The sequence below is a fragment of the Bradyrhizobium sp. LB8.2 genome, assembly GCF_040548035.1.
Taxonomy (GTDB): domain Bacteria; phylum Pseudomonadota; class Alphaproteobacteria; order Rhizobiales; family Xanthobacteraceae; genus Bradyrhizobium.
The window spans coordinates 1-55,967 of the sequence record NZ_JBEPQV010000002.1; the positions used below are offsets into that span (position 1 = coordinate 1).

Below are 55,967 nucleotides of genomic sequence, written 5' to 3' on the forward strand. Positions count from 1 at the left end.
TCGCGCCAGGGCCTTCTGCTTCAGCTCGGAAAACAGCTTCAAAAGTTCCGGAAGATCGCCGGCCTTCACGCTGTGTTTGGACATCTTCTCGCTATTGCCCGGCGACAGCGAGGTCACCAGCCATGTCGAACGGCTCAGTTCCAAAGACACAAAAATTGCGCCAAACTGCGTGCGGATAGCGGTCGGTCCGTCGGAAGGATGATCGAGCAACATCGTCGTCTCCAGGTTGGGTGGTATTGCAACCTCAGTCTGGCCTCAGACTTGGTCGCTATCCACTCCCCATGGAATCTTCGTCGCGAAGGGTTCCTCGCAATGACGGCGTTTTATGGCGCCGCCATAGCTCACCTCACTATCCCCTACGCCGGCGCCCCCGACTTCACCAGCTTGTAGATCACCGAATCCATCAGCGCCTGGAACGAGGCGTCGATGATGTTCGGGGACACGCCGACCGTGGTCCAGCTGTCACCGTTCTCGTCCTCGCTCTCGATCAGCACGCGCGTGACCGCGCCTGTGCCGCCGTTGAGGATACGCACGCGGTAGTCGATCAGCGTCAAACCCTCGATGTATTTCTGGTACTTGCCGAGATCCTTGCGCAGCGCAACGTCGAGCGCATTGACGGGGCCGTTGCCTTCAGCCGCCGAGATCAAATGCTCGCCGGCGACGTCGACCTTCACGACAGCGAGCGCCACGGTGACGCGCTCGCCGTGCGAATTGTAGCGCTGCTCGACATTGACGTCGAACTGCTCGACCTCGAAATAATGCGGCACTTTGCCGAGCGTGCGGCGCGCCAAAAGCTCGAACGAGGCGTTGGCGGATTCATAGGCATAGCCTTGCGCCTCGCGCTCCTTCAGTTCCTCGACCAGCCGCGTCAGCTTCGGATCGCTCTTCTCATAGGCGATGCCGGCGCGGTCGAGCTCGGCGATGACATTGGAGCGGCCGGCCTGGTCCGACACCAGCACCTTGCGGTGGTTACCGACCAATTCAGGCAAGACGTGCTCGTAGGTCTGCGGATCCTTCAGCACCGCGGAGGCATGGATGCCGGTCTTGGTGACGAAGGCGCTCTCGCCGACATAGGCCGCATGCCGGTTCGGCACGCGGTTGAGCATGTCGTCGAGCGTGCGCGAGACTTTGACCAGGGTCGCGAGCTTCTCGGACGTGACGCCGATCTCGAAGGCGTCGGCAAATTCCTGCTTCAGCTTCAAGGTCGGGATCAGTGAGCAGAGATTGGCGTTGCCGCAGCGCTCGCCGAGGCCGTTCAGCGTGCCCTGGATCTGCCGCGCACCGGCGCGCACCGCGGCGAGCGAATTCGCCACCGCCTGCTCGGTGTCGTTATGGGCGTGGATGCCGAGATGATCGCCGGGGATGTGCTTTGCCACCTCGGTGACGATGGCCTCGACCTCGTTCGGCATGGTGCCGCCGTTGGTGTCGCATAGCACCACCCAGCGCGCGCCGGCCTCATAGGCAGCCTTGGCGCAGGCGAGCGCGAAGGCGGCGTCCTCCTTGTAGCCGTCGAAAAAGTGTTCGCAGTCGAGCATGACCTCGCGGCCGGCGGCCTTGGCCGCCCCGACGCTGTCGCGGATCGAGGCGAGATTTTCCTCCTTCGTCGTCTCCAGCGCGACACGCACCTGATAGCCTGAGGCCTTCGCCACGAAGCAGATCGCGTCCGCCTTCGCCTCCAGTAGCCCGGCGACGCCGGGATCGTTGGAGACCGAGCGCCCTGCCCGGCGCGTCATGCCGAAGGCGGTGAATCGCGCATGATGGAGCTTGGGCTTGGCGCCGAAAAACTCGGTGTCGGTCGGATTGGCACCGGGATAGCCGCCCTCGACATAGTCGATGCCGAGATCATCGAGCATCGCCGCGATGACTTGCTTGTCCTTCAGCGTGAAATCGACGCCATTGGTCTGCGCGCCGTCGCGCAGCGTGGTGTCGAAAAGATAGAGGCGCTCCTTGCTCATTGCAGTGCTCCCGACGCGGGTCCGGTGCCGAGCGTCTTCTGCATGGTGGTGTTGGCGAGCCACTCGTCGTTGACGGTGATGCTGTTGCGCTGCATGGCGACATAGCCGCGCTTGGCAAAAAAGCCCTGCGCGTTGTCGCTGGCGTCGACCGTCAGCTTGTCCGCGCCCCGGCCGCCGGCAAGCTTTTCCAGCGCATCGACGAGCATCGTCGCCAGCCCCTGCCCGGCCACGGCCGGATGCACATAGAGCATGCGGATGTGATCCTTGTCGCGCAGCGACGCAAAGCCCACCGCTGATCCCTCGAGCGTTGCGATCAGCGTCAGGTCTGAGGCGAGCCGATTGCCGAACTCTTCGCTCTCGGCCGCCTCCATCCAGGCCTGCTGCTGCGCTTCGCTGTAGTCGTCGCCGGTCAACTCCTCGATGCTTGCTATGAAGATCGCGGCGAGAACCGGCACGTCGTCCGGCAGGAACGGCCGCAAGCCAGGCTTTGGAAGCGCATGTGCCATCACGCCAGCTCCCAGGTCGTCACCGGCTTGCCGTCCGCGTCCTTGCCGTCCTTGAGCACCACGCCCTTGGCGACGAGTTCGTCGCGAATGCGGTCGGACTCCCTAAAGTCTTTTTGCGCACGCGCAGCCGCGCGCGCCGCGATCAAGCGGTCGATTTCGCCGGCGTCGACGCCAGTTGCCTGCTGCTTGCGGCTTTCCCATTGCGCAGCGCTCTCGGACAGGAAGCCGAGCAGACGCAGCGACCCCGCCAGGGCGCTCACATCGGTGCCACGCAGGCTGTGCAATGCCGCGATCGCGAGCGACGTGTTGAGGTCGTCGAGCAGCGGCTCGACGACGGATGCGGCCGGCTGGCCGGGCGCGACGTCGGCCGCGACGCGATACCAGTCGTCGAGCGTCCTGGCGCTCTCCTCCAGCGACTTCATGGTCCAGTCGATCGGCGAGCGGTAATGCGTCTTGAGCATATTCAGGCGCAGCACCTCGCCCGGCCAGTCCGCAAGCAGTTCGTGGATCGTGACGAAATTGCCGAGCGACTTCGACATCTTCTCGCTCTCGACCTGCAGGAAGCCGTTGTGCATCCAGTAGTTCGCCATGCGCTCCCGGTGGAAGGCGCAGCAAGTCTGCGCGATTTCGTTCTCGTGATGCGGAAACACGAGATCGATGCCGCCGCCATGGATGTCGAAATGTTCACCGAGATGTTTCCAGGCCATCGCCGAGCACTCGACGTGCCAGCCGGGCCGCCCCTGCGCGGCGATGCCGGCCGGCGACGGCCATGACGGCTCGCCCGGCTTGGACGGTTTCCACAGCACGAAGTCGGTATTGCCCTTCTTGTAGGGCGCGACATCGACGCGGGCGCCGGCGACCATCTCGTCCAGCGAGCGATTGGACAGCGCGCCATAGCGCGGCAGGACGGAGTTGGCCGCGTTCATCGCCTGCGGCGAGAACAGCACATGGTCCTCGGCGACATAGGCAAAGCCGCCGGCGACCAGCCTTTCGATGATCTCGCGCATCTCGCCGATGTGCTCGGTCGCGCGCGGCTCGACGCTCGGCCGCAGCGCGCCGAGCGCATCGACGTCGGCGTGAAATTGCCTGCCGGTCTGCTCTGTGACTTTCCGGATCGCTTCGTTCAGCGGCAGGCCGGGGAAATCGCGCGCGGCGCGGTCGTTGATCTTGTCGTCGACGTCGGTGATGTTACGGACATATTTGACGTGGGCCTCGCCATAGAGATGGCGCAGCAGCCGAAACAGTACGTCGAACACGATCACGGGCCGCGCATTGCCGATATGGGCGAAGTCATAGACGGTCGGTCCGCAGACATACATGCGGACATCCTTCGCATCGAGCGGCACGAAGGTGCGCTTTTCCCGGCTCAGCGTATCGTAAAGGCGCAATTCCATATGGATACCCGTCGGCTGTTGGCCGGGCGTCCAGGGCTCTCAATGGTTTTGAGATAAAGACGGCTCCAGCCAGCGAATCGCTAGCTAATAATCTCGCGGCAAATGGCGCAAATGGCGAGGAGACCGTTCATGCGGCGACATATGGGCCACGAAGGGCCCACGCGTCAAGGGAGCCGCGGAAATGCCGTCTTACCTCCGCATCGCGCGGCTGCCCCGCCTTGATGGTTCATCATCCTTAACCATTTGAGCCCATTCTGGAACTGGCAGTTCCTTCTTTTTTGCCCCCGGTGTTTTCATGCGATCATTGCTCGCGCTCATTTCCTGCGCCTCCATCCTTGCGGCATCCAGCGCTTTCGCCGAGACGCGCATCTTCATCATCGCCAACCAGGCGGACGGCTACGGTGTCGACCAGTGCCTCGCCAAAAGCGAGAAATGCGGCTCGCAGGTCGCACGCACCTATTGCCAGTCACGCGATTTTGCCCAGGCTTCGGCCTATCGTCGGGTCGATCCCGACGAAATTACCGGCTCTGTCCCCAAATCCGGCGCAAACTGCTCCCATGGCCATTGCGACGAATATGTCGCAATCACCTGCCAGCGCTGAATCCACTCGGAACTGGCGTATCTTAGGCGCAATCTTTGGCCCCTGAAACGACGTGACGATGCCGCAGGAAGCGGCTATGGGAGGGCGCGCTTCGGCCCCCCAAATCACGCGTGGCCGTGACCTCGCTAGAATGGCGGATATGCCTGAATTTTTGTCGCTCTCCCGTGCTCGCTTCCTCCTTGCCTGCACCGTGCTCCTAAGCACGGTCGTGCTTGTCACCGGCGCTTTCGCACAGGCCGGCCCGCCCGGGCCGCCGCCTCAGCCCGGCCAGAACGGGCTTGGACCGAATCCGATGTGCGTGCGGCTGGAGGGCCAGCTCGCCGCGCTCGATCGTAGCGGTGGCGGCGGTGACCCCGCGCGCGAAGACCAGATCCGCCGCTACCAGGAGTCCCAGACCCGGCAGCAGGCCGAGCTCGACCGCGTCACCATGCAGGCCAAGCGCATGGGCTGCGATTCCTCCGGCTTCTTCTCGCTGTTCAGCGGCCAGTCGGCGCAATGCGGTCCGGTCAACACCCAGATCCAGCAGATGCGCGCCAATCTGGACCAGATCACCGGCAATCTCGAACGCCTGCGCGGCGGCGGTCCCGGCGGCTTCAGTCCGGAGCGCGACAACCAGCGCCGCTCGGTGCTGGCCGCGCTGGCGCAGAACAATTGCGGCCCGCAATATGCCAACGCCGCGCAGTCGCAAGGCGGCAACTTCCTGAGCAATCTGTTCGGCGGCAACAACCCCAACAGTCCACAAGGCGTGCCGCCCTCCGATCTCGGCCCGCAGTCAGGCACCTATCGCACCGTCTGCGTGCGCACCTGCGACGGCGCCTACTTCCCGGTCTCGTTTGCGACTGTGCCCGCGCGCTTCCCCGACGACGAGAAGACCTGCAAGGCGCTGTGCCCGGCCGCCGAAGCCGTGCTCTACACTCATCGCAATCCCGGCGAAGACATGAACTCGGCGGTCTCCACCAGCGGCCAGCCCTACACGGCGCTGCCGACCGCGTTCAAATTCCGCAGCGAGTTCAACCCGTCCTGCTCCTGCAAGGCCGCGGGCCAGACCTGGGCCGACGCGCTGAAATCGGCCGACGACAAGGCGTCGGCCGAGCAGCAGGGTGACATCATCGTCACCGAGGAGAGTGCCAAGAAGATGCAGCAGCGGCAGCTCACCAAGGGCACGCCTGCCACGGCTGCGAAGAAGGGCGCAACGCCGCCCCCGGCCACGGCCGGCACACCGGCCGCCGCACCGCCCGCCGATACTGGCACCGCTGCGACCACCGAGAACAAGCCGATCCGTTCGGTCGGACCGACCTTCATCCCACCGAAGCAATAATTCTGCACCAATCTCGAGCCAAGTGGGCCGCCGGGAGCGGCCCTCTTGCTGTTACTGCTCGCCCTCGCGGCTCCACGGGAAGAGATTGGCCGGAAAGTCCGCCGCATAGCGCCGCCCCTTCGGGGGCGGCGGCGGTTCATCAGGTGGATTCGGATTCGGCTCGACCACCCTCCGGTAAAGATGCCAAGTGGCATGACCGAGCACCGGCAGGACGACAGCGAGACCGACGAAGAGCGGCAGTGAGCCGATCACGAGCAGTGCCGCGACGACCAGCCCCCACCCCGCCATCGCAACCGGATTGGCCGCCACCGCCCGCAGGGAGGCCCGGATCGCATCGATCGCCGTCGCATGCCGATCGAGCATCAATGGAAACGATACGACGCTGACGCATAGGGCCGCGACGGCAAACAGGAAGCCGACACCGCAACCGACGATGATGAGCGACCATCCTTCCGGCGTCGTCAGCACGCGGGTTGCGAAGTCAGGAATGCTTGCGGCCGCCGCGTGACCGAAGATGGCGACATAGATCGCGTTCGCGACGCCGATCCAGACCCCGAACAGGACGAGCAAGAGAACGCCGAGCTCGAGCATGGCGCCGAAGGACGGTGCACGCAAAACCTTGATCGCGTCCCACGCCTCGACCTCCTCGCCGCGCTCGCGGCGACGGCTGAGTTCGTAGAGACCGATCGCGGCAAAGGGCCCTATCAAGGCAAATCCGGCCGCCAGCGGAAACAGCAGCGGCAGGACCGAATGGCCGAGGACCATCCTGAACAGGACGAGACCGAGAACGGGATAAATCAGGCATACAACGACCGCGTGACTCGGCATCGCCTGGAAATCCTCCCAGCCCAGGCGCAGCACCTCTCTCAGGTCGGACAAGCCGATCTTGCGAATGGGATAAGAGACCGCCTCGCCGAACAGGTGCCGTTTTACGATGTTGTTGGAATAAAGAGTGGCCATGGACACACCCTCCTCTGCTGAAATCGCCGCGGCGAACCGCGCGCTTTCCGGCCGCGCGCATCCGCCTTTATGTGCGGGAGACGCGATCGAGCCGAATACGGCAGTTCCAGGCTCAACGAGGAAGGAGCTTAGCCGGACGAAACCCGTCGCGACCTGCGCTCCAAGCTTAGCGCGGGCGCATCGGAATGACCAGCGCTCCCACTTGGTGAATTGTGTTTCGCATATTTTGTGCGATGCATCACATCGAGAATGCAACTGGCGCTCGCCAGCTTGCACCGCGACAGGAATCGTCGCGCCAGCGAAGCGCGTTTGACATGCTATTGACGTCGGGTTCGCAGGGGATCATTCTAAAAGCCTAGACGCCCCCAGCAGTGAGCGGTCGCGATCTTTCTCTTGAATGTCGCGACCGGTTGAATGGGCGAGACAAGAGGCGCGGCGATGGCGCATCTGTCAGTATAGATGCCAGCACAAGAGAAGAGTCCGCCATCGCGACCAATGTGAGCTTCGCCCTGGATTCGTATCCGCAGCCTTCGATGGCGCAGCCTTCGATGGCAAGGATGGATCAGGATGGCTGTCGCACTGATACTGCTTTTGGTCGCGATCGGCTCGGTGCTGTTTCACCTTTACAGCCCGTGGTGGTGGACGCCCATCGCCACTAACTGGAGCTACATCGACCAGACGATCAACATCACATTCTGGATCACCGGATTCGTCTTTACCGCGGTCGTTGCATTCATGGCCTATTGCGTCTTTCGCTTCCACCATAGGGAGGGAAGACAGGCAGACTACAATCCCGAAAACAAAAAGCTTGAATGGTGGCTCAGTATCGGGACCGGCATCGGCGTCGCCGCCATGCTCGCACCCGGCCTGGTCGTCTGGCACCAGTTCGTGACGGTGCCCGCAGACGCCACCGAGATCGAAGTCATGGGCCAGCAATGGCAATGGAGCTTCCGCTTGCCGGGGAAGGATGGTCGGTTGGGCACGTCCGACGTCGGCAACATCAGTCCAGACAATCCGATGGGCCTCAATCGCAGCGATCCGCATGGCCAGGATGACGTCGTGATCGAGAACGGCGACCTGCATCTTCCAACCGGCAAGCCCGTCAAGGTTCTGCTACGCTCCGTCGATGTCCTGCACGATTTCTATGTGCCGGAATTCCGGGCCAAGATGGACATGGTCCCAGGCATGGTCACCTATTTCTGGATAAGGCCGATCCGAACCGGGACCTTTGATGTTCTCTGCGCGGAACTATGTGGCGCCGCTCATTATCAAATGCGGGCCAAGGTGATCATCGAGGAAGAGAGCGACTATCACGCCTGGCTCGATCAGCAGAAGACGTTTGCCGAATTATCCGGCCCAAAGGCCGTCGTGAGGGCGACGTACCAATCGGGCGGCAAATAGGGAAATGCCGCTGCGAACATGGATCGGGCGCGTGAACCAACTCATCGCCCCCGAAGGAAACGACCGAGGAGGTGCTCTATGGTCGATGTTCCATATGATGGGATCACAGGCATTCCGCCTGCCGAAGTGCCTGAAGTCGAGCTCTACCATCCGAAAAGCTGGTGGACGCAGTACGTCTTTTCGCAGGACGCCAAGGTCATCGCCATCCAGTACTCGCTGACAGCCTCGGCCATCGGTCTCGTGGCCCTGGTGCTGTCGTGGCTGATGCGACTGCAACTGGGATTTCCCGGCACCTTCTCCTTCATCGATGCCAACCAGTACCTCCAGTTCATCACCATGCACGGCATGATCATGGTGATCTATCTGCTTACCGCATTGTTCCTCGGAGGCTTCGGCAACTACCTGATCCCGCTGATGGTCGGAGCACGGGACATGGTCTTCCCCTATGTGAACATGCTGAGTTACTGGGTCTACCTGCTCGCGGTCCTGGTGCTGGCTTCGACCTTCTTCGTGCCCGGCGGCCCCACCGGCGCCGGCTGGACGCTGTACCCGCCGCAGGCGATTCTCTCCGGCACGCCCGGACAGGAATGGGGCATCGTCCTCATGCTGTCCTCCCTGATCCTGTTCATCATCGGCTTCACCATGGGCGGGCTGAATTACGTGGTGACCGTGCTGCAGGCACGCACCCGCGGCATGACCTTGATGCGTCTGCCCTTGACGGTGTGGGGCATCTTCACCGCCACCGTTATGGCGCTGCTGGCATTCCCTGCGCTGTTCGTTGGCTCGGTGATGTTGCTGCTCGACCGTCTGCTGGGAACCAGCTTCTTCATGCCGTCGCTGGTCGAGATGGGCCAACTCAGCAAATATGGCGGTGGCAGCCCGCTGCTTTTCCAGCACCTGTTCTGGTTCTTCGGTCATCCCGAAGTCTACATCGTAGCTTTGCCCGCCTTTGGCATCGTCTCCGACCTGATCAGCACGCATGCGCGAAAAAACATCTTCGGCTATCGCATGATGGTCTGGGCAATCGTGGCGATTGGCGCGCTCAGCTTCGTCGTGTGGGCGCACCACATGTATGTGAGCGGGATGTACCCATATTTCGGGTTCTTCTTCGCCACGACGACGCTGATCATCGCCATTCCCACCGCCATCAAGGTCTACAACTGGGTCCTGACCCTTTGGCGTGGCAACATACATCTCACGATACCGATGCTGTTCGCGCTTGGATTCATCGTCACCTTCGTGAACGGTGGGCTTACCGGCCTATTCCTCGGCAACGTCGTGGTCGATGTGCCGCTTTCGGATACCATGTTCGTCGTCGCGCATTTCCATATGGTGATGGGCGTCGCGCCGATCATGGTTGTGCTAGGGGCGATCTATCACTGGTACCCGAAGGTCACGGGGCGAATGTTGAACAACGTTCTGGGCCAGTTTCATTTCTGGGTCACGTTCCTCGGCGCCTACCTGATCTTCTTCCCCATGCACTATCTCGGGCTGCTCGGCGTTCCGCGCCGATACTTCGAGCTCGGCGAGGCGGCGTTCATTCCGCCGTCCGCCCACTCGCTCAACCAGTTTATCACCGTGGTCGCGTTGACGGTTGGCTTCGCCCAGATGGTGTTCCTGTTCAATCTGGCCTGGAGCCTGTTCGAGGGCGAGCCGTCGGGGGGTAATCCTTGGCGAGCGACGACGCTGGAATGGCAGACGCCGGAGACGCCGCCAGGGCACGGCAACTGGGGCAAGGAACTCCCGGTCGTCTATCGTTGGGCCTATGACTACAGCGTGCCGGGTGCTGCTGAGGACTTCATTCCACAGAACCAGCCGCCCACGACGGGGGCCATTCAGGGAGCTGCTCCGTGAGCGCCGTTATCCTGTTCCTGGGCGTGATCGCGGTCATCGCCGGATGGTGGCTCTCGCAGCAACGGCTGACTGCCAAACCGTGGCTGGAGGCGGGTCCGATCGATGACTTCCCAGGCACAGGCGCAATGACCTGGCCGGCAGCGAAGGTCGGACTTGGCGTATTCCTCGCCGTCGCCGGCTCGCTGTTCACACTTTTCATCAGCGCCTACTCCATGCGCATGAACATGGCGGACTGGCGGACAATGCCCGTGCCGACGGTACTGTGGTTCAACACGGGCGTGCTGGTCATAAGCAGTGTCGCATTGCAATGGGCGTACGTTGCGACGCGCCGGAACGACATCGACGGCGCCATCGTCGGTCTGCTCGCCGCTGGAGGGGCAGCGATCACGTTTCTCGCAGGACAGCTTCTCGCGTGGCAACAGCTGAACGCCGCCGGCTATTTCGTGGCGTCCAATCCGGCCAATGCCTTCTTCTACATGATCACCGCGGTGCACGGGCTGCACCTGACCGGCGGTTTGGTGGCGCTCGGCAGGACCACAGCCAAGGTATGGCACCGTAACGCCGCGACGGCCGAGATGCGCCTGAGCGTGGAGCTCTGCACCATCTACTGGCATTTCCTCCTGCTGGTCTGGGTTGTCCTGCTCGGTCTCCTGACGGGTTGGACGAACGATTTCGTCGACATCTGTCGCCAGTTGCTGAGCTAGGGAGGGTGAAAACAGATGGCTGAGACTGTGCTGACGAATACGGGGCAAGGTGCTGGGCGACTTCCGGGCTGGCAAGGCATCGCCGCGGATTGGGCTTCTGATCAGCGCGCCTTCAAAAACGTGTCCTGGGGCAAGGCCATGATGTGGATCTTCCTCCTCAGCGACACCTTCATTTTCAGCTGTTTCCTCCTGTCCTACATGACGGCACGGATGTCGACGATCGTGCCATGGCCCAACCCAAGCGAGGTCTTCGCGCTTAATCTCGGCGGCAAGGACGTCCCCCTCATCCTGATCGCCATCATGACCTTCGTCTTGATCAGCAGCAGTGGGACGATGGCGATGGCCGTCAATTTCGGCTACCGCAGGGATCGCGTCAGGACCGCAATCCTGATGCTGGTCACGGCAGCATTCGGCGCGACGTTTGTTGGCATGCAGGCCTTCGAATGGACAAAGTTGATCATGGAGGGCGTTCGCCCCTGGGGCAACCCGTGGGGCGCGGCGCAGTTCGGCTCTTGCTTTTTCATGATCACCGGATTCCACGGCACCCACGTCACGATCGGCGTGATCTTCCTGATTGCAATTGCGCGCAAGGTCTTGCGGGGCGACTTCGATGTCGAAAGGCGCGGCTTCTTCACGAGCCGGAGAGGCTATTACGAGATCGTCGAAATCACCGGCCTGTACTGGCACTTCGTCGATCTCGTGTGGGTGTTCATCTTTGCGTTTTTCTATCTTTGGTGAGGTCGGCGCATGACAAATGCCACGGTACACATGGAAGGACAGCTCCAGGCTCATGTGCATGACGCAGTCGCACCGGCGGCGGCACACGCCAAGGGCCAGCAGCACCCGATCAAACTCTACCTCGTGGTCTGGGCATGGTTGTTCGTGCTCAGCACCTGCTCCTATCTCGTCGACTATTTTGGCCTGCACGGCAGTCTGAGATGGTCGCTGATCCTGCTGTTCATGGTGTTGAAAGCCGGCCTCATCGTTGCCGTCTTCATGCACATGGCCTGGGAGCGGCTGGCCCTAGCCTATGCCATCCTGCTACCGCCGGTCGCGGTGTTGGTTTTTGTGTCGATCATGGTGCTTGAGTCCGAGTACACGCACTTGCTTCGAGTGGTGTTTTTCGCGACGCCGTTGTAGGACCCGCGGGCTCGCCCAAGGCAGGGAATTCACCCCTCGAACGCGTCGATCGACGCTTTGCTCCCACGCGACACCAGCGTCTCGTCCGGAGCGGCTAGCTGCTCGCCTTTGTCGCGAAAGCGGTTAGTGATGGGATAGCGGCGGTCGCGGCCGAAATTCCTGGCCGTCACCTTGACGCCGGGCGCGGCCTGGCGACGCTTGTATTCGGCGACATTGAGGAGATGGTCGATGCGCACCACCGTCTCGCGGTCGAAGCCGGCGGCGATGATTTTGTCGAGCGGCTCTTCGTGCTCGATGAGACGCTCGAGAATGGCATCGAGCACCTCGTAAGGCGGCAACGAATCCTGGTCAGTCTGGTTCTCGCGCAGCTCCGCCGTCGGCGGACGTGTGATGATATCGGGCGGGATCACCTCGCCGGCCGGCCCGAGCGCGCCATCGGGCTTCCAGACATTGCGCAAGCTTGCCAGCCGAAACACTTGCGTCTTGTAGATGTCCTTGATCGGATTGAAGCCGCCGTTCATATCGCCGTAGAGCGTGGCGTAGCCGACCGACATTTCCGACTTGTTGCCGGTGGTCATCACCATCAGCCCGGTCTTGTTCGAGATCGCCATCAGCAGCGTGCCGCGGGTGCGGGCCTGGAGATTTTCTTCGGTGATATCCGGCGGCAAATTCTTGAAGATGCCGGACAATATGGTCTCGAACCCGGTCACGGCTTCGGCGATCGGCAGCACCTCATAACGAATCCCGAGACGGCCGGCGAGCTCGCCGGCGTCCGCGATCGAGCTTGCCGCAGTATAGCGGTAAGGCAGCATCACGCCGTGCACCTGATCGGCGCCGAGCGCATCGACCGCGATTGCCGCGCAGAGGGCAGAGTCGATGCCGCCGGAGATACCGAGCAGCACACCGGGAAAGCCGTTCTTGGCGACGTAATCACGCAAGCCGAGCACGCAGGCTGCATAGTCGGCATACTCGCCCTCGGGCTGCTCCGCGACAGGACCGGTGCAGCGCCAATCGTCGCCGTTTCTGGTGAAGCGCAGTGTGGTGATGCTTTCCGCGAACGCCGGCAATTGCGCCGCGAGCGAAAGATCGCCGTTGAGCGCGAAGGAAGCACCGTCGAACACCAGCTCGTCCTGGCCGCAAACCTGGTTGAGATAGACCAGCGGCAAGCCGCTCTCGGTGACGCGCGCGACCGCAACCGACAAACGCACATCGGCCTTGTCGCGGGCGTAGGGCGAGCCGTTCGGCACCAGAATGATCTCGACGCCGGTCTCGGCCAGCGTCTCGACCACGTTCTCGTAATCCTCGGACTCCTCCAGCCAGATGTCCTCGCAGATCGGCACACCGATCCGAACGCCGCGCACGGTCACCGGCCCCGCGGCGGGGCCGCGCGAAAACAGCCGCTTCTCGTCGAACACGCCGTAATTCGGCAGGTTGCATTTGAAGCGAAGCGCGGCGATACGGCCGCCATCGAGCAGCGCGCAGGCATTGTAGAGTCTGCCCTCCTCCACCCAAGGCGTGCCGACCAGCATGGCCGGGCCGCCATCAGCGGTCTCGCGCGCGAGCGCCTCGATCGCGGCGCGGCAGGCGGCCTGGAAGGAAGGCTTCTGCACGAGATCTTCCGGCGGGTAGCCGGCAATGAACAATTCCGGAAACAGCACGAGATCGGCACCGTCGGACTTGGCCTGCGCGCGCGCGGCACGCGCCTTGGCGGCATTGCCGTCGATGTCGCCCACGGTCGGATTGAGCTGGGCGAGCGTGACCGCGAATTCGTTGAGACGTTCGGTCATGGCCGCCGCGCTCCGATCAGAGCATGATCCGGAAAAGTGTGAAGCGGTTTTCCGAAAAGATCATGCTCAAAACAACAACCTAAAGCGCGATTAGCGCTTTAGAGGAACCCCAACCGCTCGATGATGGCGATGATCCAGAACGCGCCGGCCATCAGGAGCGCAACACCGACCGCGGCCGAGCCCATGTCCTTGACCCGGCCGATCTGCTTGTCGTGATCCATGGTCAGCCGGTCTGCAAGCTTCTCGATCGCGGTGTTGAGCAGCTCGACCACCAGCACGAACGCGACTGAACACACCAGCTCGACCGCGCGCATCGCGGTCGAGCCGACGAACCACGCCAGCGGCAGCGACAAAAGAAGCGCGACAATCTCCTCGCGGACGGCCTGCTCCGACCGGAACGCAAAGGCCAGACCGTTGCGGGAATTGACCGTGGCCTTCAATATCCGCAGCAAGGTCTCAGAGCCCCGCTGCGGCCGGCATCGGCATGACCTTGCCGGCGCGCTCCTGCTTGAGCAGCTCCGCGACCAGGAAAGCCATGTCGATGGATTGCTCTGCATTGAGCCGGGGATCGCAGACCGTGTGATAGCGATCGTTGAGATCCTCGTCGGTGATCGCGCGGGCGCCGCCGATACACTCAGTGACATCCTGGCCGGTCATCTCCAGATGCACGCCGCCGGCGTGCGTGCCTTCTGCCGCGTGGATGGTGAAGAACGACTTCACCTCGGACAGGATGCGGTCGAAGGGGCGCGTCTTGTAACCCGACGTCGAGGTGATGGTGTTGCCGTGCATGGGATCGCACGACCAGACCACCGCTTTGCCCTCGCGTTTCACGGCGCGGATCATGTTCGGCAGGTGCTCGCCGACCTTGTCGGAGCCGAAGCGGGCGATCAGCGTCAACCGGCCCGGCTCGTTGTCGGGATTGAGCACGTCGATCAGCTTCAGCAGCTCGTCGGGCTTTAGCGACGGACCGCATTTGAGCCCGATCGGGTTCTTGATGCCGCGGAAATATTCGATATGGCCGTGATCGAGCTGGCGGGTGCGGTCGCCAATCCAGATCATGTGGCCTGAGGTCGCGTACCAGTCGCCCGTGGTGGAATCGACGCGGGTCATGGCCTGCTCATAGCCGAGCAGCAGCGCCTCGTGGCTGGTGTAGAAATCGGTGGCGCGCAGCTCGGGGTGAGCCTCGAGATCGAGGCCGCAAGCGCGCATGAAGTTGAGCGCGTCCGAGATGCGGTCGGCCAATTCCTTGTAGCGGCGGGACTGCGGCGAGTCCTTGAGGAAGCCGAGCATCCACTGATGCACGCTGCCGAGATTGGCGTAGCCGCCGGTCGCGAACGCGCGCAACAGGTTCAGCGTCGCCGCCGATTGCCGGTAGGCCATCAGCTGGCGCTGCGGATCAGGGACGCGCGCTGCCTTGGTGAAGGCGATGTCGTTGACGATGTCGCCGCGATAACTCGGCAGCTCGACGCCGTCGATCTTCTCGGTCGGCGACGACCGCGGTTTTGCAAACTGACCAGCGACGCGGCCGACCTTCACCACCGGCACGGCACCGGCATAGGTCAGCACCACCGCCATCTGGAGCAGCACGCGGAAGAAGTCGCGGATGTTGTTGGCGCCGTGTTCGGCAAAGCTCTCGGCGCAGTCGCCGCCCTGCAGCAGGAAGGCCTCACCGGCAGCGACCCGCGCCAGCGACTTCTTCAGGTTGCGCGCCTCGCCCGCGAACACCAGCGGCGGAAAGGTCGCAAGCTGCGCCTCGACGTCGGCTAGGGCCTTGGCGTCGGGATAGTCGGGCACCTGTAGCACCGGCTTGCTGCGCCAGGACTCGGGCGTCCACCGCTCGGACATCGCAATCTCTCCGTGAAGCAAAAAGTGCAACCTGATCTGTGGGTTGCGAGGGCCGCCTTATACACAGGCTAATCCCCGGCCGCCAGTTGTAAATCCATCCGGCACTGCAAACCCTTGCGGGAAAAGCCAAATTCGCATTTGCTGGGAAACGGCGAGGAAACTGGCAGGATACCTTCTGCCCATGGACGCGGCAGTGGACGACGTTTTCGTTGACGAGATCAGCTTCCCGGCGACCGACGGGTATGCGCTGAGCGGCACCCTGTTCCTGCCGCGCGGCACCAAACGCCATGCCGTACTGATCAACTCCGCCACCGCCGTCCCGCGGAAAATCTATCGCGGCTTTGCCTCCTATCTCGCCCATCGCGGCTGCGCGGTCCTGACTTACGACTATCGCGGGATCGGCGACTCCCGGCTGCCGGCGATGGTCGGCTACAACCAGCCGAAATCACTGGTCGGTTTCAAGGCCTCGATGTCGGACTGGGCCGCGTTCGACGTCACCGCCGCAGTGCACTGGATGCGCGCGCGCTACCGCACCCTTCCCCTGGCCTATGTCGGCCACTCCTTCGGCGGCCAGGCGCTCGGGCTGATCGCGAACAACACGGACATCTCGCGCGCCGCGTTTGTGGCCTCGCAGGCGGCCACCTGGCGGCTGATGACGTCGCCGGAAAAATACCGGGTCTTCGCCTTCATGAATTTTGTCGGAGTGCCGCTCGTCCACGCGCTCGGTTACGCGCCGGGCTGGGCCGGCATCGGCGAGGATTTGCCCAAGGGCGTTTTCCTGCAATGGGCCGAGTGGGTCTCGAGCCCCCGCTATCTCTTCGATTCAAAGCTGCCGGCGCTGGAGAATTTTGCCAAATTCAAAGGCGAGCTGCGCACTCTCTGCTTCTCCGACGACCCGTGGGCGACGCGGCCCGCCGTCGAACTGCTTGCGAGCGGGTTCACCGCGATCAAGCCAGAGGTGGTGACGGTCAAACCGTCAGAGGTCAGCGCCAAGGGAATAGGCCATTTCGGCTTCTTCCGCCCCGAGCATCGCGACACGCTGTGGCGCGGCGTGGCGGAATGGATCCAGGGGGAGTGAGGCGGACACTTAACGAATGATCGTCGTCAGCGACGAGTAGCGCTTGTTCGGCTTGCCTTCGCCCGGCGCGAATTGCGCAAATGCCTCGCTGACGCGGACCGCCGGCGGCGTATCGCCGGCGAAACGAAACTCCTTCGGCCGCGGCGCGTAGAAGCTGGCGCTGTAATAGGCGTCCTCGAAGCGCGCCTCGCCGACCCCGAACAATGCGTCGCACGCGATCAGGAGCGCGTAGACTCCCGCGACCGCGACGACGACCTCCCTGAGAACTGACATGCTGGTGCCCCACCCTGTTGCAGGCAGGATGCACGCCGGTTCCAAAGCTGGGGTTTAAGGCCGCGTGGTTCTTGTCCGCAGGGTTTGCCGCCGCTGAGCGGAATGCAGGCAATTTTACCGATCTCGAAAAAGAGCCCGCCGGATCGGGCGATCAGGCGGGCTCCAGGCTTGGCCGCTCGGGAGGTATCAGACGGCCAGGTTCATCCACACAGCCTTCGGCTCGGTGAAGTTGTCGAGCGCGGCGCTGCCGTGCTCGCGGCCGAGGCCGGAGTCGCGCTCGCCGCCCCAGGGCAGGCGCACGTCGGTGTAGCCATAGGTGTTCATCCAGACCGTGCCCGCGCGCGCCCGCTTGGCGAAGCGCTGGAGCTTGCCGATGTCGCGGCTCCACACGCCGGCAGCCAGGCTGTAGGCCGTGCCGTTGGCGATCCGCAGCGCGTCGGCTTCATCCCTGAACTTGATGACACTGACGACGGGGCCGAAGATCTCCTCCTGCGATATCCGCATCTCGTGCGCGACATTCGCGAACACCGCGGGGCTGATGAAGTAACCACGCTCGCCGACACGTTCGCCCCCGGTGACAAGGGTCGCGCCCTCCTTCCGGCCGATGTCGACATAGTCGAGGATCGACTTCATCTGCTTCTCGGAGATCACGGGCCCGAGCACCGTCTTGCGGTCGAGCGGATCACCGATCCTGAGCGACTTCGCGCGTGCCGCCAGCCGCTCGACGACCTCGTCATAGGCCTTCTCCTGCACCAGCACGCGGGAGCCGGCCGAGCAGACCTGGCCGGCATTGAAGAAGATGCCGGAGGCCGCTGCTTTGGATGCGGCTTCGAGATCGGCATCGTCAAAGATGACGTTGGCCGACTTGCCGCCGAGCTCGAGCGAGACACGCTTGAAGTTGCTTGCGGCACCCTTCATGATTCCACGACCCACGCCGGGGGAGCCGGTGAAGGTGACCTTGTCGACGTCAGGGTGATTAACCAGCGCATCGCCGACGACCCGCCCGGGCCCCGTGACGACGTTGAAGACGCCCGCCGGCAGGCCGGCCTCAAGCGCGAGTTCGGCGATGCGCAGCGCCGACAGCGAGGTCAGCTCGGCCGGCTTCATCACGATGGTGCAGCCGCAGGCCAGCGCCGGCGCAAGCTTCCACATCCCGATCATCAGCGGGAAGTTCCAGGGCACGATCGCCGCGACCACGCCGACAGGCTCGCGCACGGTGTAGGTCAGGACGTCGTCGCGCACAGGCACGACGTCGCCGCTGATCTTGTCAGCCCAGCCGGCGTAGTAGATCAGCGTGTCGACCGCGGCCGGGAAATCCTGCCGCGAGGTCGCGGCGATCGGCTTGCCGGCATCGATCGACTCGAGTTCGATGATCTCGTCGGCGTGCTGCTTGAGCAGGTCTGCCCAGCGCAGCAGGATCTGGCCCCGCTCGGACGCCCGCATCGTGCGCCAGGCGCCTTCGAAAGCCCGGCGCGCGGCGGCAACCGCATGCTCGACATCGGCCTCGTTGCCTTCGGCGACGACGGCGATGACCTGCCCGGTGGCCGGATTGAGCGATTTGAAGGTGCGACCGGAGCTTGCGGGGACGCGGCGGCCGTCGATCAGCAGATGCTGGGGCCGGGACATGAACTCGGTGGCCGGAGAATGCGCAAGATCATATGCAATAGACATCATATCTTCTCCCAGTTCTGGAAGACCAGACTAGGCACATACGTATTGGAGTAAATATGATATGGTTTGCAAATGGGCAGCCACCATATGAAGTACAGTTCATAAAAGGGACCAATGCTTCAGATCGAGATCGAGGCCGTCTGGCGGTTTCGCCGCGAGGGCAATCCGCGCACCGCCATCATCATGCTCGGCGTCCTCAACGAAATCAGGAGGGCCGGGAAGATCACCAGCGCGGCCCGCGACGCGCACCTCTCCTATCGCCACGTCTGGAATCTGATCGAGCAATGGTCGGAGTTTTTCGGCACGCCGCTGGTCGAGACCCAGCGCGGCAAAGGCTCGAAACTCACGCCGTTCGGCGAGCGGCTGGTATGGGCGGGTGAGCGCATGCAGGCCCGCCTCGGACCTCAGCTTGAGAATCTGGCGCAGGAGCTGGCGAGCGAGATCAAGCCGTTCCTCGAGCAGCGCCCGTCGGTGATCCGCGTGCATGCCAGCCACGGTTTTGCGGTCGCAAAACTGCGCGAATTCCTCGACCGCGAGCCGGGCATCGGCGTCGATCTGCGCTATGTCAGCAACCAGCATTCGCTGGTCTCGCTGGCGCAGGGCGCCTGCGATCTCTCCGGCCTGCATCTGCCGCACGGCGCGCTACGGGCCCAGGGCATCAAGGCTGCCCGCGAATGGCTCGATCCGCGCGAGGACCGCGTCATCAGTTTCGTCACGCGCGAGATGGGGCTGATGGTCGCGCGCGGCAACCCGCTGCGCATCGCTTCGCTTGATGATCTGACCGGACCAAAAGTCCGCTTCGTCAACCGCGACCACGATTCCGGCACGCGGCTTCTGTTCGACCAACTGCTCGCGGCAAACGGCATCGAGGAGAGCCGCATCAACGGTGCGCAGCAGATCGAATTCACCCACGCCGCGGTCGCAGCCTATGTCGCGAGCGGCATGGCGGATGCGAGTTTTGGCGTCGAAGCCGCCGCCTGGCATTTCGGCCTCGATTTCATCCGGCTCCTGACCGAGGATTATTTCTTCGTCTGCAAGCGCGCGTTCCTGGACACCGGGCCGATGCAGCGCATCCTCGAGATCATCCGCAGCGCCGATTTTCGCGCAGCGGTGGCTACCCTGCCCGGCTACGTGCCGTCGGACACGGGCACCGTCACCGGCGTGAAGGCCTTTCTGGAGATGCACGCCGTCCGATGATGCATGGCGTGTTCGCCTTGTCCGTGACGGGCAGGAATGCCAATCTCCGCAGCAATGATCCAAGAGAGTCCGTCATGCCGCGCGCGATCGCCAAATCGGTGCCTGAGAAGGCTGATCGCGCTCAGCCGTGACCGGCCGCCTTGTTGCGGTGGCCGCTCTCGCTGAGGCGGTCGACCCAGGCGATGCCGATCGCGGAGATGATGAAGGTCAGGTGGATTAGCACCTGCCACATCACGCCGGACTCGGTGAAATTGCTGCGCGTCGTGCCGAGATTACCCGCCTCGATGAAGGTCCTGAGCAGCGAGATCGAGGAGATGCCGATGATCGCCATCGCAAGCTTGATCTTGAGCACGCTGGCATTGACGTGGCTGAGCCATTCCGGCTCGTCCGGATGACCGTTCAGGTTCAGGCGCGAGACGAAGGTCTCGTAACCACCGACGATCACCATCACGAGCAGGTTCGAGATCATGACGACGTCGATCAGCCCGAGCACGACCAGCATGATCTGTTGCTCGCTGGCGTCGAACGAGTGCACGACCAGGTGCCAGAGCTCCTTCAGGAACAGCAGCACATAGACGGCCTGCGCGACGATGAGACCGACATAGAGCGGGACCTGCAGCCAGCGCGAGCCGAAGATGAGCTGGGCAAACGGGCCGATTTGCGGCGCCGGCACCGGATCGGCCGAAAGTGCTTTGGGTTCAGACGTCATTGATCACTCCGGATGATAGGCAGAATCGTTGCCTTACAGACTCGCGATGACAGGCGCGAGCTCGAGCGAGCCGCGATAGATCATCTCGAAGGCGACGTAGACGATGATAGCGAGACCGACATAGCCGATCCAGCGCTGCTTCTGAAGCACGCGGCCGAGCAAATCGGCAGCGACGCCCATCAGCGCGACCGACAATAGCAGGCCGAACGCGAGGATGTAGGGATGCTCGCGCGCCGCGCCCGCGACCGCGAGCACGTTGTCGAGCGACATCGAGACGTCGGCGGCGACGATCTGCACCGCCGCCTGCCTGAAGGTCTTGCGCGGAGCGGCAGCAGCGCTCCCGTCGCCGCCATGGCTGAACGCGAGCTCGTTCGCATGCGCGGCCTGCTCGCGCAGCTCCCGCCACATCTTCCAGCACACCCAGAGCAGCAGCACGCCGCCGGCGAGCAACAGCCCGATCACTTGCAGAAGCTGGGTCGCGACGCCGGCAAAGACGATGCGCAAGGCGGTGGCGGCGATGATGCCGACGACAATGGCGCGCCGGCGCTGCTCGGCCGGCAGGCCGGCTGCGGCAAGGCCGATGACGACGGCGTTGTCGCCGGCGAGCACGAGGTCGATCAGGACGACCTGAAGCAGCGCGGTCAGCGCTTCGGTGGTGATGAATTCAGTCATGATTGATCGTTTTTAGGTGCCGACGGATCGAGCCATTGCGGCTTCTTCCGCTCGACCCAATCCAGAACCTTGCCGCGCGCGGATCGCAACGCGGGCACGTCTTCCGCAAGCAAAGCGAGGCCGAGCGGCAGCATCCAGACGCCGAGCACCGGCAGGAAGGAGAGCACGCCGCCGACAATGAGCAGCGCGCCCGAGGGGATTCTCACCCAGCGGCTGGACGGCTTGAGCAGATAGGTGACGGTGTCGCCCATGCGCGGCGGCAGGCGCCGGACAAGCTTGTCGAGGCGCGGGTCGCCGCCGGCCATCTGGCCGGTAGCGCCCGCAGTCCCTGTCTTATCCTCGTCCGAAACTGCGCTCATGCTTACTCCTCGGCGGCAATGCGCTGTTCGGCACGCACTGCACCCGGCGCCACCTGCTTTGCGCGCGGCAGCACCAGCGTCAGCAGGCGCAACAGCCTGATCGCCTGCAGTTCATGGGGATGGACGTCCTCGTCCGCGGCCGCGACCCGCTCCGACAGTTCCATCAAATGAGCCGACAGCCGCAGGTCCGAGACCGGACGCAGATTGTCGATCACCACATTGGCGAAATCCGGTTCCTCGAGTCGTTCGGCAAGCTCGTCGAACATCGCATAGAGCCGGTCGTCCGGGATGTGCGGTGCCAGCTTGCGATCCCGGATGAAACGGACGACCTCGTCGCGTTCGACCGGTGAAACTTGCCGGTCGGCGACCGCAACCAGCGCGCCGACGATCACCAGCGCCACCGCAGCCTGCTCGTTCAGGCTGGACGGCTCGGTGATCTCGATTTCGATCGGATTTGAATGCTTGGCGTCAGACATCGTTGCTCCCTTATCTTGCGAAATGACCGCACGGAGCTGCGATGGGGACGATTGGGTCGGAGAGACTCTCAAGAAGGCCCGACGATCGGCCGATCCATCGCATTCGCGCGGGACAGGTCATCCGACATCACGAGGTTTTGCCGACAGCGTCGGCTTCCTCGCCAGAGGGGCCCGGATTCTTGTTCCTTTGACACATAAAGATGGGCCTGTCGGAATCAAGGCGACGAGACTGCGACCAGCCGCCGCATCGGGTTCCGTGTTGCTCTGTTTGGCAGACGCACCGTCATTGCGGCGAAGCCCGTGTTACTCCACCCGCTCGACAAGATGCACCCGCGAGGGCGACGGCTCGAACTTGTCGCCAAAATACTGCGTCTCCTGCGCCACCAGACCGTCGTGGAATTCCATGATGCTCACCACGTAAGACGGCACCCCATCATACGTCAGCACGAATTCGCTCACCCACAGATCGTTGCCGCCGACGATCCGCCGAACCGTGAAGCGCTTCTTGCTCGGCTGCACGAAGCGGCTCTCCTGAATGTTCCTGCGGCCGCGGATGCGCTCGCCGGATTGCGGATAGTCGAGCACCGCGTCCTCGCGATAGATGTCGTGCTCGGCCTCGAAATCGTTGGCGTCCGACGCGTCCCAATGACGCTGGAGCGCGGCCAGTTTGCCCTGATCATCCATCGCGATCTCCCTCTTTGCGACTTTGTCTCGTGACGCCATCTGAGATTGGCCTGAGGGCCGCAGGTGGCAAGGCTTGCTCGCAACGTCTAACAACGCCTAACGAGCCAAAAACCCGGTCCGGGTGCAAGGATGACCGCAGAGCCGCGCAGTCACGGTTGGGAACACGCAATGGCAAGTTTGCTTTCGGTCAATGTCGGCCTGCCGCGCGACGTCGCCTGGCAAGGAAGGACCGTCTACACCGGCATCTGGAAGGCACCAGTCAAAGGCCCGCGCAAGGTGCGCCGGCTCAACATCGATGGCGACGGCCAGGGCGATACGGCCGGTCATGGCGGCGAGCATCGTGCCGTATTCGTCTATCAAGACGATTCTTATCGATACTGGCAGGAACATCTGGGTCGATCGAACCTCGTTCATGGCCAGTTCGGTGAGAACTTTACGGTCGAGGGCCTTGCCGACAGCAACGTGTGCATCGGAGACCGCTACAGGATCGGCTCGGCCCTGTTCGAAGTGACGCAGCCGCGCGTCACCTGCTACCGGCTCGGCATTCGCATGGACGAGCCGGACATAGCCGCGCTACTGGTCAGGCACGGCCGGCCCGGTTTCTATTTTCGTGTGATCGAGGAAGGCGACGTCGAGGCCGGTGACGAGATCATTCAGATCGCCGTGGGGCCCGAGCGCATGAGCGTGTTCGAGATCAATGCGCTGCTTTACCTGCCGCCTCATCCGCGCGAACGTCTCGAGCGCGCGCTGCGGATTCCCGCGCTGAGCCGCGGCTGGCACCGTTCCTTCGAGGCGTTGCTCGAGCAGCGCAAGGAGAACAAAGCGGCGGGAAACGCCGGGCTCGGACCGGCGGCGAGCCCACCTCCGGCCTGGCGCGGATTCCGGCCGTTTCGCGTAGCCCGCAAGATCGCCGAAAGCGGCAACGTGACGTCGCTGATCCTCGAACCCGTCGACGGACATCCTGTGGCCGCCGCCCTGCCCGGTCAGTTCGTCGTTGTCCGACTCCGGCCGCTGGCTGCGCAAGCGATGACGCGCAGCTATTCGCTCTCGAGCGGCTCCGATGCCGCGCCCTATCGGATCAGTATCAAGCGCGAAGCGCACGGTGCCGCCAGCCGTTACATCGCCGATGACCTCCGAATTGACGACGTCGTACAGGTCGGTGCACCCCGCGGCAGTTTCACGCTCCGGCAAGATGCGCGCCCAGTCGTCCTGTTGAGCGCCGGAATCGGCGTGACGCCGGTGCTCGCAATGCTCCACGCGCTCGTCGCTGAAGAGACGACGCGGGACGTCTGGTGGCTTCACGGCACTCGCGACGGCCGCGAACATGCGTTCGCCGCCGAGGCGCGCGAATTGCTAAGTGGGCTCGCTCATCACCATAGCCACGTCTGTTACAGCGCGCCTGACCCGGGCGATCGTCTCAATGTGGAGTTCGATACAGCCGGACATCTGGACGCACGCCTGCTCCAGAGCCTGAGCGTGCCGCGTGACGGCGATTTCTATCTGTGCGGACCGGCCGCTTTCATGAGCGATCTGAAAGCTGGCCTAACCACGTTGGGCGTCGCGCCGGATCGCATCCACACCGAATTGTTCGGCGCCGGACCGTCCTTGACGCCCGGCATAGCGTCCTCCCCGCAGAAGCGAGCGCACTCGCCGGCCGGCGCCCCCGGCCCCGGCCCGATGGTTTCGTTCGCCCGAAGTGGACTCAATGTGTGCTGGGGACCGGCCTACGCCAGCCTGCTGGAGCTGGCCGAAGCCTGCGACGTCCCCGTGCGCTGGTCGTGCCGGACCGGCGTCTGCCACAACTGCGAGAGCGGACTGATCGCGGGAGCGGTCAGCTACGCGCCGGATCCACTCGACCCGCCAGCGGAGGGCAACGTCCTGATCTGCTGCTCGCGGCCCCGAAGCGATGTCGTGATTGATCTGTGAAAATGGGGACTCGTTATGCGAGGCGGCGCCGGGTCTCAGGACGCTGTGGGACCACGGCCGCAAGGAGCATTTTTATCCCTACGGCAAGGCTTACGTCGAAACTCTCGGCGAACCGGACTAGAACCACATTCCGACATCGTCCGCTCGGGCGAATGCCGGCTTGGAATGTGGATGATCCAGATGAAGACCAATCCCGCTCCCCGGGCCGGCCGCATGGGCGCGCGCCAGATCTACGATGCCCTGAGGGATCAGATTTTGGCGCGGGTGTACGGGATCGACGGGTTGCTGCCGTCCTCGCGCGCACTTGCCGGCGAGATGGGTGTGGCCCGCTCGACCGTCACCGTCGCCTACGAACAGCTCGCCGCCGAAGGCTTTATCGAGACACGCCATGGCGCCCGGCCGCGTGTGGCTCGCGCCATCGTCGAGCGAGGACGCACGCGCGTGGCGTCGGGGCCGTCGGCGCGGAAGGTGCGGCTGTCGGCCTTCGGCGAGCGGTTGCTTCGGGACCCGCCGCGCAGCTGCGCGGAATCGTCGGCGTGCGCATTCCCGTCGTGCGGTTCGAAGGCAAGCGCAAGATGAGCCAGAACCGTCCCGAGGCCGACCGTGTCGGCGTCGCGCAAGGACTTGCGGCGAGCGAGAACGCGCTTGATCGGGAGGTTGCGCCCCTCATTCCGGTGCCGATGTGAGCGAAGTTCGGCGCGCCGAGGCGCGCTTGAATAGTTGCAGGGCGGCGTCGATTCGATCCGCATGTAGCAGACCGGAGCCATCCTGGCGTCAGGCTGCCGTGGACATGGCGAAGTGGGCCGACAGTCCGTACGGCAAGCCCGAGCGGGCTGTCCGTCGGTCGTTCGAGTGAATGGCTTCAGACACCCGGCCGCTGGTACTTGCTGATCGGCGCAGCTGCACGTCCGCGCAGGACGTGCCGACAAATTAGACAAGACGCGCCTCGTCACTGGATCTGCAGGCTTGGCGAAGAGGGCCATGCAGGCCCGTGAAGCGGGTCATCTAACATCAGGTGCGACCTCGATTTTTCTTCGCGTGGCGGCGAGCCGAAGAGCCCGCGTGCCGCGCGGCACCTCGACTGGCCCAAATTTCGCAAGGCAGCATCAGGCCTGATTCCCTGCTCTCCCACGATTGGAGCGGCAAGATGCGTGCGCCGAGAGACCGGGTGAGCGGCCCAGAATCGGAGAATGCCATGAACGTGCATGCCGCCGGCGATCTCAAATTCACCGGCCTGACCCGCCCGGACGGCGCGCCCGTTCGCCTTAACGCTCAGGATTTCGTGGCGATCGATCGCGACCGGAATGCGAAGTTCGAAGCGACGTACCGGCCGCAAGCGCTCTACAATCGCGCCAACGAAGGCTTTCACGCCAACAACGAAACCTTCCTGCTGCACGAAGTCGCGACCAATCTGCCGATCTACCGTCCGGACACCGGCCCTACCGATTTCCACCTGCATCTTCCGCCGGGCGGCTTTCAGCTCGTGCTGGTCACCTCCGGCGCGTTCACCTTCGACTATGACGGGCGCTTCTACAATGTCGGCCCTGGCGCTGTGATGTTGCAGAGCGCGATCGTGCACCGCCAGCTGTTCTACACCTGGTCGGGACTGTCGACCGAAGAGAACCTGAAGACGCCGCAGACGGTGGTGCCGGATCCGATTTCCATGGGCTATTCGGGCAAATTCCTCGAAGCCTTCGTGACCGATCCCACCACCTTTCCAAACCCGAGCATCGTCGGCCCGGACCAGATCAACGAGGCCGAGACGCCGCGTGTGGCCTGGAGCCACTCACTGCATGATCGCCCGGCCGATGCAGGCTTCTGGCTTCAGGATCCCCTGGCGCTGGATGCGCTGTTCAAGCCGCTCACCGACAGCCCTGTCAAATCGGCGATGCCGGTCTATGTGCGCGACATCGGGATCGAGGCCCCGAGCGGCCATCTCGTCAGCGGCCACATCATCGCGACTGACCCGCGCGGCCAGTCACTCCTGCCGAAGAGCACATCGGCTGCAGCCGATGGTAGCTGTTTCGCCAAGGGCGAGGTTGCGATCTATCGCGTCATTCGCGGCACGGCTGAATTCAAGAGCAAGGCTGGCGAGACCTTTGAGCTCGCGGCTGGCGATGTGGTGACCGCCGGCAACAACGCGATCAGCCTCACAGGCATCGGTGACAACACGCAAGTTCTCCGGCTCGGCCTTCTCAAGGGCATGAACGACCTTCGCAGCTGGACGCCGACGCAGCGCGACGAGATCGACGGCCTCGCCGGCCAGATCATCACGCAGAAGGACATCCGTCCCCTGCGCACCGAAGGCAAGCCGGTCGGGTATCTGTACGGCTGAGCGCCGGGGTTACTCCGCCGCCTGGCGCACATGCCGCGCGGTCGGGGTGCGCATCGTGACGAGCTCTTCGGCCGCAGTCGGATGCAGCGCAATCGTCGCGTCGAAATCGGCCTTGGTCGCCTTCATCTTCACCGCAATCGCGACTGCCTGCGTGATCTCGGCCGCGGCATCACCGACGATGTGACAGCCGAGCACGCGATCGGAGGCCCCGTCGACGACGAGCTTCATCAGCACGCGGGTATCGCGGCCCGACATCGTCGCCTTGATGGGGCGGAACGTCGTCTTGTAAATGTCAACATGGCCAAATTGCGCCCGCGCCTCGGTCTCGGTGAGGCCGACGGTGCCGACCTCCGGCTGCGAGAACACGGCGGTCGGGATGGTGGCGTGATCGACCTGCACCTCGCGCCTGCCGAACACGGTATCGGCGAACGCATGGCCCTCGCGGATCGCGACCGGCGTCAGGTTGAAGCGGTGGGTGACGTCGCCGATCGCATAGATGCTGTCGACCGAGCTCCTCGAGAAATGATCGACCGCGATGCCGCCATTCCTGGGATTGATGGCGACGCCGGCCTTCTCCAGGCCGAGATTGGCCACCGCCGGATGGCGGCCGATCGCGAACATCACCTGGTCGGAGGCAAGGCTCGATCCGTTCGACAGATGCGTGGTGAACTCCTCGCCGTGCCGATCGACCTTCGCTACCGTGCAGCCGGTGAGGATGGTGATGCCCTGCTTCTCCATCTCGGCGCGGACGTGTGTGCGAACATCCTCGTCAAAGCCGCGAAGGATGTTGTCGCCGCGATAGATCACGGTGACGTCGGAGCCGAAGCCGGCGAAGATGCCGGCGAATTCCAGCGCGATGTAGCCGCCGCCCTGGATCACGATCCGCTTCGGCAGCTTGGTCAGGTGGAAAGCTTCATTGGAGGAGATCACGTGCTCGATGCCCGGGATCGAGGCGCCGTGATTGGGCGCGCCGCCAGTGGCGATCAAAATGTATTTTGCCGTGATCTTCTTGTCGTTTTCGAGCAGGCGGACGGTGTGCTTGTCCTCGATCACCGCACGGCTCTTCACGACCTGCGCACCCGCCTTCTCGACGTTGGCAGTGTAGATCGCCTCGAGCCGGGCGATCTCCCTGTCCTTGTTGGCGATCAGTGTCGGCCAGTCGAAGCTGGCAGGCGGAACGGTCCAGCCGAATCCCGCGGCATCCTCGATTTCATGACGGAAATGCGAGCCGATCACGAACAGCTTCTTCGGCACGCAGCCGCGGATCACGCAGGTCCCGCCCATGCGGTACTCTTCCGCGATCATCACACGGGCGCCGTAGCCGGCCACGATGCGGGCGGCACGCACGCCGCCCGAACCGCCACCGATGACAAAGAGGTCGACGTCGAATTCAGCCATTGTCCACTCCGACCTCTTTCAGCAACTCCTGATCAGATAGTATCTGTCAGATCTCCTTGCCACGCTTGCGCATCTCGGCGCGGAAGTTGCCCATCACGGTCTCGGAGAAATTTTGAGCCCAGGAGTTCATGAAGGCCATGCTCAGCCCGATTGCGCGCGGCTCGGCCTCGATCAGCTTCTTGCCCAGCGGCGACTTGTAGAAGGTGACGAGATCCTTCAGCTCCTGCTCGGTGAACTCGCTGGCATAGACCTGCGCCATGCCGTCGCCGATTTCGCTCTCGCGGCCCTTGAGCTGCTGGGCGACGACCTGTGCGATCTCGTTGAGGTCCTTCTGGTAGTTGAGGTTCTGCTGGATCAGCGTGATCTTGGTCTTCTCGACCATGCCGGGCACCGCGTTGGCGTACATCGCGCCGGCGTTCTTGATCGCCAGGATCTCCTTGGCGGCCGCGATGGCGCTCGGCGAGGATTTCGGCGGGGCCGCCTGCTGGGCGAGCGCCGGGGCGGCCGAGAGGGCCAGTCCCACAGCGAGAGTCGCGACCGGCAAGAACTTCAAAACGCTCTTCATTCCTAGTCTCCTTTCGGCTTTCGCCGTTCAACCACGCGGATTCCCTCGCCACCCGCCAAAACAGCCGAGCTGGCCAAGCCGATAAACAACCCATGCTCGACCACGCCGGGGATCGCGCTCAACGCCTTGGCGAGGCGGGGCGGATCCACGATCTGTCCGAGCTGGGCATCGACGATCCAGTGGCCGCCATCGGTGACGAAAACGTGGCCGTCCTTGCCTTTGCGGACCGCCATTTGCCCGGAAACGCCGCATTCCGCAAATGCCTTCTCGATCGCGCGCCGCGTTGCGCCGAGCCCGAACGGGATGACCTCGACCGGCAGCGGAAAGCGGCCGAGCGTCGGCACCCATTTGGTGTCGTCGGCAATCACGATCATGCGATCGGAGGCGGCCGCCACGATCTTCTCGCGCAAAAGCGCGCCGCCACCGCCCTTGATCAGGTTGAGCGCGGGATCGATCTCGTCGGCGCCGTCGACGGTGATGTCGAGATGGTCGATCGCGTCCAGCGTGGTCAGCGGCACACCGCAGCGCTCGGCATCGAGCCGCGTCGTCTCGGAGGTCGGCACGCCGATCACTTTCAGCCCGGCGCGGACCCGCTCGCCGAGCAGCTCGACGAAATGTTTGGCGGTCGAGCCGGTGCCGAGCCCGAGCTGCATGCCGTCACGGACATCCCCGAGGGCGCGCGCCGCAGCCTGCCGCTTCAACTGGTCCATGTTCACGATGTGCCCGCCTCTGGATAGGGAGTGTGCCGCCGATAAAGCCCGCTTGCGGCGGCCTATGTAGCCCCGTTTCCCCTCGGAGAACAGGGTCTGGGAACAGCTCTATAAGCTGATCTTATGGCGCCGCCCCTTGCGCCTATACGGCCAGGCCGGTAGCGCTGGGATCATGACCTCTCCTCACACCATCGTCTTCGATCTCGACGGCACGCTTGTGGATACGGCGCCCGACCTGATCACCGCGCTCAATTACGTGCTCGACCGCGAAGGGCTGCCGCCCGTGCCGATGGCCTCGGCCCGCAACATGATCGGCGCCGGCGCCCGCAAGCTGATCGAGCGGGGGCTGGAGGCCGAGGGCCGCAACGTCACGCCCGCCGATATGGACCGGCTGACGGCCGATTTCATTGTCTATTACGCCGACCATATCGCCGTCGAATCCCGGCCCTTCGAGGGGCTGGAAGCCGCGCTCGACCATTTTGCGGCCCAGGGCCATCGCCTCGCGGTCTGCACCAACAAGCTGGAATGGCTGTCGAAGCGGCTGCTGGACCAGCTGGACCTGAGCCGGCGCTTCGCGGCGATCTGCGGCGCCGACACTTTTGGCGTCCAGAAACCCGATCCGGCCATTTTTCGCGAAACGGTGGCGCGGGCCGGCGGCGAGGTCAAAGCCAGCATCATGGTCGGCGATGCCGGACCCGATGTCGGCGTGGCCCGGCGCGCTGGAGTTCCCGTGATCGGGGTCAGCTTCGGCTATACGGACGTGCCGATCGCCGAGCTCAAGCCGGACCGGCTGATCCATCACATGCGCGACCTGCCGGCGGCAGCCCACAGCCTGATGACGGCGTAAGAACACATCAAGCCACTGAAATCACGTCGTTATTTCTCTGTACCTGCGTTAACCATCTATTAATTATGCGCGGCCCGCCGGTTGCTTGCCTGGAACGACGCTTCTAGGTTTATCTGGGGATGTGGCGGTTCGTCGCAGCACAAAGTGGATGGTCATGCGTCGTGTCATCGCAATTGCGTTAACTGGGGCAAGCCTCCTCGGGGCAACAAGCCTCGCCGGCTGCTCCTCGATGTCCTGGGACGTGTTCAAATCGGCCCCGCCAACGGTCCAGGTCCGGCTCGAATCCAATCCCCCGGGTGCTGACGCCACAACCTCGCTCGGTCCGGGCTGCAAAACCCCCTGCTCCGTCTCGGTTCCGGCCGCCGACGCCTCCTTCATGGTGGCTTTCGCCCTGCCAAAATATCAGCCGGCGAGCGTGCCGGTGAACGTCATCAAGAATCCCGGCGATTTCACCACACCCGCCTCGGTCACGACCGACCCGAGCCCGGTTTTCGCTGAACTCCAGCCGGCCACCCCGCCAAAACCGGTCCGCAAGCCGCACCGGCCCAAGAAGCCGAAACCGGCGGCTTCCGCCGCACCGGCCGCAGGTTCGCCGTTCCCCGATCCGAATGCCGGCAAGCGCTGACCTCCGTTATCCCCCCAATTGTCTCTGACGCCCCTGATGCTTAGATTGCTTCCAGAGCACCGCTGACGCAAAGCTGCCCGCGTTGCCGTAAGGGACAAGGCATTTGGTATGAACGGACTTTCCGCGAGCCCCCGCGCCGCGCTGTCGAGCGCGATGACCGATCCGTTCGGACGGACCATCTCGTATTTGCGCGTCTCCGTCACCGACCGCTGCGACCTGCGCTGCTTCTACTGCATGTCGGAAGACATGACGTTCCTGCCCAAGGCGGATCTGCTGACGTTGGAAGAGCTCGACCGGCTCTGCTCGGCCTTCATTGCCAAAGGCGTGAAGAAGCTGCGGCTCACCGGCGGCGAGCCGCTGGTCCGCCGCAACGTGATGACGCTGGTGCGTTCGCTGTCGCGGCATCTCGAGAGCGGCGCGTTGGGCGAGCTGACGCTGACCACCAACGGCACCCAGCTTGCGAAACATGCCAGCGAGCTCGCCGATTGCGGCGTCCGCCGCATCAACGTCTCGCTCGACACGCTCGACCCGCAAAAGTTTCGCGAGATCACCCGCTGGGGCGAGATCGACAAGGTGCTGGAAGGCATCGAGGCCGCACGGGCCGCGGGGCTTGCCGTGAAGATCAACGCAGTGGCGCTGAAGAACCTCAACGAAGACGAACTTCCCGACCTGATGCGCTGGGCCCACGGCAAGGGCATGGGGCTGACGCTGATCGAGGTCATGCCGATGGGCGAGATCGGATCGGGACGAATCGACCAGTATCTGCCGCTGTCGCTGGTGCGCGCGCGCCTCGCCCAGCAATTCACGCTGACGGATCTGGCCGAGAGCACCGGCGGGCCGGCGCGCTATGTCAGCGTCGCCGAGACCGGCGGCAAGCTCGGCTTCATCACGCCTATGACCCATAATTTCTGCGAATCCTGCAACCGGGTGCGCGTCACCTGCACGGGAACGTTGCACACCTGTCTCGGCCACGAGGATGCCTCCGACTTACGCAAACCTCTGCGTGCATCGGATGACGATGTGCTGCTTGCGGACGCGATCGACCGCGCCATCGGGCTCAAGCCCAAGGGCCACGACTTCATCATCGACCGCCGCCACGACCGCCCCAGTGTCTCGCGGCACATGAGTGTCACCGGCGGCTAGCATCGGCTGGCCGGCCGCGACTTATTCCCCTTAACTATCAACAAACTTCCGATTGACTGACGGCACGCTCACTGGTTTGGTGCGGCTGCCTCATGCCTGCGCGGAGAGACAAGCCAACGCGCCACTCGGCGCAGTCAAGACGGCCGGGGCAAATCGGGGAGGACCAATCTTGCAAGCGCTCCTGAAGCTGAGCAATGGAATTGACGCGTTCACACGTTGGACGGGCAAGCGCCTGGCGTGGCTGATCCTGGTTGCCGTCGTCATCTCGGCGCTGAATGCGATTATTCGAAAGACGTTGGACACGTCCTCCAACTCGTGGCTCGAGCTGCAATGGGTGCTTTTCAGCATCGTGTTCCTGCTGTGCTCGTCCTGGACGCTGCTCGATAACGAGCACATCCGGATCGACATCTTCAACAGCATGATGCCGAAGCGGGTTCGCAACGTCATCGACGTGATCGGGCACCTCTTCTTCCTGATACCGCTGACCGTCGTCATGATCGTAACCGGCGTACCGTTCTTCCTGCGTTCGTTCCAGATCAACGAGCAATCCGGCAATGCGGGCGGCCTGCCGCAATGGCCGGCCAAGTCACTCGTCATGATCGGCTTCACGCTCCTGCTTGTTCAAGGCATCTCCGAACTGATCAAGCGGATCGCCATCATGCGCGGCATGATTCCGGATCCCCACGAGTCGCAGATTTCGGCGCTGGAGGCCGAAGTCGAGCACCTCGTTGAAGCGATCGAACAGAAGTGATCGCCAAGCGGCATCGTAGGGGGATTCAATGACCGCGTTTCTCATCGCCAATATGGCGCCAATCATGTTCGCCACGCTGGTGATCGTGCTGCTGCTCGGCTACCCGGCGGCATTTTCGCTCGGCGCCGTCGGCCTCTTCTTCGCTGTGATCGGCATTCAGCTCGGCGAATTCCATCCGGATTTCCTGCAGGCGCTGCCCGAGCGCGTCTACGGCGTGATGAACAACGACACGCTGCTCGCCATTCCCTTCTTCACCTTCATGGGGCTGGTACTCGAGCGCTCCGGCATGGCCGAGGATCTGCTCGACACTATCGGCCAGTTGTTCGGCACAATCCGGGGCGGCCTCGCCTACGCGGTGGTGTTCGTCGGCGCCCTGCTTGCGGCGACGACCGGCGTCGTGGCGGCTTCGGTGATCTCGATGGGCCTGATCTCACTGCCAATCATGCTGCGCTACGGCTATGACCGCCGCGTGGCGACCGGCATCATTGCGGCCTCCGGTACGCTGGCGCAGATCATTCCACCCTCGCTCGTCCTGATCGTGATGGCGGACCAGCTCGGCAAGTCGGTCGGCGACATGTACGAGGGCGCGTTCATTCCGGGCCTGGTGCTCGCAGGCCTCTACGCGGGGTACGCTTTTCTCGTCACCCTGATCTTTCCGAAAGCGGCGCCGGGCCTTCCCAAGGAGGCGATCGGCTTCCGCGAGGAAAGCGGCGACCGCGGCCTGAAGTCGCTTGGCGTGCTGTTCCTCGCGAGCTGCGTGTTCGGCTGGTTCATGATGCGGAATTCGGAGACCCACGGCGCCGACTTCGTCGTGCTCAGCATGTTCTTCGGCATCCTCTTCGCGTTCGCCGTCGCCGTCGCGAACTGGGCCATCGACAAGCTCACGGGCTTCCGTTTCCTCTCGAAGATGGCGCAACAAACCACCTTCGTCATGGTGCCGCCGCTGTTCCTGATCTTCCTGGTGCTGGGCACGATCTTCATCGGTGTCGCGACGCCCACCGAAGGCGGTGCGATGGGCGCAGCCGGCGCCCTCATTCTCGGTGCCATGAAACGTCGGCTGACCTGGGACCTCGTTCGTCAGGCGGTCGAATCGACGGCAAAGCTCTCCGCCTTCGTCGTCTTCATCCTGGTCGGGGCACGCGTATTCTCGCTCACCTTCTACGGCGTCAGTGGCCACGTCTGGGTCGAGCACCTGCTGACCTCCCTGCCCGGCGGCCAGGTCGGCTTCCTGATCTTCGTCAACGCGTTCGTGTTCGTGCTGGCGTTCTTCCTCGATTTCTTCGAACTCGCCTTCATCGTGATCCCGCTGCTCGGGCCCGCGGCGGAGCATCTCGGCATCGACCTGATCTGGTTTGGCGTGATCCTCGGCGTCAACATGCAGACTTCGTTCATGCACCCGCCGTTCGGATTTGCGCTGTTCTATTTGCGCTCGGTCGCGCCAAAGGAACGTTATACCGATCGCGTCACCGGCAAACGCATGGAGCCGGTCACGACGGGACAGATCTATTGGGGCGCGGTGCCGTTCGTCGTCATCCAGCTCATCATGGTGCTGCTGGTGATCATGTTCCCGTCGATGGTGATGCACTACAAGGGCGTGCAGTCCACCGTCGATCCCAACAGCATCAAGATCGAAATTCCGCAGATCGATCTGCCGCCGCTCGACTTCGGCCAGCCGAAGCAATAGCGCCCGGCCCGCCCGCAAAAAAAGAACCCGGAGCTTTCGCTCCGGGTTTTTTCGTTTGGCCGATCGCGGCTCGCAAATCAGCTCTGCGAGTTGCGCGCCATGAAGTTGTCATAGCCGACTTCGGCGACCTGGAACCACTGATATCCGTTGTTCGAGAACGCGGTCAGCGATTCGTAGACCTTCTTGAAGTCCGCGTTGCTGGCCGAGACTTCGGTGTGCAGCTCCTTTGCCGCCTTGAAGCAGGCTTGCATGACCTCCGGCGAGAACGGATGCAGCTTGGCGCCCGCTGCTAGCAGGCGCCGCAACGCCTGTGGATTGGCCTGGTCATACTTCGCCATCATCCAGTTGTTGGCGTAGTGCCCCGCTTGCTCGAGGATGCTCTGATAGTGCTTCGGCAGCGCGTTCCACTTGTCCTGGTTGACGAAGGCCAGAAGCATGGGCCCGCCTTCCCACCAGCCCGGGAAGTAATAATGCGGCGCGACCTTGACGAAGCCGAGCTTCTCGTCGTCATACGGTCCGACCCATTCGGCGGCGTCGATGGTGCCCTTCTCCAGCGCCGGATAGATGTCCCCTCCGGCGATCTGCTGCGGCACCGCGCCGAGTTTGGCCATCACCTTTCCGGCGAAGCCGCCGATGCGGAATTTCAACCCGCTGAAGTCCTGAGGCGTCTTGACCTCCTTGCGGAACCAGCCACCCATCTGACAGCCGGTGTTGCCGGCAAGCAGCGAAACGACGTTGTACTTCTTGTAGAACTCGTTCAGGACGTCCCTGCCGCCGCCCAGCATGTACCAGGCCTGGTTGATGCGCATGTTCGGTCCGAACGGCACGGCCGAGCCGAAGGTGAAGGTCGGGTCCTTGCCGAAATAATAGTAGGACGCGGTGTGGCCGATTTCGCAGGTGCCGTTCTGCACGGCATCGAGCACCTGAAGGCCCGGCACGATCTCGCCGCCGGCAAATGTCTGAATCTGGAATTTGTTGTCGGTCGCTTCCGCGACCATCTTGGCCATCATCTCGGCGCCGCCATAGAGCGTATCGAGTGATTTCGGCCAGCTCGTCGGCATGCGCCATTTGATCTCGGGCATCGATTGCGCGATGGCTGGAGCGGCGAGCGTCGCGGCACCCGCCGCACCAAGCCCGGTTACCTTGATGAAGTCTCTTCTTTTCATGATTTCCTACCCTGATGGATTGTGATGATGGGCCTTCTTGCCGAGGCTTGGAGGCCAGCATGGAACATGTCTCATCCGATTTCCATCCCGACGATGGCGAGGGACACAAATGCCCAGCTCCCACGCCAACCGGTCCTGCGACTTTAGGCTTAGACGATCAGCCGGAGATCGAAGGACGGAGCACGAAGTGATGCAGACCCGTTGGGCGCCTGGTGGCCACACGCCGCGATCGAGACGGCGCAGGTTCAGCCCGCCGCCGGTCCGGCCGCCTGCATCCCCTCCGCCAGCCTGAACCGCAGCGTGAACTCCGCGCCGCCGCCCGGAAGGTTCTCCACCGCGACTGTCGCCGTGTGATCGTCGGCCACGGCGCGCACGATCGAGAGCCCGAGGCCGGCGCCGTCGCTGCGCTGGCGGTCGGCGCGCCAGAAGCGCTGGAAGATCAGTTCGCGGTCGGCGTCCGCGATGCCCGGGCCGCAATCGCGCACCCGCACCGCACCGTCCTCGCTCACCTCGACGTCGACGGACGTGTCTTTTGCCGTGAACTTGATGGCGTTTTCGGCGAGATTGAAGATCGCGCGCTGGAGCATCTCGGAATTGCCATGGACCAGCACCGGCGCCTCGGTGCCCTTGAGGGCGATGTCCTTGTGCTGGGCTAGCGCGAACGGCGCGATCGCACCGACCACCTCGGCGCAGACGGCGCGCAAATCCGCGGACTCGCCGGGATCGAGCACCAGCGTGTCGAGCTCGGCGATCTCCAGCAGCTGGGCGACGATGCGGCTCATGGCTTCGATGTCGGCATGCAGCGCCTGCCGTGCGGCGCCGTCGCCAAGCGTCTCGATGCGCGTCCGCAAGATCGCGAGCGGCGTGCGCAATTGATGCGCGGCATCGGCCGTGAACTGCCGCTGCACGCGAAAGCCATCCTCGAGGCGATCGAGCGCCTGGTTGACGGCGGTGACGAGCGGGATGATCTCGCGCGGGATCTGCTCCGTCGGCAGGCGGATGTCGGTGCGCGCCGGCCCGATATTGCTGGCCTCCTCCGAGGCCTTCCACAGCGGTGCGATGGCGCGGCGGAAGATGATGATGTCGGCGGCGAGCAGGATCAGCAGGATCGGAATGGTGATCCACCCTACCCGCCGGAAGAAGTTCGAGATGATGTCGTCGATGATGACGTCGCGATGCGCAAGGTCCTCGGCGACGCGGATACGCACGATCTTGCCGTCGATGATGCGCGTGACGCCGGCGCCGGAAATCGTCTCGGACAGCGGCGGCGCCTGTGCCGCGGCGCCCGTCTTGCGGCGGGACGAAAACAGCAAACGGCCGTCGGCGTCGCGGATATCATACAGATACCGGCCATAGGCTTCGGAGTAGAGACCGCGCAGGCTGTCCGGCAGATTGAACGTCAGCAAGCCGTCCGGCTGCGCGACGATCCGTTCCCCCAGCACTTCGGCCTGCGCCCGCATGGCTTCGCGGTGCAACTGGTCGACTTCGGAATTGAGCAGCCAGAACATCACCAGCGGCAGGAAGATGGCAACCACCGCGACCGCCACGATGTGCATGAACACGATGCGCCAGATCAGCGATTTGAACGTCGGCGATCTCGCATAGATCCCGGCGACCCCCACGCTATTTCTCCTCGGCCATGAGATAGCCGACGCCGCGGATGGTGTGGATCACGACCTTCGCGCCGTGCTCGGTCAGCTGCTTGCGCAGCCGCGAGACGTAGACCTCGACCGCATTGGAGGCGACCTCGCCGTCGAGCCCGAAGATGTGGTCCTCGACGTTCTTCTTCGGCACCACGCGCCCCTGCCGGCGCAGCAAGATCTCCAGCACCGAGGTCTCGCGCGACGAGATGATCCGCGGCTGGTCGTCGACGAAGATTTGGCGGCTTTCGGTGTCGTAGACGAGATTGGCGAGACGCAGCGAGCGGCCGAGCAACTGGCCCGGGCGGCGCAGGATCGCCTCCAGCCGCGCCACCAGCTCCTCCATCGCGAACGGTTTTGCGAGATAGTCGTCGGCGCCGCTGCGCAGGCCGCTGACGCGGTCCTGCAAGCCGCCGCGCGCGGTCAGCACCAGCACCGGCAGTGGCTCCATCTGCCGGCGCAGCTCGCGCAGCACCGAGAGGCCATCGCCGTCGGGCAGACCGAGGTCGAGGATCATCGCGGCATAGTTGACGCTGCTCACCGCCTCGCGCGCCTCGGCCGCGCTGCCGACGATATCGCTCTCATAGCCGGCCGCCGACAGCCCGCCGGCCACCAGCCGCGACAGTTCGGCATTGTCCTCGACGATCAGAAGGCGCATCGCATTTCCGCCGGATACCCACGTCACCCCACGGCCCTTGCCGCATCTTCGCTCTCTTCCACCATTCCGGCCACCTCGGCCAGCGAAAAAGCACCCGACAGACCGGTCACCTCTTCTGTCAGCTTCGCGTCAGCCAACCAGGCGCGCGCCCCTGCGGCGCCCGTGTCGGTTGTTGGGCGCGAGCAGACATCCCCTGCCCGATCAAGCGTTACCGCTCCTGACCCAAATCTGGCATCGGACTGCACAGGGCTATTCGCTGAAACGTGAACGCGTTCACACTTGCAATCCGCCGGTCGTCCTAGGCTCTTTAACAGACGAGGGGGCTGTTCTCGAAGCGGAGAAGCTGCAATGCGTGAACCAAACCTTGAAAAGTTGAACGCGCTCGTAGGAAAGCTTGTCGGCGACCTCGGCATCTCGCTTGGCGGCGCAAGCATCCTGCTCGGTGATCGCCTCGGGCTCTACAAGGCGATGGCCGATGGTGCCGTGGTCACTCCGTCCGAGCTTGCCAAGAAGGCCGGTCTGCATGAGCGCTATGTGCGCGAATGGCTTTCCGGGCAGGCTGCCTCCGGATACATCGACTACCACCCCGAAAAAAACGCGTTCTCACTCTCGGCAGAGCAAGCCATGGCATTCGCCGAAGAGACCTCGCCGGCTTTCTTTGCCGGCGCATTCGATGTCGTGCAGTCCACCTACCTCGACGAACCCAAAGTCGCCGAAGCGTTTCGAACCGGGAAAGGCGTTGGTTGGCACGAGCATTCGAAGTGTCTTTTCTCTGGCACCGAGCGCTTCTTCAGGCCGGGCTATAACGCCAATCTGGTTTCGAACTGGATTCCGACGCTCGAAGGCGTCGAAGCGAAACTGAAAGCTGGCGCCAGGGTCGCCGACGTCGGATGCGGCCACGGCGCCTCTACGATTGTGATGGCGCAGGCCTACCCCAATTCAGAGTTTTTCGGGTTCGATTACCACAAGCCTTCGATTGAACGCGCGAAGGTCTTGGCGCAAGAAGCAGGAGTTGGAGACCGCATCACGTTCGCGCAGGCCAGTGCCAAGGATTTTCCGGCCAAAGACTATGATCTTGTGGCGTTCTTCGATTGCCTGCATGACATGGGCGATCCCGTGGGTGCAGGCAAGCATGTCAAGGAAACGCTGGCCAAGGATGGGTCGTGGATGATCGTCGAGCCGTTTGCTCATGACAATCTCAAGGACAATCTCAACCCGGTCGGATGCGTCTACTATCACGCCTCGACATTCATTTGTACGCCGGCATCACTGTCTCAGGAAGTGGGCCTGGGGCTCGGCGCACAGGCGGGTGAAAGCAGATTGCGTCAGGTCACGACTGAAGCGGGCTTCAGGCGCTTCCGCCGCGCGACCGAGACGCCGTTCAACATGATCTTCGAAGTGCGTTCTTGACCGATCCGGCCGTTGTCCGGGTCCTGCAAGCCGCCGCGCGATAATGGACAGGTGTCCCTGGCATCGCGGCCACACCCTTGATCCAGGTCAAGCATCACCTATCCTTTGGCCTCACGTTATGTTCAGCCTGAGGCAGCTCCGTCACTCCTTCAGCTCGCAGCAGGAAGAGGAGGATCACGATGCATCCGAACAAGCGTCTTTCGATCAAGTCCGCAACGATTGCAGGGATTGCTGCCAGCGCCCTGTTGGGGATTGCGGGTCTCACTCTCAATTCCGCACCAGCCGGGGCGGTCGTGTACTGCCAGTACGTTGATTATCCGCCTAGTTGCGTTGCGAGGGCCGGCGTCGTGCTCAGGCCACGCCCCGTGGCGCGAGCGGCGGTCCGGGCAGGCACCGCTGGCCCACGCAACATAAATGGCGGGGTCAATCGCGTCGGCATACGGTAGCGGTTCTGGTTTGTGAGTTGCGAGCCCTTGCTGCAATCGCACCCGTACGCACATTTCTGCGGCGGGTCGCGGCGCGCTAGCAACTTCCAGGTTGGCATCGCATTTGTTCATGCCTGACGAACGTGAGGAGCTTGCCGGTGATAACGATTCCAGAACTGACGTCCCAGGCGCTCGGTGCGTTCCTGATCTCGGAGACAAGAGGCCGCTTCGGCTCGTCGCATGCCACCTTGCCGGAATTGCTCCCCTACGCGGCAAAGCTGGCCCTGGAATGTATCGGCAACAGCGATGCATTATACCACAACGTCGAGCACACCTTGTTGGTCACGCTGGTCGGGCACGACATTCTGATCGGCCGCTCTCTCCTGAGGCCAACGACGGCCAGCGATTATGCTCACTTCATCCTCGCGTGTCTGATTCACGACATCGGCTACGTTCGGGGAATAATTCATGGAGACCAAGAGGGAGCCTATGTCGTTGATGGTAGCGGCCGAACAGTCGAATTGCCGATTGGCTCTTCCGATGCAGCGCTTGCACCCTATCACGTGGACCGCTCAAAATTATTCGCCGTGGAGCGTCTCGACGCAGTCGACCAGATCGACGCCGCTCGCGTTGCCCGGGCGATCGAATATACGCGTTTTCCCTATGCGGACGCTCCTACGAGCGAACTCAAGGATGACTTGGACGAGGAGGAAGGTTTGTTGCTGCGCGCCGCTGATCTGATTGGTCAGCTCGGCGATCCGAACTACATGAAGAAATCAAATGCGCTCTTCTATGAATTCGAGGAGATAGGGCTCAACAAATCGCTCGGATACGCCACGCCCGCGGATGTGGTCTACAAATACCCTCAATTCTACTGGACCAAGGTTGCCCCCCAAATCCAGGCCGCCATCCGCTGTTTGAATGTAACCTCGAGCGGAAGGCAATGGATCAGCAGCCTGTATGGAAACGTCCTGCGCGCTGAGCGAGAAGTCAGACTATCTGGTCCACAGCTATAGATCGGCGTTCGCAAACCGTGGTTTTCGGCAAAGAGGCCGACACAGCCTGAGAGGGCACCCTGATCGGCTACTCGTGTCCCCTATTGCACCCGCGAGTTTGCACCACCGTCCGAGGCCGTTCGCCGGGGGCCTCGCGCCGATTTCCGTCTGCTTTTGATCAAGGAACCAACACCCCCGCATCCCCGTTTGCCTCGGCTGCAACATTACTCATTTGCATGAGGCATCGTGCAGACCACCCAAGCAATGCACATGCGGATTGCACGACGAACACGTTCCGGCTCGTTTAGATCGGACTGTCTGACCGCCTTCACGCGACATCCGGGCGCCACCGCGTTTGCTGCCGCAGGTACCCTCATCGTGGCTACCGCAATCGTAAACCGACTGCTCGCGAGCAAAGCGCAACGCGATAACCCTCCGCAGGGACGGTTCATCGACGTCGAGGGAGTTCGCCTGCACTATTTGGAGCGCGGCAGGGGCAAGCCGCTAGTTTTGTTTCACGGCAACGGCAGCATGATCCAGGATTTCCACTCGAGTGGGTTGATTGATCTCGCAACCGAGAACTACAGGGTCATCGTGTTCGATCGCCCGGGTTTTGGGCATAGCTCGCGGCCGAGGGACGTCGTCTGGACTCCGGATGCCCAGGCAGACCTGTTCAAGAAGGCGCTCGATCAGCTGGGCGTCTCTCAAGCAATGGTCCTGGGTCATTCGTGGGGGGCGTCGGTTGCGGTTGCACTGGCGATCAAACATCCTTCGTTCGTGCAGGCTCTCGTGCTGGCCTCGGGATATTATTTCCCAACTCCCCGCTCGGACAGCGCGGCGTCAATGCTGTCCGCCATACCGGTGCTCGGGGACGTCATCAGCTACACGATTTCGCCGCTAGCCGGCCGGATGATGTGGCCCACGATGTTGCGCAAGCTGTTTGGCCCCCGGCCGGTCCCAAAGAAGTTCGCGGGTTTTCCCAGGGAAATGGCGCTCCGCCCGTCACAGATGCGGGCGACGGCGGCTGAAGCGACGATATTGATCTCCGCCGCATTCTCGGGTTCGAAGGCGTATGGAGAACTCAAGATGCCTACGATCATTATCGCAGGCCAGCGCGACCGTTTGATCGATATCAAGCAGTCGGTCAGGCTGCATGGCGAGGTCAAGCAAAGCAAATTGCGCCGGATCGACGGAGTGGGACACATGATTCATCATTCCGCAACTGCTGACGTCATGGCGGCCATCGACGAAGCCGCTGCTGAGGCGGTGTTGATCCATGGAAGGGAAGGTCCGGGCGTACAATAGCCCGAAGAGACTTCCAGCGCCTGACGGGCGCGAGATGGTGGGCGTACTCTTTTCGACGGCCATGCCATTACCTGATTTCTTCACCATGAGATACTTGTCGTTGCAACGCCTCCCACGCGAATTACGCGAGGATCGAGACCGTAGATTTCAAATCCATTGCGCTTGTAAGTTCTGATCGCTTCCCTGGTGGCCCCAAGCTTTACTTCGCACGATGCTCCTGAAAAGCGGCTCTGAGTTCAGCCAATACATCGCTTGTCGCGCCCAATTCCGCATCTGCACGGCTTGCAGGTAAATCCTTGTATGCAATCGGTTGATCGAACTGGCTCGCCGTGAAGTCATACCGCCGGCCTCTGATGCGATTGTAAAAATGTTCGCCGGCCGGCAGAGGCGTCTTCAGCAAGTCGCCGCCGAAGAGCTCGTGAAGGAGCAGCGCGGTGACGTTGCATTGCCCTGCCGCCGGATTGTTCGCCGTCCATTGGCTGGCGGTTGCCAACGACCAGGCCTTGCGCAGCGCGCTTTGAACCTCATCGGGATCGAAGCTCATCGTCACTCCCCAGGGATCGGCGAAAATTTCGGATTATACGATTATGCCTTTCTGCCACTGTTTTGCCCGACGAGTCAAACGGCCTCGCTGAAGCACTCGCTTGGTGCTCCTGGGCACACCCCGCCTTGGCTCACAAAATGCGGACTTGCCCTCGGCCGCACGATGATCGGGCCTGCCTGCCAATTAGCTCCGTCGCATCAAGCTGTTGGCTGCGCTCACAGCGCCTTGTCCTCTCACCCCTCGTCTACTGTGCATGGGGTTGTTTTTCAGATTTTTTATTGGACACCCTTCGTACCGCGGCCTCCGCGGCGCCCATCCCGATCGCGTCGCGCCAAAGAAAAAGCCCGGCCTCGCGAACGAGACCGGGCGTATCGCCTTTCGACTTCTTGCGAAGATCAGCCGCGGGTGCGCGAGCGGATCATGAAGCTGTCGTAGGTGTATTCGGCGACCTGCCACCACAGATATTCGTCGGAGCGGTAGGCCTGCATGGCGTCGATCGACTTCTTGAAGTCGGGATTCTTGGCCGAGATCTCGCCCCACAACTCGTTGGTCGCCTTGAGACAGGCTTCCAGAACCTCGTTGGTGAACGGGCGAAGCTGCGTTCCCCCGGCCACCAGACGCTTCAGGGCGCCGGGGTTCACCATGTCGTAGCGCGCGGCCATCCAGGTGTTGGTGTTGACGGTCGCGTTGGTGAGGATCGCCTGATAGTTCTTCGGCAATTCGTTCCACTTGTCGATGTTGGCGAAGGCGTGAACGGTCGGACCACCTTCCCAGAAACCCGGGTAGTAGTAGTACTTGGCGACCTTGGCGAAGCCGAGCTTCTCGTCATCGTAGGGGCCGACCCATTCGGCCGCGTCGATGGTGCCCTTCTCGAGCGACGGATAGATGTCGCCGCCGGCGAGCTGCTGCGGCACCACGCCGACCTTCTGGAGCACCTGGCCGGCGATGCCGCCGATGCGCATCTTGAGGCCCGAGAGGTCGGCAACGGTCTTGATCTCCTTGCGGAACCAGCCGCCCATCTGGGTGCCGGTGTTGCCGCAGGGGAAGCCCACCACGTTCGACTTCTTGAAGAACTCGTTGGCGAGCTCGTTGCCGCCGCCCTGGTACAACCAGGAATTCTGCTGACGTGCGTTGAGGCCGAAAGGCACCGACGCGAAGATTGCGAAGGTCGGGTCTTTGCCGACGTAATAATACGACACTGTGTGGCACATCTCGACGGTGCCCTTCTGCGTCGCATCCAGCGCCTGCAGACCCGGAACGATTTCACCCGCCTGGAAGACCTGGATCTGAAACTTGTTGTCGGTCATCTCGGCGACGTACTTCGCCATCTGCTCGGCACCGCCATAAATGGTGTCGAGCGACTTCGGGAAGCTCGACGTCAGGCGCCACTTGATCTCGGGCGAGGACTGCGCGATCGCCGGCGAGGCCACCGCGGCGGTCGCCGCCGCGCCGGCTGCCGACACTTTCAGGAAATCACGACGCTTCATCTTCAGTCTCTCCTTGTTGGGGCGTTTCCCCTAACTTCCTCTTTGCTGCCGCACATTCCGGCGACGCGTTTTTGGGCCGCGTCGAACCGAAGGGGCTTGACTGCCGTGGGCCTTTAACACGGAAGCCCCGCTTTCGAAACGCGACATTGGCATGACAGGGCTCTACGAAAGTCGCATGTCCCCAGGGTATTGGTTTGAAGGGATTGGCTTGGATCCGCTCAGGCCGCGGCGATGACGCCCTTGAGCTGGTCCCGGACCTGTCCTGCAACGGCGCGGTAGATCGCCGCATGGGGACCGTCCGGCTCGCTGTCGACCACGGGCGTGCCGGCATCCGAGGTGGCGCGAATCGCCATGTGCAGGGGGATCTCGCCCAGGAACGGTACCCCGAGCTTCTCGGCCTCGTGGCGCGCGCCGCCATGGCCGAAAATATCAGATTTCGTGCCGCAATGCGGGCACTGGAAGTAGCTCATGTTCTCGACGATGCCGAGCACGGGCACGTTGACCTTCTTGAACATCGCAAGTCCCCGCCTTGCGTCGATCAGGGACAGGTCCTGCGGGGTCGAGACGATCACGGCGCCCTTCAAGGGGACGTTCTGCGCCAAGGTGAGCTGGGCATCGCCCGTACCCGGTGGCATGTCGACGACGAGCACGTCGAGCGTGCCCCATGCGACGTCGCGCAGCATCTGCGTCACCGCCGACATCACCATCGGCCCGCGCCAGATCATCGCGGTCTCTTCCTCCACCAGGAAGCCGATCGACATGATGGCGAGGCCGAAACGCCGGAGCGGAATCATCTTGCGCTCGTCGTTCAGCGCTGGCTTGTCGTGCAGGCCGGTCAGCCGCGGCACCGAGGGGCCGTAGATGTCGGCATCAAGCAGCCCGACCTTGAGGCCGAGGTCGCGCAGGCCCAGCGCCATATTGAGCGCAGTGGTGGACTTGCCGACGCCGCCCTTGCCCGAGGCGACCGCGATCACGGCTGCGACGCCCGGAATCTCGGACTGCCGCGCCATCGGCGATTGACCGCCCTGCGGCGGCTTGTGGGCGTGGACCGGCTGCACGCCTGGCGCGCCGCGGCTCGGCGTTGGCGGCGGAGGCGCGGCGCCGGCCTTGCGCTCGGCGGTCAGCGCCACCATGACGGTGGTGACGCCGGGGATGGCGCGGACCGCGGCCTCGGCTTCGGCCCGGACGGATTCCCAGGCCCGCGCCTCGGTGGCATCGACATTGATCGAGAAGAACACCTTGCCGTCGGCGGCGTTGATCGCGCTCAGCACATTGGCATTGGCGAGCGCGACCCCGCGGGGCGACTTGATCCTGGCGAGGCTGTCGAGAACCTGTTGCTGCGTCACGCTCAAAGCGCATCTCCTCGAATTCAAGATGCCCCATTAGAGCGGAAACGCCCAAAAGGCTACTGCCTGCCGATATCGTCAGCCATCTCGGCGGGCGCCGCCCCCAGCTCCAGGGCCGCCTCGTAATTGAGCTCGATCATGACCCCGTTGGGGTCGTGGACGAAGATCTGCCAGAGTTCGCCGCCGGGCACCTGGCGGGAGTCGAACTTCATCCCCTTTGAGGCCAGCCGCTGCTTCATCCCGTCAAATCCGCGGCTGGCGAAGGCGACGTGGTGGACAACGCCGGAATCCGGCTTTTGTGGCTCGGCAGTCGGAGAAATATCGACGAGGTGCACCACCGGCCTGCCCTCGCTGTACATCCAGGCGCCGGGGAAGGCGAAATTCGGCCGGGCGCCATTTTCCAGGCCCAGCACGTCCTCGTAGAAGCGGACGGTCTCGGCCAGATTCCGGGTCCGGATGTTGAAATGATCGAGCACGCCCACGCTTACGCTGCCCATGCTTTCGCTCCCTTTTTTTGAAGTCCTTAGGTCCGCCATCCTAGCACAGGAGGGCATCAAACGAAGCCGTTGCCCTCCGGCCTCAACGGTTTATGGTGCGCGCGATCTGCCGCAATGGCGGAACTTTTGAGGGCGTCGATTGGCGTCCCCTCGCCCGGCAAAAACCGTAAAACCCGAACTACGGACAAGGTACCCCACATGGCTAAAGTCGCTTTCCTCGGTCTCGGCGTCATGGGCTTCCCCATGGCCGGACACCTCGTGAAAAAAGGGGGCCATGAGGTCACCGTCTACAACCGCACCGCGGCCAAGGCGAAGGAATGGACGGACAAGTTTGGCGGCAAGACCGCGGCGACGCCGAAGGCTGCAGCCGAGGGCCAGGATTTCGTGATGTGCTGCGTTGGCAACGACAATGATCTGCGCGCGGTCACGATCGGCGCCGACGGCGCGTTCGCCGGCGTGAAAAAGGGCGCGACCTTCGTCGACCACACCACCGCCTCCGCCGAGGTCGCGCGTGAGCTTGATGCTGCCGCGACCAAGGCCGGCTTCAAGTTCATCGACGCACCCGTGTCCGGCGGCCAGGCCGGCGCCGAGAACGGCGTGCTGACCGTGATGTGCGGCGGCGCCCAGGATGCCTATTCCGGCGCCGAGCCAATCATCACAGGCGCCTATGCGCGAATGTGCAAACTGCTCGGGCCGGCCGGCTCGGGCCAGCTGACCAAAATGGTCAACCAGATTTGCATCGCAGGCCTGGTTCAGGGACTCTCCGAGGGTATCCACTTCGCCAAGAAGAGCGGCCTCGACGTCGCCGCCGTGATCGAGACCATCTCAAAAGGCGCGGCTCAGTCCTGGCAGATGGAGAACCGCTACAAGACCATGAACGACGACAAGTACGATTTCGGCTTCGCGGTCGAATGGATGCGCAAGGACCTCTCGATCTCGCTGGCCGAAGCCCGCCGCAACGGCGCCAATCTGCCGGTCACCGCGCTCGTCGACCAGTTCTACGCCGAGGTCGAGAAGATGGGCGGCAAGCGCTGGGACACGTCGAGCCTGCTCGCGCGCCTTAATCGCTGACACCTGACGAAGTGATCCTGCCTTGCTGATCGCACTCGCCGCAATCTTCGTCCTCGCCTATGCGGCGATCGCGCTCGAGCATCCGATCAGGGTGAACAAGAGCGCGTCTGCGCTGCTCGGCGCGGGCGTGCTCTGGACAATCTACGCGCTCGCGACGGGCGACCACACGCTGGTCAGCCGTCAGCTTGATGAGTCCGTCGCCTCCACCGCGCAGATCGTGTTCTTCCTGATTGGCGCGATGACCATCGTCGAGGTCATCGACGCCCATGACGGTTTCGAGGTCATCACCTCCCGCATCAGCACGACCAGCCAGATCCGTCTGATATGGCTGATTGGCTTCGTGACCTTCTTCCTCAGTGCGATCCTCGACAATCTGACCACCACCATCGTCATGGTCTCGCTGATCCAGCGGCTGATCGCCAAGCGCGACGACCGCCTGCTGTTCGCCTCCCTCATCGTCATCGCCGCGAACGCCGGCGGTGCATGGACCGTGATCGGCGACGTCACCACGACCATGCTGTGGATAGGCGGACAGATCTCGCCGCTGAAGATCATGGGCGCGGTGTTCCTGCCCTCGCTGCTCAACCTGCTGGTGCCGCTCGCATTCATCAGCTTTTCGCTCAAGGGCAAGACCATCGCGCCGCCGCCGAAAGAGGACGGATTGCAGAGCGTCGATCCGCTCGAGCGGAACGTGATGTTCTATCTCGGACTCGGCGTACTGATCGCGGTGCCCGTCTTCAAGACGGTCACGCACCTGCCGCCCTTCATGGGCGTCCTGCTCGGGCTTGGCATCGTGTGGTTGGTCGGCGAGATCGTTCATCGCAACAAGGATGAGCATGTCCGTGGTCCGCTCACGCTTGCGCATGCGCTGACGCGGATCGACATGGGCTCGATCGTGTTTTTCCTCGGGATCTTGCTCGCGGTCGCCAGCCTCGAACATGCCGGCCTGCTCTCCATGCTGGCCAAATGGCTGGACGCCGCGATTGGTCGCCAGGATCTCATCGTCATCGTGCTCGGCCTGCTGAGCGCCGTCATCGACAACGTGCCGCTGGTGGCCGCGACCATGGGCATGTACGACCTCGGCCACTATCCGCCCGACAGCTTCCTCTGGGAGTTCATCGCCTATTGCGCCGGCACCGGCGGTTCGATCCTGATCATCGGCTCGGCCGCAGGCGTCGCCGCCATGGGGCTCGAGCGCATCGAGTTCCTCTGGTATGCCCGCCGCATCGCCGTCCCCGCGCTCGCCGGCTATCTGGCGGGAGCCGTGGTGTACATCGCGCAGCATGCGGTGCTGCAATGAGCTACTCAGGCCGGATCCAAAATTAACGCCGGGTTAACGTAATTCTTTAGCTCCTTAAGTCACCTCTTAAGGATTTCTTGCCAGAGATAGACAATGCAGAAGGCCCGCCTCGCGCGGGCAGGAATTGTTGTTGTGCGATGAGTAAACCCGCTGAAAAGCCCGAGGTTGTCCAGCTTCCGGCCGAGCCGGTGAGCGCGCCGTCGGCGAGCAGCCGAAGGGCTGCGGCGCAGCGGGTGCGCGAGGCGCGCGACAAGTTAACGTCGACCAGCGGAACCCGGCCGGCTTTCGACGCCGAGATGCTGCGCCAATATGCCCAGACGCGGCTGTCGGCCTCCTATGTCGCGATGCTGCTGGTCGTTGCCACCGGTGTGCTGTTCGGGCTGTGGATGCAGCCGATCCCGGCCGCAGCCTGGACCGCCGGCATGCTCTGCATCCACGCAGCGATGATCCGCAGTTGCCACCGCTTCCTGGCCGCGCCCTCCTCGCCAACCGCGACGCGCGCCTGGCGGACGCGCTTCGTCGTGCTCGACCTGCTCTATGGCCTATGCTGGATGGCGATCCTGATCCATCCCGTGCTCGACCTGGTCACGGAAACGCTGATGATGTTCCTGATGCTGCTGGTCATCGCAGTATCGAGCATGCTGGCGGCCAATCTGCCGATCGCGGCTCTTGCCGCTACGGCGCCGGTCGCGGTCGCGATGGCGCTGAGTTTTGTGATGACCGGCTCGCTGGACAATTACATCCTGGCCGGGCTCGCGCTCGCCGCCGAAGGCTATTTCGTGCTGCTGGCGCACCGCCTGCACTCCTCGACCTTCGCCACGCTCGAGGCGCGCGCCGAGAAGGACGCGCTGATCGGCGAGCTCGAACAGGCCAAGGCGATCTCGGACGAAGCCCGTCACCGCGCCGAATCCGCCAATGTCGCCAAGTCGCGCTTTCTCGCGCAGATGAGCCACGAACTGCGCACGCCGCTGAACGCGATCCTCGGCTTCTCCGAGGTGATGAAGAGCGAGATTTTTGGCGCGCATGCCGTGCCCGTCTACAAGGAGTATTCCGGGGACATCCATAATTCCGGCGTCCACCTGCTCAATCTCATCAACGAGATCCTCGACCTGTCGCGGATCGAGGCCGGCCGTTACGAACTCAACGAGGAAGCGGTCTCGCTGGTCGGCATTGTCGCCGACTGCCATCATTTGATGAAGCTGCGCGCCTCGAGCCGCGGCATCACCATCCACGAGGTGTTCGAGCAGGCGATGCCGCGGCTCTGGGCCGACGAGCGCGCGATCCGCCAGGTCGTGCTCAACCTGCTCTCCAACTCGATCAAGTTCACGCCGCAGGGCGGCGAGATCTGGCTTAAGGCGGGCTGGACGGCCTCGGGCGGACAATATCTCTCGGTGAAGGATTCCGGCTCCGGAATCCCCGAGGACGAGATCCCGGTCGTGCTCGCCTCGTTCGGCCAAGGCTCCAACTCGATCAAGTCGGCCGAACAGGGCGCGGGTCTCGGCCTGCCGATCGCAAAAAATCTAATCGACCTGCATGGCGGTACGTTCACGCTGAAATCGAAGCTGCGCATCGGCACCGAGGTGATCGTTACCTTCCCGCCCGAGCGCGTGATGAGCGCGCTGGCGCCGATGTCGGATGATTCTCCGCCGCTTCAGCCGGACAGTTCCGCGGTGGCGGACGAGAAGCGCAGGCCGCGTAACAAGCCGATCATGAGCGCAGGTACAGGCTCGTAACGAGATGCTTGCAGACATGCCCGACGATCCCTCACTATGCCCGAATGAGCAAAGAAACGCCGTGCGTCGCCGTCTGCATGATCGATCCCAAGACAAAACTGTGCTTCGGCTGCGGACGCACCTTGCCGGAGATCGCGCGCTGGCATGGTATGGAAAGCGCGGAACGGCTGGCGGTCATGGCGCTGTTGCCGGTGCGCATGAATCAGGCTGGACTTGCGCCCATGGCGGGATCGCCGAAACGCACTTGACCGGCCGGCGCGCATCCGGGGGTGCGCGATGATCCGCTTCCTGCTCGTTCTCATCATGCTCGCCGGCACGGCGGGTGCCGTCGTTGCCTATGGCGATTCCGACCAACTCGCGCGCGCGAGCAGCAGGGTCTCGCACATCTTTCGTACACAGACCGCATCGCCTGCCCCCGCCGTGCAGATCCAGCGTGGCCAGGGCGGTGAATTCGCGCTGCGTGCGAAGATCAACGGCGTCGCCGCGCCGATGGTCATCGACACCGGTGCGACCTCGGTGGTGCTGACCTGGGAAACCGCGAAAGCGATCGGGCTGCCGCTCGAGATGCTCGAATACGACGTCGATCTCGAAACCGCGGGCGGCCACACCAAGGCGGCCCGCCTCACGCTTGAGCGCCTCTCCGTCGGCCACCTCGTCGAGAAGTCGGTGCCGGCCCTCGTCGTTCAGCGCGGGCAGATGAAGACGAACCTGCTCGGCATGAGCTTCCTCGACCGCCTGGAGAGCTGGGGCGTGCGCGCCGACAAGCTGATGCTCACCGGCTATCCGGAGCTCCAGACCGTTCACCGCCGCTCGCGTCTGGCAGTCGACTAGACTCCCCACGAGAGCCGCGCCGCCACTGCCGACAGACGCGATCACGCGGGCTGCCATCGATCACGGACGCAACATCAGGCGGCGCGCCGCGGACTGCAATCCGGCTCTTCATGACTACGGCTAGGCTGCTGCCTCCGCCGGCGCGCGCGCACCGACACGCGCGATCGCATCGCGCAGCACCTCGAGGCCGGCGCCCGGCTTCACCCCCTGCTCGGAAAGATGGCGGCGGAAGGCGCGCGCGCCGGGAACGGCGTGGAATGCGCCGACGAAATGCCGCGTGATGGCGTGCAGCCGCGTGCCGCGCGCGAGCTGCTGCTCGATGTAGGCCATCATCGCCTCGATCGCATCCTGCATCGAGGCATGCGGCGCCGCCTCGCCGAAAATGTCTTGATCGACCGACAGCAGCCGCCATGGCTCCTGATAGGCGGCGCGGCCGAGCATCACGCCGTCGACGTGTTCGAGATGTGCTCTCGCCTCGTCGATGCCGGGGATGCCGCCGTTGATGATGACGGGCACGTCAGGCATTGCGCGCTTGAGGCGATAGACGCGATCATAGTCGAGCGGCGGGATGTCGCGATTCTCCTTCGGCGACAAACCGTTGAGCCATGCTTTCCGGGCATGCACGATCAGCGCATCGCAGCCGGACGCGACGACCGCGCGCGCAAGCTTGTCGAGCGCGATTTCCGGATCCTGGTCGTCGATGCCGATGCGGCACTTCACGGTGACCGGCACGGCAACCGCACGCTTCATCGCCTCGACGCACCCCGCCACGAGATCAGGCTCCGCCATGAGGCAAGCGCCGAAACGGCCGTCCTTCACGCGATCGGAGGGGCAACCGACATTGAGGTTGATCTCGTCATAGCCGAACTCCTCGCCGATCCGCGCGGCCAGCGCGAGCTCGCGCGGATCCGACCCGCCGAGCTGAAGCGCCACCGGGTGCTCGACCCTGTCGAACCCAAGCAGCCGCTCCCGGTCACCATGGATGATGGCGCCACTGGTCAGCATCTCCGTATAAAGCAGCGCCCGCCTCGTCAGGTGACGGTGGAACACCCTGCAATGCCGGTCGGTCCAATCCATCATCGGGGCGCAAGAAAATTTCCAACGTAAGTCATTCATTTCGTTGATCTGTTTCGTCTTCACCCGGTCCTATGACGGATCGAGCCAATCTTTATTGTCACTCAGTTGCTCGGCAAATCGGCGCTTTGTCACTGGAGCAGTTCTTTTCTCCATTCACATGCAACGCGAGCGCCCCAAAGAAGACGCTAAGAACGTCCCACATTCAACCGAAATCAAGAATCAGCTTTGGCAAATGAAATCAATGTTGATCCAAGGCTTCGAGGGAGAAATCACATGCGCCGCAACATGAGCGTGGTCGGGGAAACTCCTCAATAGAGCGTGAGCAGCATGATGAAATTGGACCACATGGCCGGTCAACCCGCATCAAATCAAGCACGTTGGGCACGAGCACTCCATAACTGCGACCGGATTCTGCGCCCGCTCGGTCTGAAGACGTCATGCAACGCATCGAACGAAAGCTCGCCTCGCCGATGGCGGCTAAATGTTATGATGAGCCGGTTCACTCACGGCCCGCCAAACGGCTTCGGTCGCTCTAGCGGGACGAAAGCGCTCAAATGGGCTGGGTATGTCGACGCGCCGCCGCCTATGGTCGTGCCCGTGCTGATGCTCAAGTAGACGTCCTTCACTCCCCTGGGCGTTTCCAGCAGGATCCAGTTCTTGCTTACATCCCCTATGCCGATAGTCGTAAAGCGCATCGACTTGCCGAACTGCGAACAGGAGATTGGCTTTTCGGTCGTAAACGAATTCCAGGGGCCATGCAGGGTACCCGATCTGCCGCCGGTCTTCGGAAGGGTTAAGCCAAAGCCCAGGCCGACCGCCGCATAGACGTAGGTGCACTTCAAATTGTTTTCCGTGTCCCATATGGAGAACAACGCGCTGGCAAACGCAATCCCGGCTCCAGCCCGGCCCTTCACGATGCGCTTGATGGCCGCTCTCGCTGCAAACGAGATCGAACCGTCGACCTCAAGCAGCATGGCTATCTTGAAATTTCGACTGACCTTTGGTTTCGGCGGAACGGGTCGCGGCAAATCTGGCTTTATGATCGGTTCGAAATAGACCTTAGGCAGCACCCAAAGGACCACGGATCTATCGTCGTCTTCGTCCAGCCTGTGATTTGCCGTCTGCGTATTGCCGATCGCGTGCGTCTGCATTTGCTCCGGGTGGATGCCCATCTCGGACAGAGACTTCGCGACCGTAATCACGCGGTTGGCTGATGTCGTCATGTTCCAATCAGCCGTACCGATCCGGCTCGCGGATCCCGTCATCCAGATCTGACCAGCGTCGTGCTCCAGCAGGGGAACCACTTTGTTCTTCAGAAATTCGGAGTGCTCTGTCTTCAAGCCCCGAAACCGGTAGCCGGCAAAGTCATCGAAATCGAAATTCCAAAGCCGCGCGTGCAGAACCCCCACTCCCGAAAAATCCAGATCGACGTCAACTTGGCCCCGACCAGTTTTGTGGAACATGTCTTTTCAACCTGCAATCGACAAATAGGAACTCGTCGGTGATCGGCCGGACGGCGCAGGACCACCTTGCTTTTAGTGCTGGCAAGAAAAGAGAAGTTCATGAAATCGACAGCTGCAACGAAGGTTGTGATCTTGTTCCCATTTCGATCCGGCACCGAAGCAGTATGCGCCTGTGCAATACGCGACATCACTGTCGCGATCGGAGCAGCGACGATCTAAGGGAGTCGCGATAGGACGGGCCCTGGAATTCGTACAGCACGACGACTTCGCGGAATCGCCCTAGACTTGGAGGCCCCTACCCAACCGCTGTTAAAACGGCAGCGCATCTGGATAATACCTTTACCGGCTTGCTCTGCGTCTGCCTGTTCGCCCATCAAAAATAGAGCGAAACGGTAAGCGTCGTCCAGCAACCGCAGCGCAATATCCCGAAAGCACTTGATATGGTCGTTGGTGATTTCATCGTTGGGGTCATTTGCGTATCAATTGCGGATGGCTTTTCGCAAACCGGGCGAAGTGGTTACGAGCGTGATCGCAATCATGGACTCTCGCGCTCAACGCCTGGATTGGAGCGACGAGGATCTCGCGAATAGGAACCTGGCGCCGTATCCTCGATCTGCTCCCTCTTTAAGGCTGTCGCCGCCATGGCCGTTTCCCGCGGGCGCGCGATCTGCAGAGCGACGGAGGTGACGACTTCTGCGGTCGGCCGCCGACTTATCCGCCAAATCGCTTGACCAGCTTTGAGCCCTTGGCTGCATCAATCTGCTGGCCCGTCAGGTCAGAGCCGACGCTCAATCCTATCGTCATGAGGTTCTTGACACGCTGCGCCGCCTGCTTCTCATTGGAATAGTCGATCTCGACGTGATCGAGGCTCATCAGATGGCCAAGCTCGTGAGCCCAGGCGCGTCCATTGGCGTGGTCATTGCCATACCATTGGACGAAGCTTGCCGGCTCCGGTTGGCTGTTGGGGTATGAGCTTCCGCCGGCGGACAGATTTTCAATCGAATTGACGAGGTAGATGTGGACGGCATTGTCCGGATCGTGCCGAGAGGCAAGAACGCCCAGCAATCGCTGATCATTGCTGCGCGCGCTCTTTGCCATGTCGAGCGGCTTCTCCATCAAGCAATCGCTGATCACGAACGCGATCTTGGCCTTTGACCAGATCGTATTGACCACGTCGAGCGCCTTCTTGGCCGTCTCGCTGCTCCATTGCCCGGGCTCAACGATCCCCCTCTCGGCAAATGGCGTGATGTAAACCCTCAACGGAATTGGCATCAGCTTCTCCGAAGTTCGGAATTGCGATTGTATCCCCGTGCGCCGTCCTTCGAAATGGAGCGGCTTACATTCAGCGCCTTCTGATCAAGCCGGCTGGCGACTTGCGCTCCTACGACCTTCCGGTAGCGGCCACCGACGCGATCGACTGGTTGACCGTGGCCAGCCTTCGCAATTCGGAGGACCTTCATTTCAACTCTACCGCAGGAACAATTTCCGGGCCGAGCGCTCCGGCGAGAACATGAAGGTGACGATCGCCTGGGGAGTTGGAAAGCCGAACTGACCGGCTCCTGACCTCCGTGCAAGCTGTAACCGAGACGATCGACCCGCAAGCCGGTCCCCCAGACTTCAAGTCTCCTCGATCTGCCGTCAGCGGAACTTTCGTTTGAACTAAGCCAGAGCCTTCTGCCGCGCTGTCGCGAGCACACCATAGGATGCAATAGTCGTGTAATTTCAAAAACTTAATTCATTCGCGCGAGACATAGGCACTGGTGGGTACCCATCATCCACACGAAACCGCCCACAGCGCCGGGCCGCGATTATCTTCCGTGCCGTTTGAACGCGTCCGCATTTCAAGACAACACATAGGAATGGATCGGGCTCGAGATTGGTACTGTAGGCCGATAGGTAGCCGCCACTAGCGTACGAATTCAGCAATTATTTCTTACGTGGCCGTCCTCGCGACGTTACCATTCTATGGGCATAGTTGGGTGTTCGCCATGAGATTATACAGGCGCCTTCGAATTTTGCTTCTCCTTGCCGCTTCGCTGTTACTGGCAGCTCAACCGGCCTGGGCGACAAAGCGCGTGGCTTTGGTGGTTGGCAATGCCAACTATCAGAACGCCCCTCTGCTCCCAAACCCGGCCAACGACGCTGCGGCCATCACCGCAACCTTGAAGGAGGCAGGTTTCGATGTGGTTGACTCAAGGCTCAACCTCGCCGCGACTGATATGCGGCGGGCCCTGAGAGAATTCGCCGATCAGGCTCGCAATGCGGACATAGCCCTGGTGTACTATGCTGGTCACGGTATCGAGATCGACGGGACAAACTATCTGATCCCGACCGACGCCAGACTCGAACGTGACACTGATATCTATGACGAAGCATTCTCGCTCGACCGCGTCCTGCTGGCAATCGAGCCTGCGAAACAGTTGCGCGTGGTGATCGTCGACGCGTGCCGCA

General features: G+C 62.8%; 54 protein-coding genes and 2 pseudogenes (1 of these 56 running past the window's edge). 28 read left to right on the forward strand and 28 right to left on the reverse strand.

Features of this window, described 5'->3' with window-relative positions; all coding sequences use genetic code 11:
* From ABIB06_RS02480 to cysS, 4 genes and pseudogenes are all read right to left on the reverse strand, one after another.
* Positions 1–213, reverse strand: a pseudogene (locus ABIB06_RS02480) (IS110 family transposase); the annotation flags it as partial.
* A gap of 143 nt (positions 214–356) precedes the next feature.
* Positions 357–1,955, reverse strand: a complete 1,599-nt coding sequence (gene cimA, locus ABIB06_RS02485; protein ID WP_354043724.1) for a citramalate synthase — start codon at positions 1,953–1,955, stop codon at positions 357–359.
* On the reverse strand, positions 1,952–2,461 hold the full coding sequence (locus ABIB06_RS02490; RefSeq protein WP_247446713.1) for a GNAT family N-acetyltransferase: 510 nt from the start codon (positions 2,459–2,461) through the stop codon (positions 1,952–1,954). The genes cimA and ABIB06_RS02490 overlap by 4 nt, the downstream gene beginning before the upstream one ends.
* Positions 2,461–3,855 carry a cysteine--tRNA ligase gene (gene cysS / locus ABIB06_RS02495; RefSeq protein ID WP_354043730.1) on the reverse strand — a complete coding sequence of 465 codons (1,395 nt, stop codon included), beginning with the start codon at positions 3,853–3,855 and terminating at the stop codon, positions 2,461–2,463. The genes ABIB06_RS02490 and cysS overlap by 1 nt, the downstream gene beginning before the upstream one ends.
* 295 nt (positions 3,856–4,150) lie before the next feature.
* Here cysS and ABIB06_RS02500 point away from each other — a divergent pair, with 295 nt between their 5' ends.
* Entirely contained in the window at positions 4,151–4,456 is a 306-nt protein-coding gene (locus ABIB06_RS02500; protein WP_247446711.1) for a hypothetical protein, read from the forward strand.
* 130 nt (positions 4,457–4,586) lie between these two features.
* Positions 4,587–5,774, forward strand: a complete 1,188-nt coding sequence (locus ABIB06_RS02505; RefSeq protein ID WP_354043735.1) for a DUF2865 domain-containing protein — start codon at positions 4,587–4,589, stop codon at positions 5,772–5,774.
* Positions 5,775–5,825: 51 nt separating this feature from the next.
* Here ABIB06_RS02505 and ABIB06_RS02510 read toward each other — a convergent pair whose 3' ends face one another.
* The gene (locus ABIB06_RS02510) at positions 5,826–6,734 is read right to left on the reverse strand and encodes a DUF2189 domain-containing protein (RefSeq protein WP_354044569.1); all 909 of its coding nucleotides are present in this window, start codon (positions 6,732–6,734) and stop codon (positions 5,826–5,828) included.
* Between the two features lie 567 nt (positions 6,735–7,301).
* Here ABIB06_RS02510 and ABIB06_RS02515 point away from each other — a divergent pair.
* From ABIB06_RS02515 to ABIB06_RS02535, 5 genes are all read left to right on the forward strand, one after another.
* Complete coding sequence (locus ABIB06_RS02515) at positions 7,302–8,135, forward strand: cytochrome c oxidase subunit II (RefSeq protein WP_247340812.1); 834 nt, start codon at positions 7,302–7,304, stop codon at positions 8,133–8,135.
* 78 nt (positions 8,136–8,213) lie between these two features.
* A complete protein-coding gene (locus ABIB06_RS02520) occupies positions 8,214–9,989 on the forward strand; it encodes a cbb3-type cytochrome c oxidase subunit I (RefSeq protein WP_247340814.1) in 1,776 nt (591 codons plus the stop codon).
* On the forward strand, positions 9,986–10,693 hold the full coding sequence (locus ABIB06_RS02525) for a cytochrome c oxidase subunit 3 (protein WP_247446708.1): 708 nt from the start codon (positions 9,986–9,988) through the stop codon (positions 10,691–10,693). Before ABIB06_RS02520 ends, ABIB06_RS02525 begins: the two co-directional genes overlap by 4 nt.
* A 15-nt stretch (positions 10,694–10,708) precedes the next feature.
* Positions 10,709–11,431: a heme-copper oxidase subunit III family protein gene (locus ABIB06_RS02530; protein ID WP_354043744.1), complete on the forward strand. Its 723-nt coding sequence runs from the start codon at positions 10,709–10,711 to the stop codon at positions 11,429–11,431.
* A gap of 9 nt (positions 11,432–11,440) precedes the next feature.
* Positions 11,441–11,833, forward strand: coding sequence for a cytochrome C oxidase subunit IV family protein (locus tag ABIB06_RS02535; protein ID WP_354043747.1), 393 nt, complete (start codon positions 11,441–11,443; stop codon positions 11,831–11,833).
* 29 nt (positions 11,834–11,862) lie between these two features.
* Here the strand turns inward: ABIB06_RS02535 and ABIB06_RS02540 are convergent, their stop codons facing one another.
* The 3 genes from ABIB06_RS02540 to ABIB06_RS02550 all read right to left on the reverse strand — a co-directional run bounded on the left by ABIB06_RS02540 (position 11,863) and on the right by ABIB06_RS02550 (position 15,465).
* A complete protein-coding gene (locus ABIB06_RS02540; RefSeq protein WP_354043749.1) occupies positions 11,863–13,620 on the reverse strand; it encodes an NAD+ synthase in 1,758 nt (585 codons plus the stop codon).
* A 98-nt stretch (positions 13,621–13,718) separates the two neighbouring features.
* Positions 13,719–14,072 (reverse strand): diacylglycerol kinase, encoded by a 354-nt coding sequence (locus tag ABIB06_RS02545; RefSeq protein WP_354043752.1) that lies wholly within the window; start codon positions 14,070–14,072, stop codon positions 13,719–13,721.
* Between the two features lie 4 nt (positions 14,073–14,076).
* Positions 14,077–15,465, reverse strand: coding sequence for a class II 3-deoxy-7-phosphoheptulonate synthase (locus ABIB06_RS02550; protein ID WP_354043755.1), 1,389 nt, complete (start codon positions 15,463–15,465; stop codon positions 14,077–14,079).
* Between the two features lie 181 nt (positions 15,466–15,646).
* Between ABIB06_RS02550 and ABIB06_RS02555 the strand changes: the two genes are divergently transcribed.
* The gene (locus ABIB06_RS02555) at positions 15,647–16,543 is read left to right on the forward strand and encodes an alpha/beta hydrolase family protein (protein WP_354043759.1); all 897 of its coding nucleotides are present in this window, start codon (positions 15,647–15,649) and stop codon (positions 16,541–16,543) included.
* A gap of 9 nt (positions 16,544–16,552) precedes the next feature.
* On the opposite strand, the gene ABIB06_RS02560 is transcribed toward ABIB06_RS02555, so the two are convergent.
* Both ABIB06_RS02560 and ABIB06_RS02565 read right to left on the reverse strand, forming a co-directional pair.
* The gene (locus ABIB06_RS02560; protein WP_354043762.1) at positions 16,553–16,816 is read right to left on the reverse strand and encodes a hypothetical protein; all 264 of its coding nucleotides are present in this window, start codon (positions 16,814–16,816) and stop codon (positions 16,553–16,555) included.
* Between the two features lie 186 nt (positions 16,817–17,002).
* On the reverse strand, positions 17,003–18,487 hold the full coding sequence (locus tag ABIB06_RS02565; protein ID WP_354044570.1) for an aldehyde dehydrogenase family protein: 1,485 nt from the start codon (positions 18,485–18,487) through the stop codon (positions 17,003–17,005).
* A 114-nt stretch (positions 18,488–18,601) separates the two neighbouring features.
* On the opposite strand from ABIB06_RS02565, the gene ABIB06_RS02570 reads away from it, so the two are divergent.
* Complete coding sequence (locus ABIB06_RS02570; protein ID WP_354043766.1) at positions 18,602–19,684, forward strand: substrate-binding domain-containing protein; 1,083 nt, start codon at positions 18,602–18,604, stop codon at positions 19,682–19,684.
* A gap of 121 nt (positions 19,685–19,805) precedes the next feature.
* Here the strand turns inward: ABIB06_RS02570 and ABIB06_RS02575 are convergent, their stop codons facing one another.
* The 5 genes from ABIB06_RS02575 to ABIB06_RS02595 form a co-directional block, all read right to left on the reverse strand.
* Positions 19,806–20,393 carry a TIGR00645 family protein gene (locus ABIB06_RS02575; RefSeq protein ID WP_354043770.1) on the reverse strand — a complete coding sequence of 196 codons (588 nt, stop codon included), beginning with the start codon at positions 20,391–20,393 and terminating at the stop codon, positions 19,806–19,808.
* A gap of 33 nt (positions 20,394–20,426) precedes the next feature.
* Positions 20,427–21,065, reverse strand: a complete 639-nt coding sequence (locus tag ABIB06_RS02580) for a TerC family protein (RefSeq protein WP_354043773.1) — start codon at positions 21,063–21,065, stop codon at positions 20,427–20,429.
* A complete protein-coding gene (locus ABIB06_RS02585; protein ID WP_354043776.1) occupies positions 21,062–21,424 on the reverse strand; it encodes a hypothetical protein in 363 nt (120 codons plus the stop codon). The genes ABIB06_RS02580 and ABIB06_RS02585 overlap by 4 nt, the downstream gene beginning before the upstream one ends.
* 2 nt (positions 21,425–21,426) lie before the next feature.
* Positions 21,427–21,900 carry a TerB family tellurite resistance protein gene (locus ABIB06_RS02590; RefSeq protein WP_354068463.1) on the reverse strand — a complete coding sequence of 158 codons (474 nt, stop codon included), beginning with the start codon at positions 21,898–21,900 and terminating at the stop codon, positions 21,427–21,429.
* 303 nt (positions 21,901–22,203) lie between these two features.
* Positions 22,204–22,584, reverse strand: coding sequence for a nuclear transport factor 2 family protein (locus tag ABIB06_RS02595; RefSeq protein ID WP_354043782.1), 381 nt, complete (start codon positions 22,582–22,584; stop codon positions 22,204–22,206).
* A 168-nt stretch (positions 22,585–22,752) separates the two neighbouring features.
* Between ABIB06_RS02595 and ABIB06_RS02600 the strand changes: the two genes are divergently transcribed.
* From ABIB06_RS02600 to ABIB06_RS02615, 4 genes and pseudogenes are all read left to right on the forward strand, one after another.
* Positions 22,753–24,510: an MOSC domain-containing protein gene (locus tag ABIB06_RS02600; protein ID WP_354043785.1), complete on the forward strand. Its 1,758-nt coding sequence runs from the start codon at positions 22,753–22,755 to the stop codon at positions 24,508–24,510.
* Positions 24,511–24,723: 213 nt separating this feature from the next.
* Positions 24,724–25,089, forward strand: coding sequence for a GntR family transcriptional regulator (locus ABIB06_RS02605; RefSeq protein WP_502917751.1), 366 nt, complete (start codon positions 24,724–24,726; stop codon positions 25,087–25,089).
* Positions 25,020–25,196: pseudogene (locus ABIB06_RS02610) on the forward strand (FMN-binding negative transcriptional regulator); the annotation flags it as partial. The gene ABIB06_RS02605 and the pseudogene ABIB06_RS02610, both read left to right, overlap by 70 nt.
* A gap of 509 nt (positions 25,197–25,705) precedes the next feature.
* On the forward strand, positions 25,706–26,845 hold the full coding sequence (locus ABIB06_RS02615; protein ID WP_354043788.1) for a hypothetical protein: 1,140 nt from the start codon (positions 25,706–25,708) through the stop codon (positions 26,843–26,845).
* Between the two features lie 9 nt (positions 26,846–26,854).
* On the opposite strand, the gene gor is transcribed toward ABIB06_RS02615, so the two are convergent.
* From gor to rpiA, 3 genes are read right to left on the reverse strand one after another with little or no spacing between them, the layout of a single operon-like run.
* Positions 26,855–28,243 (reverse strand): glutathione-disulfide reductase, encoded by a 1,389-nt coding sequence (gene gor / locus ABIB06_RS02620; protein WP_354043791.1) that lies wholly within the window; start codon positions 28,241–28,243, stop codon positions 26,855–26,857.
* A 46-nt stretch (positions 28,244–28,289) separates the two neighbouring features.
* Positions 28,290–28,808, reverse strand: coding sequence for a DUF2059 domain-containing protein (locus ABIB06_RS02625; RefSeq protein WP_354043794.1), 519 nt, complete (start codon positions 28,806–28,808; stop codon positions 28,290–28,292).
* A gap of 2 nt (positions 28,809–28,810) precedes the next feature.
* Complete coding sequence (rpiA, locus tag ABIB06_RS02630; RefSeq protein WP_354043797.1) at positions 28,811–29,524, reverse strand: ribose-5-phosphate isomerase RpiA; 714 nt, start codon at positions 29,522–29,524, stop codon at positions 28,811–28,813.
* Between the two features lie 166 nt (positions 29,525–29,690).
* Between rpiA and ABIB06_RS02635 the strand changes: the two genes are divergently transcribed.
* The 5 genes from ABIB06_RS02635 to ABIB06_RS02655 all read left to right on the forward strand — a co-directional run bounded on the left by ABIB06_RS02635 (position 29,691) and on the right by ABIB06_RS02655 (position 34,568).
* Positions 29,691–30,365 (forward strand): HAD family hydrolase, encoded by a 675-nt coding sequence (locus ABIB06_RS02635; RefSeq protein WP_354043801.1) that lies wholly within the window; start codon positions 29,691–29,693, stop codon positions 30,363–30,365.
* Positions 30,366–30,519: 154 nt separating this feature from the next.
* Entirely contained in the window at positions 30,520–30,990 is a 471-nt protein-coding gene (locus tag ABIB06_RS02640) for a hypothetical protein (RefSeq protein ID WP_354043805.1), read from the forward strand.
* A gap of 108 nt (positions 30,991–31,098) precedes the next feature.
* Positions 31,099–32,133 carry a GTP 3',8-cyclase MoaA gene (gene moaA, locus ABIB06_RS02645; RefSeq protein WP_354043808.1) on the forward strand — a complete coding sequence of 345 codons (1,035 nt, stop codon included), beginning with the start codon at positions 31,099–31,101 and terminating at the stop codon, positions 32,131–32,133.
* A 169-nt stretch (positions 32,134–32,302) separates the two neighbouring features.
* Complete coding sequence (locus ABIB06_RS02650; protein WP_354043811.1) at positions 32,303–32,884, forward strand: TRAP transporter small permease subunit; 582 nt, start codon at positions 32,303–32,305, stop codon at positions 32,882–32,884.
* Positions 32,885–32,912: 28 nt separating this feature from the next.
* Positions 32,913–34,568, forward strand: a complete 1,656-nt coding sequence (locus ABIB06_RS02655) for a TRAP transporter large permease (protein WP_247340841.1) — start codon at positions 32,913–32,915, stop codon at positions 34,566–34,568.
* Positions 34,569–34,645: 77 nt separating this feature from the next.
* Here the strand turns inward: ABIB06_RS02655 and ABIB06_RS02660 are convergent, their stop codons facing one another.
* From ABIB06_RS02660 to ABIB06_RS02670, 3 genes are all read right to left on the reverse strand, one after another.
* A complete protein-coding gene (locus ABIB06_RS02660; RefSeq protein ID WP_247340842.1) occupies positions 34,646–35,734 on the reverse strand; it encodes a TRAP transporter substrate-binding protein in 1,089 nt (362 codons plus the stop codon).
* Between the two features lie 245 nt (positions 35,735–35,979).
* Complete coding sequence (locus ABIB06_RS02665; RefSeq protein WP_247340985.1) at positions 35,980–37,290, reverse strand: sensor histidine kinase; 1,311 nt, start codon at positions 37,288–37,290, stop codon at positions 35,980–35,982.
* Positions 37,291–37,357: 67 nt separating this feature from the next.
* Positions 37,358–38,032 (reverse strand): response regulator transcription factor, encoded by a 675-nt coding sequence (locus ABIB06_RS02670; RefSeq protein WP_247446102.1) that lies wholly within the window; start codon positions 38,030–38,032, stop codon positions 37,358–37,360.
* Between the two features lie 348 nt (positions 38,033–38,380).
* Here ABIB06_RS02670 and ABIB06_RS02675 point away from each other — a divergent pair, with 348 nt between their 5' ends.
* From ABIB06_RS02675 to ABIB06_RS02690, 4 genes are all read left to right on the forward strand, one after another.
* The gene (locus ABIB06_RS02675) at positions 38,381–39,442 is read left to right on the forward strand and encodes a class I SAM-dependent methyltransferase (RefSeq protein ID WP_354043818.1); all 1,062 of its coding nucleotides are present in this window, start codon (positions 38,381–38,383) and stop codon (positions 39,440–39,442) included.
* A 179-nt stretch (positions 39,443–39,621) separates the two neighbouring features.
* The gene (locus ABIB06_RS02680; protein ID WP_247340845.1) at positions 39,622–39,888 is read left to right on the forward strand and encodes a hypothetical protein; all 267 of its coding nucleotides are present in this window, start codon (positions 39,622–39,624) and stop codon (positions 39,886–39,888) included.
* Positions 39,889–40,025: 137 nt separating this feature from the next.
* The gene (locus tag ABIB06_RS02685) at positions 40,026–40,883 is read left to right on the forward strand and encodes a metal-dependent phosphohydrolase (protein WP_354043823.1); all 858 of its coding nucleotides are present in this window, start codon (positions 40,026–40,028) and stop codon (positions 40,881–40,883) included.
* A gap of 249 nt (positions 40,884–41,132) precedes the next feature.
* Positions 41,133–42,167 (forward strand): alpha/beta fold hydrolase, encoded by a 1,035-nt coding sequence (locus ABIB06_RS02690; RefSeq protein ID WP_354044571.1) that lies wholly within the window; start codon positions 41,133–41,135, stop codon positions 42,165–42,167.
* 199 nt (positions 42,168–42,366) lie between these two features.
* On the opposite strand, the gene ABIB06_RS02695 is transcribed toward ABIB06_RS02690, so the two are convergent.
* The 4 genes from ABIB06_RS02695 to ABIB06_RS02710 form a co-directional block, all read right to left on the reverse strand.
* Positions 42,367–42,711, reverse strand: a complete 345-nt coding sequence (locus tag ABIB06_RS02695; protein WP_354043826.1) for a YunG family protein — start codon at positions 42,709–42,711, stop codon at positions 42,367–42,369.
* 395 nt (positions 42,712–43,106) lie between these two features.
* Positions 43,107–44,198, reverse strand: a complete 1,092-nt coding sequence (locus ABIB06_RS02700; RefSeq protein ID WP_027517246.1) for a TRAP transporter substrate-binding protein — start codon at positions 44,196–44,198, stop codon at positions 43,107–43,109.
* Between the two features lie 218 nt (positions 44,199–44,416).
* Entirely contained in the window at positions 44,417–45,550 is a 1,134-nt protein-coding gene (locus tag ABIB06_RS02705) for an Mrp/NBP35 family ATP-binding protein (protein WP_354043832.1), read from the reverse strand.
* 53 nt (positions 45,551–45,603) lie between these two features.
* Positions 45,604–46,041, reverse strand: a complete 438-nt coding sequence (locus ABIB06_RS02710; protein WP_354043835.1) for a VOC family protein — start codon at positions 46,039–46,041, stop codon at positions 45,604–45,606.
* A gap of 198 nt (positions 46,042–46,239) precedes the next feature.
* On the opposite strand from ABIB06_RS02710, the gene ABIB06_RS02715 reads away from it, so the two are divergent.
* The 5 genes from ABIB06_RS02715 to ABIB06_RS02735 all read left to right on the forward strand — a co-directional run bounded on the left by ABIB06_RS02715 (position 46,240) and on the right by ABIB06_RS02735 (position 50,976).
* On the forward strand, positions 46,240–47,112 hold the full coding sequence (locus tag ABIB06_RS02715; RefSeq protein ID WP_354043839.1) for an NAD(P)-dependent oxidoreductase: 873 nt from the start codon (positions 46,240–46,242) through the stop codon (positions 47,110–47,112).
* A gap of 22 nt (positions 47,113–47,134) precedes the next feature.
* Entirely contained in the window at positions 47,135–48,412 is a 1,278-nt protein-coding gene (gene nhaD, locus ABIB06_RS02720; RefSeq protein WP_354043843.1) for a sodium:proton antiporter NhaD, read from the forward strand.
* A gap of 137 nt (positions 48,413–48,549) precedes the next feature.
* Positions 48,550–50,145 (forward strand): sensor histidine kinase, encoded by a 1,596-nt coding sequence (locus ABIB06_RS02725; RefSeq protein ID WP_247340857.1) that lies wholly within the window; start codon positions 48,550–48,552, stop codon positions 50,143–50,145.
* A 44-nt stretch (positions 50,146–50,189) separates the two neighbouring features.
* Positions 50,190–50,393 carry a DUF1289 domain-containing protein gene (locus ABIB06_RS02730; RefSeq protein WP_354043848.1) on the forward strand — a complete coding sequence of 68 codons (204 nt, stop codon included), beginning with the start codon at positions 50,190–50,192 and terminating at the stop codon, positions 50,391–50,393.
* A 28-nt stretch (positions 50,394–50,421) separates the two neighbouring features.
* Positions 50,422–50,976, forward strand: coding sequence for a TIGR02281 family clan AA aspartic protease (locus ABIB06_RS02735; protein WP_354043851.1), 555 nt, complete (start codon positions 50,422–50,424; stop codon positions 50,974–50,976).
* 120 nt (positions 50,977–51,096) lie between these two features.
* On the opposite strand, the gene dusA is transcribed toward ABIB06_RS02735, so the two are convergent.
* The 3 genes from dusA to ABIB06_RS02750 form a co-directional block, all read right to left on the reverse strand.
* Complete coding sequence (dusA, locus tag ABIB06_RS02740) at positions 51,097–52,092, reverse strand: tRNA dihydrouridine(20/20a) synthase DusA (protein ID WP_354043854.1); 996 nt, start codon at positions 52,090–52,092, stop codon at positions 51,097–51,099.
* A gap of 464 nt (positions 52,093–52,556) precedes the next feature.
* A complete protein-coding gene (locus ABIB06_RS02745) occupies positions 52,557–53,516 on the reverse strand; it encodes a hypothetical protein (RefSeq protein WP_354043858.1) in 960 nt (319 codons plus the stop codon).
* Positions 53,517–54,227: 711 nt separating this feature from the next.
* Positions 54,228–54,788, reverse strand: a complete 561-nt coding sequence (locus tag ABIB06_RS02750) for a hypothetical protein (RefSeq protein ID WP_354043861.1) — start codon at positions 54,786–54,788, stop codon at positions 54,228–54,230.
* A gap of 716 nt (positions 54,789–55,504) precedes the next feature.
* Here ABIB06_RS02750 and ABIB06_RS02755 point away from each other — a divergent pair.
* A protein-coding gene (locus ABIB06_RS02755) for a caspase family protein (RefSeq protein ID WP_354043864.1) crosses the window boundary here: on the forward strand, positions 55,505–55,967 show its 5' end (the start). Its footprint extends 1,403 nt past the window's final position; 463 of the gene's 1,866 nt are visible here — the first part of the coding sequence; the start codon lies at positions 55,505–55,507; its stop codon lies off the right edge, out of view.

What these genes read in the sequence shown, in the direction of transcription:
- cimA (WP_354043724.1), bottom strand. Translation starts at nt 1,955, where the DNA reads ATGAGCAAGGAGCGCCTCTATCTTTTCGACACCACGCTGCGCGACGGC.
- ABIB06_RS02665 (WP_247340985.1), bottom strand. Translation starts at nt 37,290, where the DNA reads ATGCACATCGTGGCGGTCGCGGTGGTTGCCATCTTCCTGCCGCTGGTG.
- ABIB06_RS02515 (WP_247340812.1), top strand. Translation starts at nt 7,302, where the DNA reads ATGGCTGTCGCACTGATACTGCTTTTGGTCGCGATCGGCTCGGTGCTG.
- dusA (WP_354043854.1), bottom strand. Translation starts at nt 52,092, where the DNA reads ATGAATGACTTACGTTGGAAATTTTCTTGCGCCCCGATGATGGATTGG.
- moaA (WP_354043808.1), top strand. Translation starts at nt 31,099, where the DNA reads ATGAACGGACTTTCCGCGAGCCCCCGCGCCGCGCTGTCGAGCGCGATG.
- ABIB06_RS02555 (WP_354043759.1), top strand. Translation starts at nt 15,647, where the DNA reads ATGGACGCGGCAGTGGACGACGTTTTCGTTGACGAGATCAGCTTCCCG.
- ABIB06_RS02510 (WP_354044569.1), bottom strand. Translation starts at nt 6,734, where the DNA reads ATGGCCACTCTTTATTCCAACAACATCGTAAAACGGCACCTGTTCGGC.
- ABIB06_RS02535 (WP_354043747.1), top strand. Translation starts at nt 11,441, where the DNA reads ATGACAAATGCCACGGTACACATGGAAGGACAGCTCCAGGCTCATGTG.
- ABIB06_RS02750 (WP_354043861.1), bottom strand. Translation starts at nt 54,788, where the DNA reads ATGCCAATTCCGTTGAGGGTTTACATCACGCCATTTGCCGAGAGGGGG.
- ABIB06_RS02605 (WP_502917751.1), top strand. Translation starts at nt 24,724, where the DNA reads ATGGGCGCGCGCCAGATCTACGATGCCCTGAGGGATCAGATTTTGGCG.
- ABIB06_RS02715 (WP_354043839.1), top strand. Translation starts at nt 46,240, where the DNA reads ATGGCTAAAGTCGCTTTCCTCGGTCTCGGCGTCATGGGCTTCCCCATG.
- ABIB06_RS02700 (WP_027517246.1), bottom strand. Translation starts at nt 44,198, where the DNA reads ATGAAGCGTCGTGATTTCCTGAAAGTGTCGGCAGCCGGCGCGGCGGCG.
- ABIB06_RS02615 (WP_354043788.1), top strand. Translation starts at nt 25,706, where the DNA reads ATGAACGTGCATGCCGCCGGCGATCTCAAATTCACCGGCCTGACCCGC.
- ABIB06_RS02520 (WP_247340814.1), top strand. Translation starts at nt 8,214, where the DNA reads ATGGTCGATGTTCCATATGATGGGATCACAGGCATTCCGCCTGCCGAA.
- ABIB06_RS02710 (WP_354043835.1), bottom strand. Translation starts at nt 46,041, where the DNA reads ATGGGCAGCGTAAGCGTGGGCGTGCTCGATCATTTCAACATCCGGACC.
- ABIB06_RS02735 (WP_354043851.1), top strand. Translation starts at nt 50,422, where the DNA reads ATGATCCGCTTCCTGCTCGTTCTCATCATGCTCGCCGGCACGGCGGGT.
- ABIB06_RS02550 (WP_354043755.1), bottom strand. Translation starts at nt 15,465, where the DNA reads ATGTCCGAGCGGTGGACGCCCGAGTCCTGGCGCAGCAAGCCGGTGCTA.
- ABIB06_RS02585 (WP_354043776.1), bottom strand. Translation starts at nt 21,424, where the DNA reads ATGAGCGCAGTTTCGGACGAGGATAAGACAGGGACTGCGGGCGCTACC.
- ABIB06_RS02595 (WP_354043782.1), bottom strand. Translation starts at nt 22,584, where the DNA reads ATGGATGATCAGGGCAAACTGGCCGCGCTCCAGCGTCATTGGGACGCG.
- ABIB06_RS02580 (WP_354043773.1), bottom strand. Translation starts at nt 21,065, where the DNA reads ATGACTGAATTCATCACCACCGAAGCGCTGACCGCGCTGCTTCAGGTC.
- ABIB06_RS02640 (WP_354043805.1), top strand. Translation starts at nt 30,520, where the DNA reads ATGCGTCGTGTCATCGCAATTGCGTTAACTGGGGCAAGCCTCCTCGGG.
- ABIB06_RS02670 (WP_247446102.1), bottom strand. Translation starts at nt 38,032, where the DNA reads ATGCGCCTTCTGATCGTCGAGGACAATGCCGAACTGTCGCGGCTGGTG.
- ABIB06_RS02600 (WP_354043785.1), top strand. Translation starts at nt 22,753, where the DNA reads ATGGCAAGTTTGCTTTCGGTCAATGTCGGCCTGCCGCGCGACGTCGCC.
- gor (WP_354043791.1), bottom strand. Translation starts at nt 28,243, where the DNA reads ATGGCTGAATTCGACGTCGACCTCTTTGTCATCGGTGGCGGTTCGGGC.
- ABIB06_RS02725 (WP_247340857.1), top strand. Translation starts at nt 48,550, where the DNA reads ATGAGTAAACCCGCTGAAAAGCCCGAGGTTGTCCAGCTTCCGGCCGAG.
- cysS (WP_354043730.1), bottom strand. Translation starts at nt 3,855, where the DNA reads ATGGAATTGCGCCTTTACGATACGCTGAGCCGGGAAAAGCGCACCTTC.
- ABIB06_RS02540 (WP_354043749.1), bottom strand. Translation starts at nt 13,620, where the DNA reads ATGACCGAACGTCTCAACGAATTCGCGGTCACGCTCGCCCAGCTCAAT.
- ABIB06_RS02570 (WP_354043766.1), top strand. Translation starts at nt 18,602, where the DNA reads ATGCTTCAGATCGAGATCGAGGCCGTCTGGCGGTTTCGCCGCGAGGGC.
- ABIB06_RS02560 (WP_354043762.1), bottom strand. Translation starts at nt 16,816, where the DNA reads ATGTCAGTTCTCAGGGAGGTCGTCGTCGCGGTCGCGGGAGTCTACGCG.
- ABIB06_RS02505 (WP_354043735.1), top strand. Translation starts at nt 4,587, where the DNA reads ATGGCGGATATGCCTGAATTTTTGTCGCTCTCCCGTGCTCGCTTCCTC.
- ABIB06_RS02660 (WP_247340842.1), bottom strand. Translation starts at nt 35,734, where the DNA reads ATGAAAAGAAGAGACTTCATCAAGGTAACCGGGCTTGGTGCGGCGGGT.
- ABIB06_RS02500 (WP_247446711.1), top strand. Translation starts at nt 4,151, where the DNA reads ATGCGATCATTGCTCGCGCTCATTTCCTGCGCCTCCATCCTTGCGGCA.
- ABIB06_RS02635 (WP_354043801.1), top strand. Translation starts at nt 29,691, where the DNA reads ATGACCTCTCCTCACACCATCGTCTTCGATCTCGACGGCACGCTTGTG.
- ABIB06_RS02575 (WP_354043770.1), bottom strand. Translation starts at nt 20,393, where the DNA reads ATGACGTCTGAACCCAAAGCACTTTCGGCCGATCCGGTGCCGGCGCCG.
- ABIB06_RS02625 (WP_354043794.1), bottom strand. Translation starts at nt 28,808, where the DNA reads ATGAAGAGCGTTTTGAAGTTCTTGCCGGTCGCGACTCTCGCTGTGGGA.
- ABIB06_RS02730 (WP_354043848.1), top strand. Translation starts at nt 50,190, where the DNA reads ATGAGCAAAGAAACGCCGTGCGTCGCCGTCTGCATGATCGATCCCAAG.
- ABIB06_RS02675 (WP_354043818.1), top strand. Translation starts at nt 38,381, where the DNA reads ATGCGTGAACCAAACCTTGAAAAGTTGAACGCGCTCGTAGGAAAGCTT.
- ABIB06_RS02590 (WP_354068463.1), bottom strand. Translation starts at nt 21,900, where the DNA reads ATGTCTGACGCCAAGCATTCAAATCCGATCGAAATCGAGATCACCGAG.
- ABIB06_RS02695 (WP_354043826.1), bottom strand. Translation starts at nt 42,711, where the DNA reads ATGAGCTTCGATCCCGATGAGGTTCAAAGCGCGCTGCGCAAGGCCTGG.
- ABIB06_RS02530 (WP_354043744.1), top strand. Translation starts at nt 10,709, where the DNA reads ATGGCTGAGACTGTGCTGACGAATACGGGGCAAGGTGCTGGGCGACTT.
- ABIB06_RS02745 (WP_354043858.1), bottom strand. Translation starts at nt 53,516, where the DNA reads ATGTTCCACAAAACTGGTCGGGGCCAAGTTGACGTCGATCTGGATTTT.
- ABIB06_RS02565 (WP_354044570.1), bottom strand. Translation starts at nt 18,487, where the DNA reads ATGTCTATTGCATATGATCTTGCGCATTCTCCGGCCACCGAGTTCATG.
- ABIB06_RS02690 (WP_354044571.1), top strand. Translation starts at nt 41,133, where the DNA reads ATGCGGATTGCACGACGAACACGTTCCGGCTCGTTTAGATCGGACTGT.
- ABIB06_RS02680 (WP_247340845.1), top strand. Translation starts at nt 39,622, where the DNA reads ATGCATCCGAACAAGCGTCTTTCGATCAAGTCCGCAACGATTGCAGGG.
- ABIB06_RS02490 (WP_247446713.1), bottom strand. Translation starts at nt 2,461, where the DNA reads ATGGCACATGCGCTTCCAAAGCCTGGCTTGCGGCCGTTCCTGCCGGAC.
- ABIB06_RS02655 (WP_247340841.1), top strand. Translation starts at nt 32,913, where the DNA reads ATGACCGCGTTTCTCATCGCCAATATGGCGCCAATCATGTTCGCCACG.